This window comes from Pseudonocardia sp. (genome assembly GCF_029263155.1).
Taxonomy (GTDB): Bacteria; Actinomycetota; Actinomycetes; order Mycobacteriales; family Pseudonocardiaceae; genus Pseudonocardia.
Genome location: NZ_JAJCYB010000052.1, coordinates 1 through 54,991 on the forward strand (window position 1 = coordinate 1; position 54,991 = coordinate 54,991).

General features: G+C 73.0%; 58 protein-coding genes, 1 tRNA gene and 1 pseudogene. 13 read left to right on the forward strand and 47 right to left on the reverse strand.

Annotated elements, in window-relative coordinates; translation table 11 throughout:
• Window positions 1-107: 107 nt before the first annotated feature.
• From Q1K26_RS10235 to Q1K26_RS10315, 19 genes and pseudogenes are all read right to left on the reverse strand, one after another.
• Window positions 108-524 carry a hypothetical protein gene (locus Q1K26_RS10235; protein ID WP_300009572.1) on the reverse strand — a complete coding sequence of 139 codons (417 nt, stop codon included), beginning with the start codon at window positions 522-524 and terminating at the stop codon, window positions 108-110.
• Window positions 525-712: 188 nt separating this feature from the next.
• Window positions 713-2,842 carry a TOMM precursor leader peptide-binding protein gene (locus Q1K26_RS10240; protein WP_300009575.1) on the reverse strand — a complete coding sequence of 710 codons (2,130 nt, stop codon included), beginning with the start codon at window positions 2,840-2,842 and terminating at the stop codon, window positions 713-715.
• An 86-nt stretch (window positions 2,843-2,928) separates the two neighbouring features.
• A complete protein-coding gene (locus tag Q1K26_RS10245; RefSeq protein WP_300009578.1) occupies window positions 2,929-3,234 on the reverse strand; it encodes a hypothetical protein in 306 nt (101 codons plus the stop codon).
• Window positions 3,235-3,244: 10 nt separating this feature from the next.
• Complete coding sequence (locus Q1K26_RS10250; RefSeq protein WP_300009581.1) at window positions 3,245-3,490, reverse strand: hypothetical protein; 246 nt, start codon at window positions 3,488-3,490, stop codon at window positions 3,245-3,247.
• Between the two features lie 10 nt (window positions 3,491-3,500).
• Complete coding sequence (locus Q1K26_RS10255) at window positions 3,501-4,322, reverse strand: hypothetical protein (protein WP_300009585.1); 822 nt, start codon at window positions 4,320-4,322, stop codon at window positions 3,501-3,503.
• Window positions 4,319-5,287, reverse strand: a complete 969-nt coding sequence (locus Q1K26_RS10260; protein WP_300009588.1) for an ATP-binding cassette domain-containing protein — start codon at window positions 5,285-5,287, stop codon at window positions 4,319-4,321. The genes Q1K26_RS10255 and Q1K26_RS10260 overlap by 4 nt, the downstream gene beginning before the upstream one ends.
• 74 nt (window positions 5,288-5,361) lie before the next feature.
• A complete protein-coding gene (locus Q1K26_RS10265; RefSeq protein ID WP_300009591.1) occupies window positions 5,362-6,045 on the reverse strand; it encodes a response regulator transcription factor in 684 nt (227 codons plus the stop codon).
• Window positions 6,042-7,151, reverse strand: a complete 1,110-nt coding sequence (locus Q1K26_RS10270) for a histidine kinase (RefSeq protein WP_300009594.1) — start codon at window positions 7,149-7,151, stop codon at window positions 6,042-6,044. Before Q1K26_RS10270 ends, Q1K26_RS10265 begins: the two co-directional genes overlap by 4 nt.
• 42 nt (window positions 7,152-7,193) lie before the next feature.
• Entirely contained in the window at window positions 7,194-7,550 is a 357-nt protein-coding gene (locus Q1K26_RS10275; RefSeq protein WP_300009597.1) for a hypothetical protein, read from the reverse strand.
• A gap of 2 nt (window positions 7,551-7,552) precedes the next feature.
• Entirely contained in the window at window positions 7,553-8,950 is a 1,398-nt protein-coding gene (locus Q1K26_RS10280; RefSeq protein WP_300009600.1) for an acyl-CoA thioesterase/bile acid-CoA:amino acid N-acyltransferase family protein, read from the reverse strand.
• A 17-nt stretch (window positions 8,951-8,967) separates the two neighbouring features.
• The gene (locus tag Q1K26_RS10285) at window positions 8,968-10,275 is read right to left on the reverse strand and encodes a M50 family metallopeptidase (protein ID WP_300009603.1); all 1,308 of its coding nucleotides are present in this window, start codon (window positions 10,273-10,275) and stop codon (window positions 8,968-8,970) included.
• Window positions 10,272-11,387 carry a thiopeptide-type bacteriocin biosynthesis protein gene (locus Q1K26_RS10290; RefSeq protein WP_300009606.1) on the reverse strand — a complete coding sequence of 372 codons (1,116 nt, stop codon included), beginning with the start codon at window positions 11,385-11,387 and terminating at the stop codon, window positions 10,272-10,274. The genes Q1K26_RS10285 and Q1K26_RS10290 overlap by 4 nt, the downstream gene beginning before the upstream one ends.
• On the reverse strand, window positions 11,384-14,173 hold the full coding sequence (locus tag Q1K26_RS10295) for a lantibiotic dehydratase (RefSeq protein ID WP_300009608.1): 2,790 nt from the start codon (window positions 14,171-14,173) through the stop codon (window positions 11,384-11,386). Before Q1K26_RS10295 ends, Q1K26_RS10290 begins: the two co-directional genes overlap by 4 nt.
• Before the next feature lie 13 nt (window positions 14,174-14,186).
• A complete protein-coding gene (locus Q1K26_RS10300; RefSeq protein WP_300009611.1) occupies window positions 14,187-15,776 on the reverse strand; it encodes a SagB family peptide dehydrogenase in 1,590 nt (529 codons plus the stop codon).
• A 13-nt stretch (window positions 15,777-15,789) separates the two neighbouring features.
• Window positions 15,790-17,016 carry a YcaO-like family protein gene (locus tag Q1K26_RS10305; RefSeq protein WP_300009614.1) on the reverse strand — a complete coding sequence of 409 codons (1,227 nt, stop codon included), beginning with the start codon at window positions 17,014-17,016 and terminating at the stop codon, window positions 15,790-15,792.
• A 60-nt stretch (window positions 17,017-17,076) separates the two neighbouring features.
• A pseudogene (locus Q1K26_RS28730) lies at window positions 17,077-17,730 on the reverse strand (TOMM precursor leader peptide-binding protein); the annotation flags it as partial.
• A 61-nt stretch (window positions 17,731-17,791) separates the two neighbouring features.
• Window positions 17,792-17,995: a thiazolylpeptide-type bacteriocin gene (locus Q1K26_RS28735; RefSeq protein ID WP_363320458.1), complete on the reverse strand. Its 204-nt coding sequence runs from the start codon at window positions 17,993-17,995 to the stop codon at window positions 17,792-17,794.
• Window positions 17,996-18,520: 525 nt separating this feature from the next.
• A complete protein-coding gene (locus tag Q1K26_RS10310) occupies window positions 18,521-18,736 on the reverse strand; it encodes a thiazolylpeptide-type bacteriocin (RefSeq protein WP_300009782.1) in 216 nt (71 codons plus the stop codon).
• Window positions 18,737-18,741: 5 nt separating this feature from the next.
• Window positions 18,742-20,733, reverse strand: a complete 1,992-nt coding sequence (locus tag Q1K26_RS10315) for a TOMM precursor leader peptide-binding protein (protein WP_300009619.1) — start codon at window positions 20,731-20,733, stop codon at window positions 18,742-18,744.
• Window positions 20,734-21,200: 467 nt separating this feature from the next.
• On the opposite strand from Q1K26_RS10315, the gene Q1K26_RS10320 reads away from it, so the two are divergent.
• The 3 genes from Q1K26_RS10320 (at window position 21,201) to Q1K26_RS10330 (ending at window position 22,148) form a co-directional block, all read left to right on the forward strand.
• Entirely contained in the window at window positions 21,201-21,623 is a 423-nt protein-coding gene (locus tag Q1K26_RS10320) for a hypothetical protein (RefSeq protein WP_300009621.1), read from the forward strand.
• 88 nt (window positions 21,624-21,711) lie between these two features.
• Window positions 21,712-21,912 carry a hypothetical protein gene (locus Q1K26_RS10325; RefSeq protein ID WP_300009624.1) on the forward strand — a complete coding sequence of 67 codons (201 nt, stop codon included), beginning with the start codon at window positions 21,712-21,714 and terminating at the stop codon, window positions 21,910-21,912.
• Window positions 21,870-22,148 carry a hypothetical protein gene (locus Q1K26_RS10330; protein ID WP_300009627.1) on the forward strand — a complete coding sequence of 93 codons (279 nt, stop codon included), beginning with the start codon at window positions 21,870-21,872 and terminating at the stop codon, window positions 22,146-22,148. Before Q1K26_RS10325 ends, Q1K26_RS10330 begins: the two co-directional genes overlap by 43 nt.
• Here Q1K26_RS10330 and Q1K26_RS10335 read toward each other — a convergent pair.
• Together Q1K26_RS10335 and Q1K26_RS10340 are read right to left on the reverse strand one after the other, a co-directional pair.
• Window positions 22,123-22,602 carry a CoA-binding protein gene (locus Q1K26_RS10335; protein WP_300009630.1) on the reverse strand — a complete coding sequence of 160 codons (480 nt, stop codon included), beginning with the start codon at window positions 22,600-22,602 and terminating at the stop codon, window positions 22,123-22,125. The genes Q1K26_RS10330 and Q1K26_RS10335 overlap by 26 nt on opposite strands.
• A complete protein-coding gene (locus tag Q1K26_RS10340; protein ID WP_300009633.1) occupies window positions 22,599-23,894 on the reverse strand; it encodes an O-acetylhomoserine aminocarboxypropyltransferase/cysteine synthase family protein in 1,296 nt (431 codons plus the stop codon). The genes Q1K26_RS10335 and Q1K26_RS10340 overlap by 4 nt, the downstream gene beginning before the upstream one ends.
• Window positions 23,895-23,947: 53 nt before the next feature.
• Between Q1K26_RS10340 and Q1K26_RS10345 the strand changes: the two genes are divergently transcribed.
• Both Q1K26_RS10345 and Q1K26_RS10350 read left to right on the forward strand, forming a co-directional pair.
• On the forward strand, window positions 23,948-24,070 hold the full coding sequence (locus tag Q1K26_RS10345) for a hypothetical protein (RefSeq protein WP_300009636.1): 123 nt from the start codon (window positions 23,948-23,950) through the stop codon (window positions 24,068-24,070).
• A complete protein-coding gene (locus Q1K26_RS10350) occupies window positions 24,045-24,338 on the forward strand; it encodes a type II toxin-antitoxin system RelE/ParE family toxin (protein WP_300009639.1) in 294 nt (97 codons plus the stop codon). The genes Q1K26_RS10345 and Q1K26_RS10350 overlap by 26 nt, the downstream gene beginning before the upstream one ends.
• Here Q1K26_RS10350 and Q1K26_RS10355 read toward each other — a convergent pair.
• The 12 genes from Q1K26_RS10355 to Q1K26_RS10410 form a co-directional block, all read right to left on the reverse strand.
• Window positions 24,326-24,856: an OsmC family protein gene (locus Q1K26_RS10355; RefSeq protein ID WP_300009642.1), complete on the reverse strand. Its 531-nt coding sequence runs from the start codon at window positions 24,854-24,856 to the stop codon at window positions 24,326-24,328. The two genes, Q1K26_RS10350 and Q1K26_RS10355, sit on opposite strands and share 13 nt — an antisense overlap.
• A 43-nt stretch (window positions 24,857-24,899) precedes the next feature.
• Complete coding sequence (locus tag Q1K26_RS10360; RefSeq protein WP_300009645.1) at window positions 24,900-25,280, reverse strand: type II toxin-antitoxin system VapC family toxin; 381 nt, start codon at window positions 25,278-25,280, stop codon at window positions 24,900-24,902.
• Window positions 25,277-25,525 carry a type II toxin-antitoxin system prevent-host-death family antitoxin gene (locus Q1K26_RS10365; protein WP_300009648.1) on the reverse strand — a complete coding sequence of 83 codons (249 nt, stop codon included), beginning with the start codon at window positions 25,523-25,525 and terminating at the stop codon, window positions 25,277-25,279. Before Q1K26_RS10365 ends, Q1K26_RS10360 begins: the two co-directional genes overlap by 4 nt.
• A 26-nt stretch (window positions 25,526-25,551) precedes the next feature.
• Window positions 25,552-26,412, reverse strand: coding sequence for an acyl-CoA thioesterase II (locus Q1K26_RS10370; RefSeq protein WP_300009785.1), 861 nt, complete (start codon window positions 26,410-26,412; stop codon window positions 25,552-25,554).
• 122 nt (window positions 26,413-26,534) lie between these two features.
• The gene (pyk, locus tag Q1K26_RS10375; protein WP_300009651.1) at window positions 26,535-27,956 is read right to left on the reverse strand and encodes a pyruvate kinase; all 1,422 of its coding nucleotides are present in this window, start codon (window positions 27,954-27,956) and stop codon (window positions 26,535-26,537) included.
• Window positions 27,957-28,018: 62 nt separating this feature from the next.
• Window positions 28,019-28,654 carry a DUF2461 domain-containing protein gene (locus Q1K26_RS10380; protein ID WP_300009653.1) on the reverse strand — a complete coding sequence of 212 codons (636 nt, stop codon included), beginning with the start codon at window positions 28,652-28,654 and terminating at the stop codon, window positions 28,019-28,021.
• 2 nt (window positions 28,655-28,656) lie between these two features.
• Window positions 28,657-29,628, reverse strand: coding sequence for a prolipoprotein diacylglyceryl transferase (gene lgt, locus Q1K26_RS10385; RefSeq protein WP_300009656.1), 972 nt, complete (start codon window positions 29,626-29,628; stop codon window positions 28,657-28,659).
• A gap of 154 nt (window positions 29,629-29,782) precedes the next feature.
• Window positions 29,783-30,589 (reverse strand): tryptophan synthase subunit alpha, encoded by an 807-nt coding sequence (gene trpA / locus Q1K26_RS10390; RefSeq protein WP_300009659.1) that lies wholly within the window; start codon window positions 30,587-30,589, stop codon window positions 29,783-29,785.
• Between the two features lie 103 nt (window positions 30,590-30,692).
• Window positions 30,693-32,051, reverse strand: coding sequence for a tryptophan synthase subunit beta (gene trpB, locus Q1K26_RS10395; RefSeq protein ID WP_300009662.1), 1,359 nt, complete (start codon window positions 32,049-32,051; stop codon window positions 30,693-30,695).
• 15 nt (window positions 32,052-32,066) lie between these two features.
• Window positions 32,067-32,894 (reverse strand): indole-3-glycerol phosphate synthase TrpC, encoded by an 828-nt coding sequence (trpC, locus tag Q1K26_RS10400; protein WP_300009665.1) that lies wholly within the window; start codon window positions 32,892-32,894, stop codon window positions 32,067-32,069.
• Window positions 32,895-32,952: 58 nt separating this feature from the next.
• Window positions 32,953-33,618, reverse strand: coding sequence for a Trp biosynthesis-associated membrane protein (locus Q1K26_RS10405; RefSeq protein WP_300009668.1), 666 nt, complete (start codon window positions 33,616-33,618; stop codon window positions 32,953-32,955).
• A 14-nt stretch (window positions 33,619-33,632) separates the two neighbouring features.
• On the reverse strand, window positions 33,633-35,186 hold the full coding sequence (locus Q1K26_RS10410) for an anthranilate synthase component I (protein ID WP_300009671.1): 1,554 nt from the start codon (window positions 35,184-35,186) through the stop codon (window positions 33,633-33,635).
• Between the two features lie 135 nt (window positions 35,187-35,321).
• Between Q1K26_RS10410 and Q1K26_RS10415 the strand changes: the two genes are divergently transcribed.
• A complete protein-coding gene (locus tag Q1K26_RS10415) occupies window positions 35,322-36,104 on the forward strand; it encodes a DUF899 family protein (protein WP_300009674.1) in 783 nt (260 codons plus the stop codon).
• A 75-nt stretch (window positions 36,105-36,179) separates the two neighbouring features.
• A complete protein-coding gene (locus Q1K26_RS10420) occupies window positions 36,180-36,803 on the forward strand; it encodes a TetR family transcriptional regulator (RefSeq protein WP_300009677.1) in 624 nt (207 codons plus the stop codon).
• 3 nt (window positions 36,804-36,806) lie between these two features.
• Here Q1K26_RS10420 and hisI read toward each other — a convergent pair whose 3' ends face one another.
• The 4 genes from hisI to Q1K26_RS10440 are packed head-to-tail and all read right to left on the reverse strand — an operon-like array spanning window position 36,807 to window position 40,345.
• Window positions 36,807-37,199, reverse strand: coding sequence for a phosphoribosyl-AMP cyclohydrolase (gene hisI / locus Q1K26_RS10425; protein ID WP_300009680.1), 393 nt, complete (start codon window positions 37,197-37,199; stop codon window positions 36,807-36,809).
• Window positions 37,196-37,969, reverse strand: a complete 774-nt coding sequence (gene hisF / locus Q1K26_RS10430) for an imidazole glycerol phosphate synthase subunit HisF (protein WP_300009683.1) — start codon at window positions 37,967-37,969, stop codon at window positions 37,196-37,198. The genes hisI and hisF overlap by 4 nt, the downstream gene beginning before the upstream one ends.
• The gene (gene priA, locus Q1K26_RS10435) at window positions 37,969-38,742 is read right to left on the reverse strand and encodes a bifunctional 1-(5-phosphoribosyl)-5-((5-phosphoribosylamino)methylideneamino)imidazole-4-carboxamide isomerase/phosphoribosylanthranilate isomerase PriA (RefSeq protein ID WP_300009686.1); all 774 of its coding nucleotides are present in this window, start codon (window positions 38,740-38,742) and stop codon (window positions 37,969-37,971) included. The genes hisF and priA overlap by 1 nt, the downstream gene beginning before the upstream one ends.
• Before the next feature lie 22 nt (window positions 38,743-38,764).
• Window positions 38,765-40,345: a serine/threonine-protein kinase gene (locus tag Q1K26_RS10440; protein WP_300009689.1), complete on the reverse strand. Its 1,581-nt coding sequence runs from the start codon at window positions 40,343-40,345 to the stop codon at window positions 38,765-38,767.
• Between the two features lie 93 nt (window positions 40,346-40,438).
• On the opposite strand from Q1K26_RS10440, the gene Q1K26_RS10445 reads away from it, so the two are divergent.
• Entirely contained in the window at window positions 40,439-41,140 is a 702-nt protein-coding gene (locus tag Q1K26_RS10445; protein ID WP_300009692.1) for an SDR family oxidoreductase, read from the forward strand.
• Window positions 41,141-41,143: 3 nt separating this feature from the next.
• On the opposite strand, the gene hisH is transcribed toward Q1K26_RS10445, so the two are convergent.
• The 8 genes from hisH to nadA all read right to left on the reverse strand — a co-directional run bounded on the left by hisH (window position 41,144) and on the right by nadA (window position 49,242).
• Window positions 41,144-41,794 carry an imidazole glycerol phosphate synthase subunit HisH gene (gene hisH / locus Q1K26_RS10450; protein ID WP_300009695.1) on the reverse strand — a complete coding sequence of 217 codons (651 nt, stop codon included), beginning with the start codon at window positions 41,792-41,794 and terminating at the stop codon, window positions 41,144-41,146.
• 387 nt (window positions 41,795-42,181) lie between these two features.
• Window positions 42,182-42,781, reverse strand: a complete 600-nt coding sequence (gene hisB / locus Q1K26_RS10455) for an imidazoleglycerol-phosphate dehydratase HisB (protein WP_300009697.1) — start codon at window positions 42,779-42,781, stop codon at window positions 42,182-42,184.
• Complete coding sequence (locus Q1K26_RS10460; RefSeq protein ID WP_300009749.1) at window positions 42,778-43,878, reverse strand: histidinol-phosphate transaminase; 1,101 nt, start codon at window positions 43,876-43,878, stop codon at window positions 42,778-42,780. The genes hisB and Q1K26_RS10460 overlap by 4 nt, the downstream gene beginning before the upstream one ends.
• On the reverse strand, window positions 43,875-45,191 hold the full coding sequence (hisD, locus tag Q1K26_RS10465) for a histidinol dehydrogenase (protein ID WP_300009752.1): 1,317 nt from the start codon (window positions 45,189-45,191) through the stop codon (window positions 43,875-43,877). The genes Q1K26_RS10460 and hisD overlap by 4 nt, the downstream gene beginning before the upstream one ends.
• A gap of 93 nt (window positions 45,192-45,284) precedes the next feature.
• Window positions 45,285-45,503 carry a hypothetical protein gene (locus Q1K26_RS10470; RefSeq protein ID WP_300009755.1) on the reverse strand — a complete coding sequence of 73 codons (219 nt, stop codon included), beginning with the start codon at window positions 45,501-45,503 and terminating at the stop codon, window positions 45,285-45,287.
• 138 nt (window positions 45,504-45,641) lie between these two features.
• Window positions 45,642-46,454, reverse strand: coding sequence for a carboxylating nicotinate-nucleotide diphosphorylase (gene nadC, locus Q1K26_RS10475; RefSeq protein WP_363320460.1), 813 nt, complete (start codon window positions 46,452-46,454; stop codon window positions 45,642-45,644).
• Window positions 46,455-46,633: 179 nt separating this feature from the next.
• Window positions 46,634-48,253, reverse strand: coding sequence for an L-aspartate oxidase (locus Q1K26_RS10480; protein WP_300009758.1), 1,620 nt, complete (start codon window positions 48,251-48,253; stop codon window positions 46,634-46,636).
• On the reverse strand, window positions 48,250-49,242 hold the full coding sequence (gene nadA / locus Q1K26_RS10485; RefSeq protein ID WP_300009761.1) for a quinolinate synthase NadA: 993 nt from the start codon (window positions 49,240-49,242) through the stop codon (window positions 48,250-48,252). The genes Q1K26_RS10480 and nadA overlap by 4 nt, the downstream gene beginning before the upstream one ends.
• Before the next feature lie 205 nt (window positions 49,243-49,447).
• Here nadA and Q1K26_RS10490 point away from each other — a divergent pair, with 205 nt between their 5' ends.
• Window positions 49,448-50,212: an NUDIX domain-containing protein gene (locus Q1K26_RS10490; RefSeq protein ID WP_300009764.1), complete on the forward strand. Its 765-nt coding sequence runs from the start codon at window positions 49,448-49,450 to the stop codon at window positions 50,210-50,212.
• Window positions 50,213-50,216: 4 nt separating this feature from the next.
• Entirely contained in the window at window positions 50,217-50,894 is a 678-nt protein-coding gene (locus Q1K26_RS10495; protein ID WP_300009767.1) for an LON peptidase substrate-binding domain-containing protein, read from the forward strand.
• Window positions 50,895-51,034: 140 nt separating this feature from the next.
• On the opposite strand, the gene Q1K26_RS10500 is transcribed toward Q1K26_RS10495, so the two are convergent.
• Window positions 51,035-51,901 (reverse strand): NAD(P)-dependent oxidoreductase, encoded by an 867-nt coding sequence (locus Q1K26_RS10500; RefSeq protein WP_300009770.1) that lies wholly within the window; start codon window positions 51,899-51,901, stop codon window positions 51,035-51,037.
• A 184-nt stretch (window positions 51,902-52,085) separates the two neighbouring features.
• On the opposite strand from Q1K26_RS10500, the gene Q1K26_RS10505 reads away from it, so the two are divergent.
• Window positions 52,086-53,228 (forward strand): metallophosphoesterase, encoded by a 1,143-nt coding sequence (locus Q1K26_RS10505; RefSeq protein WP_300009773.1) that lies wholly within the window; start codon window positions 52,086-52,088, stop codon window positions 53,226-53,228.
• Here Q1K26_RS10505 and Q1K26_RS10510 read toward each other — a convergent pair.
• Window positions 53,191-53,676, reverse strand: coding sequence for a YdeI/OmpD-associated family protein (locus Q1K26_RS10510; protein ID WP_300009776.1), 486 nt, complete (start codon window positions 53,674-53,676; stop codon window positions 53,191-53,193). The genes Q1K26_RS10505 and Q1K26_RS10510 overlap by 38 nt on opposite strands.
• Before the next feature lie 32 nt (window positions 53,677-53,708).
• Between Q1K26_RS10510 and Q1K26_RS10515 the strand changes: the two genes are divergently transcribed.
• Window positions 53,709-53,781 (forward strand) — tRNA-Arg (locus Q1K26_RS10515).
• 79 nt (window positions 53,782-53,860) lie between these two features.
• Window positions 53,861-54,880, forward strand: a complete 1,020-nt coding sequence (locus Q1K26_RS10520) for a tyrosine-type recombinase/integrase (RefSeq protein ID WP_300009779.1) — start codon at window positions 53,861-53,863, stop codon at window positions 54,878-54,880.
• Window positions 54,881-54,991 lie beyond the last annotated feature (111 nt).

Consider the following 54,991-nt stretch of genomic DNA (forward strand, 5'->3'; position numbering starts at 1 on the left):
CCGACCGAACCGGCCCGCGATCAACTCCACCACCGCATCCAACGACGCGACCCACCCAGCAAGATCCACCACGCGGTGATCATCACCGCCGGACGACCCTCAGCCTCTCACGACACGCCGAACTGCCGTTGCAGTACTAGAACCGCGACCAGGGAGAGCGGCTCGTGGATGCGGGCGACGGCGACGACGTACACCGAGACTCCGACGAGGGCGACGACCGCGCGCAGCCGACCGGTGAGGCAGAGCAGCACGTCGACCAGGCCGAACACCGGCATCGCGACCCAGAACGGACCGAACGCGAAGACCGCCGTCACCGCGACGGCGAACTCGACCGTCGCCAGCGCCTGCAGCGTTCGTCCCGGCCTGCCGCCGGTCAGGACGTTGCGCAGCACCGCGACCTGCACCGCCACCATGAACACGATCACGGCGACGCCGCCGACCCACTCGGGCGGAGCGGCGCCGGCGAGGAGGTCGAACACCGGGAAGCTGACGAAGACCACCCGCAGGAGGACCATCACGATCACGGCCGACGGTGCCATGACGCCGCGCCCGGCCCACCGGTCCGGCCACCCACCACCGACCACGATCCGGACCGCCCGCCTGCAGATCCTCCGGCGAGACGCCCCCGAAGCGCCCGCGGAGGCCACCGTACCAAGATCCACCCGTTCTGCGGGCGACGAAGGGTGCCGCGGCAGTCGCTGCGTGAGGACCATCAGACGAACAGCGGGATCGGGTTGAGCTCGTCCTCGGTCAGCGCCCGCCCGGGGGCATTGCCTGCGGGGACATCGAAGAGCCGCCCGGGCGCGAACCGCGGCCAGAAATGCCGCAGCCCCGGAACGACGACCTTCACGACGGTGAGGCCGATGTCGGGGCGCGTCATGTCGATGGCGAGGACCTCCAACCCGCGCTGCTCGAGCAGCGACTGCGCCCGGGCCCACTCCTGCCCCAGGTCGCCGACCGGATCGTCCTCGACGGCGGGGAACCGCGTCGCCGGGCGGAGCGGGTCGGGCAGCAAGTAGGGCTGGTTCGCAACGCCTGCGGTGCGCCACCACCCGAGCTGGTCGGCGTTGCCGAACGCATAGCCCGTCCCGTCGGGGCGCACGTTGGCGACCGCGGGGAGGAGCTGGTTGAGCTCGCTGAGGGCGCGGCGCACCGCGACCCGCCCGTCTGGGTGCGCGCCGAAGCCGAACACGATGTCCTCGGCGTCGGTGCCGGTACGTCTACTCAGCGCGACCACCGTCGGGATGCCGATGTCGGAGGTGACGTCGAGGGCCCACAGCTCCCGATCGAGGCTCGCGTGACCCGATTGCATTCGCCGGATCCACGGATCGGCGTCGTGGTCGAGGTCCACCGCCGGGCACCGCAGGCGGTTGTACCACCAGATGCCCACTGCGTCGCGCTCCACGAGCTCGTAACACGCCTGCAGCAGGGCGTCCTCGACGCTGGTACCTGCCGCGTTGCCGTTGGAGTCCGCGCTCAGCTGGGGTGCGCCCGCATCGCGGTGGCCGTAGAACAGCAGCGAGGTCGGCAGGTACCGGCGACGCTCGTGCGTGAGCGACCACACCGGCGTCCAGTCGAGCGGCTCGCGCTGGTCCAGCGGCCGGGCGGCGTGGCGGTACGCCGGCGTGGCGACGTCCTCGGACCGCTGTGCGAGCTGCCGGTCGCTGAAGAGCTGAACGGAGTTCGGGTGGACCGCGAGCTCCCCCAGCTCGTCGTAGCTCGCCCGGATCCGCGGCTCGTCGCCCTGGAACACCGCGCTCGCCCGTTCCAGCGCCTCACCGAGCGCGCTTGCCCGTGCCTGCACGTCGGTCGTGCCCTTGCCGCAGCTGTGCGAGCGCAAACCGACCCGCAGGTCGTCGAGCGAGCGGACCGGCATCGCGCGGTTCGGCCCGGACGAGTACACGTCGACGAACGGCAGCTCGGGCGCGACCGGCACGAGCGCCGCCACGATCCCGGTGACGGGGTCGACGAGATGGCCGAGATCAGCCAGCATCCGCTCCGGCGAGCGGGACCGACGGCCCCCGTCGCGGTGCGCGGAAGCTGCCCGTGCGGTCGGCCGGACGGGCGCCGACATCGACGTGCCCACCTGCCCGGGGTCCCCACAGGCCGGGCACTGGGGTCGCCGGTGCAGCACGTGCCGGGTCACCTCGGTCGTCACCGCGTCGACGACCGTCAGCGATCCGGCGGCGGTTCGCACGCCGCCCAGCCAGTTCGCGGCGGCGGTGGCCGCCAGTGCGACGCCCAGCGCCCGGGTCGCGGGGAGATCGACGATCGGCGGGCTCGGCCAGCGGCCGTCCCGGTGGGCGGCGAGGTACTGCTCCGCGACCCGGTGACCGCGCGCCCGGAACGCGAGGCACCGGTAGCACGGACCGCCGGGCTCGAAGACCGGGCCGACGACGAGGCGGATCCCGACCGGCTTGGCCAGCAGCCACGGCCGGCCCCGCGAGTGCAGGTCCTGAGCGGTCTCGGCCAGCGACGGGTGCAGATAGTCGTCGGTGAGCACGACGTCGAGCCCCGCGTCGGGCCCGGTCGTCACGCGCATTCCGGCCGCCGGCACGGCCGCCTGCGCCCACTCCCGGTCCACCGCACCGCAGGGATGGATCCGGATCCCGCGACCGGCCGCGCGGTCGGCCCGGTCGGCCTCGACCCCTGCCGACTCCCAGTACCCAGCCTCCCGGGCCTCGCCGGTTCCCGGTGCCACGGTGACGAGACCGGCGGAGTCGAATCCCGGCAACGACGCGTTCACGTCGCTGCCGGTCGCCGCGCCGGAGCCGATCACCTCGGCCAGTCTCGCCGCCGCCGGGTGGTCCAGGACCGCGCTGCCGTGCTCGCAGAGCAGCACCGCACCTTCCCCGGCGACGACCTCGAACCTCAGATGCCGCCGCAGAACTGGGCCGCCGACGGTCGTGGCGTCCGCTTCGCGGTCGTTCAGCGGCCACCGCCGATCGTCGCCCCGTCGCGCGGCGCCGGACCGGACGGGTCCCGGTCGGGCGCGGTCGACGAGAAGCAGAGACAGAAGCAGAAACAGAAGGTGCTGCCCTGCGGCGCGTCCACGACGTGCAGCGACACGGCGCCGAGCGCGCCGTCCAGCACCTCGAGGGACCCCTCGGCCCTCGAACCTACGACGATCTCCCCCTGCGACATACTGGCGTCCTCCCGAATCGCGGTCATGATCTGCCGACCATTGTGCGGGTTCCCCGGTCCGCCGGTCAGGACGAAGCGCACGTCGAACACCTGACAATCGTCATGGCGGCGGTGGCCCGCCCGGAGCAGGCGGACGTTGATGGCGGACGAAATCGCGGTAGATCTCGTCGTCGAGCTGCCTCGACTCGAGCTCGAGCCGCTGCCTGGCGATGGCGCCCTGCTGTCGCAGGTGCTCGAGCTGCAGGCGGTCTCGGCTGCGGGACCGCGAGATCTCCTGCACGCCCCACACGACCCAGCCCGTGCTGGCCAGCGCGATGATGCAGCCGGCCGCAAGCAGGAACTCCATCACTCACACCTCACGGCGTCACGTCCCGGATTCGCACCAGCGCGACGCTGCAACCGACACACACCACGATCCAGCCGAGCAGGACCGCGATCCCCACGCCAACCGGCGCCACGGCCACGAGACCCGGCGTACCGGCGGGCGCCCCGGCCGCGGCCGCGAGCGCTCCCCCACTCGGGCCGGGCAGGATCGCCTGGACCCACCGAACGCCGGGAAGGAAGCCTGCAAGCAGGCCGAGCACGTTCTCCACGACGATCACGAGGACGATCGCGGCGCCGACCGCGGCGATCGCGCTACGGAACAGGTGGGCGACGGCCCCCCCGATCATCGCGTACACGAAGGCGATCAGCCAGGAGCCCGCCACTGCGCCCAGGAGTGGGAGCGCCGCCGGCAACGCGGTCGAGGCGCCGAGCGCGGCGGCGATCACGAGAGATACCACCGTGTTGACGACGGCGTACCCGACGGACGTCACGAACGTCACGACACCCAGCGCTGCCGCCTGCGACAGGGCGACCTCGGTGCGGCTCGCGCGCTGGACGAGCAGGGTCCCGATCGTCCCCCAGCGGTACTCGTTCCCGATCACCAACCCGCCCAGCGCGACCATGAAGATGGCGCCGAAGAGCGGATACGCACCGAGCACCGTGGCCGGGATCGCGTCGGGCAGCAGCGTGGGCAGCAGCTGATCCCGGAACGAGGGGTCGCCGGTGAGATAGATGATCAACGGGACGATCTTGGCGCTGAACGTCCCGTAGACGATCCAGCCCAGGCCGCACACCAACCACACACCCGGCCGGTACCGCATCCCGAAGAGCACGGCCCGAATCGCGTCGGTCATGCCGGCACGCCGTTCGTCGTCGACGCCACGGCGTCGTGTGCAGCGATCGTGTCCCCCGCGGCCGTCAGCGCGAAGAACGCCGCCTCGAGGGTGTGCTGCTCCGTGGCCAGCTCGTAGACCTGCAGCCCGGCCGCGACCAGCGTGCTGTTCAGGGCTGCGGCCGCGCCGTCCGCCGCGGTCCCGCTGCTCAGCTCCACCCGGATGACGGGCCCGTCGACCGCGACCGACACGACGACCGGCTCCTCCTGCACCAGCCGGACCGCCACCGACGGACGGTCGCATCGCAGGACGATGAACACCGGCCCGCCCGCGCCCAGCGCCGCCGGGACGTCTTCGGCGATCAAGCGCCCGGACCGGACCACGCCGACCCGGTCGCAGACCTGCTCGAGCTCACCGAGTAGGTGGGACGAGAGCAGCACCGCGCCTCCGGATCTGGCGTGGGTGCGGACCAGCAGCCGCAGGTCAGCGATCCCGGCCGGGTCGAGCCCGTTCGCCGGCTCGTCGAGCACGAGCAGGTCAGGGGACTTGAGCAACGCCGCGGCCACGCCGAGGCGCTGCCGCATTCCCTGCGAGTACGTGCGGTGGCGGCGATCCGCAGCGCCGGCGAGCCCGACCCGCTCCAGGACCCGGTCGACCTCGTTCGCCCCGACCCCCTGGACACGGGCGAGCAATCGGAGATTCTGCCGGCCGGTCAGGTGCGGGTACAGGCCACAGGACTCCAGGAGGGATCCGGTGCGGGCGAGCATCGCCGGATCACCCGGGGATGCGCCGAACACGGTCACCGATCCCGTGGTCGGCCGCAGCAGGCCGGTCACCATCCCGAGAACGGTCGTCTTTCCAGCACCGTTGAGACCCACGAGGCCGTAGACCTCGCCGGCACCGACGCAGAGCGACAGATCCTCGACCGCCGGGGGGCCACCGGCGTAGACCTTGCCGACCCCGCGCAACACCACGACCTCGTCCATGGGTCGAGACTGGCGCCTGCGACAGGCGGACGCATCGCACTCAGGGACGTACCCGCCTCATCCCTGAGGACGACTCAGCTCTCCCGGCCGGGCCGGACCAGCCCGGTCTCGTAGGCGAGCACGACGGCCTGCACGCGGTCGCGCAGCTCGAGCTTGACGAAGATGCGCGCCACATGGCTCTTCACCGTCGTCTCCGACACGTGCAGCGCGGACGCGATCTCCGCGTTGGACAGGCCGCAGGCGAGGGTGGACAGCACCTCGCGTTCGCGCATCGTGAGCTGGTCGAGCACCGAGGGGTCGACGGTGGGCGCATCGAGGACGAACCGCTCGAGCAGTCGCCGGGTCGGGCCGGGCCCGACCACGGCATCGCCGGCGGCAACGGCGCGGATGCCCGCGACCAGTTCGGAGGGCTGCGCGTCCTTCAGCAGGAATCCGCTCGCACCGGCCCGCAGAGCATCGACGACGTAGGCGTCCAGGTCGAACGTCGTCATGATCAGCACCCGGCTCGTTCGCGCGGCCACGATCCGTCGGGTGGCCTCGATCCCGTCGCACGACGGCATCCGGATGTCCATCAGGGTGACGTCGGGGAGCAGCACCGCAGCGCTGTGCACGCCGTCGTGGCCGTCGGCCGCGTCACCCACGACCTCGATGCCCGGCTCCGCGTCGAGCACCATCCGCAACCCGACCCGCAACAGCTCCTGGTCGTCGACCAGCAGCACCCGGATGCCTGTCGCCCCGCGGTCGGCTGGTTCGTTCATATCGGCAGCACCGCACGCACCGTCCACCCACCGCGGACCGGATCAGGCCCCGCCGACAGGGTGCCCCCGCAGGCGTGTGCCCGCTCCCGCATGCCCGTGAGACCGTTCCCGCCACGGCCCACCGCGCCCCTCGCGCCGGCTCCGTCGTCGCTCACGCCGAGTTCCACCTCCCCCTCACGGACGACGACCTCCAGGACGGCGCGCGATCCCACGCCGCCGTGCCGGAGCGCGTTCGTGAGCGACTCCTGCGCGATCCGGTACAGCCCGGACGAGACGGTGCCGGGCAGCCCGAGCAGGCTCCCGGCGAGTACCAGCCGGGTGGGGAGCCCGGCACCGGTCATCTGCTCGGCCAGCGCGACCAGGTCGTTGCCCGGGTCGCGGTGTGGCGCCGCACCGTCCGGTCCGGTGGTGGGCGGATGGTCCTGCCGCAGGACGTCCAGCATCCGCCGCAACTCCGAGAGACCGGTCCGCCCCGCCTCTCCCATGGTCCGCAGCGCGCGCTCGGCTCGTTGCGGGTCGGTCCTGATCTGTGCCGCGGCGCCGTCCGCCAGCACCACCATGACACTGAGGGCATGGGCGATGGTGTCGTGCATCTCCCTGGCCATGGCGACCTTCTCCTCGGCTGCGGTGAGCCTGGCCGACTCCGCGCCCTGCCGACGCGCCGCGAGCACCGCCGACCCGACCGCCCACGGAACCACGAGCCACAGGAGCACGAGCAGCCCCACCGCGCCGACCCGCCACCACGACCAGGCCACGATCCCGAGTACCAGGCAGGCGGTGAAGGCGGCTGCGTCACGGACCCCCCCGTGCACGAGCAGGGTGTAGGCGAACACCAAGGTGGACGCCAGGCCGAAGTGGAAGGCAGTGGCCTCGACGTGGGTGGACAACCACACGACCCCGCCGATCAGCACGACGACGGCGGCGGGCCACGGCCGGCTCCGCCGCAGGGCCACCGGCGCGGCGAGCAGGGCGGCGGTGAGGATCCACAACCACGTCGGTACGGCGTGGAAGGGCGCCGCGGCGGAGTCCACGACCAGAAGGACCGCCGCGAGCAGGGCATCGGTGCGGATCGCGCGCCCGCGCCACCACGCGATGAACCCGTCCACGATCACGACGCTAGTGGTCACCGCCGGTAGGGACCAGCACGGTCAGTCCCCCGAGGCCGGCCCGCCCGGCGCCGGGACGGGACAGACGCCCTCCCACTCCAGACCGTCGGTACCGCCGGGACCCGCCACGAACGCCTCCATGTCGAACCACTGGACGGACGTCGGCGGTGCGCCGACCGGACCGGTGTGACCATCCGGCAGGCGCGGCAGCCGGTCGAGGCGCAGATCGGATCTCTCCTCGACCAGGTAGACCGCGCCCCACACCCGGCGCGTCTCGTCGGAGAACCAGGTCTTGCACCTCAGCCCGGGGAGCGCGCGATAGGCCGCTGCCCCGTCGGTGGTCACCCATTCGCGCAGCCGTCCGAAGTCCACACGCGAGCGGGCGAGATCGAACGTCACGATCACCAGGTACACGGCACCCGCCCCGAACCGCCCGCCGACGCCCGATGGCGATCGCACTCCGCGGAGATCGATCGACCCGCGTCGACACCCACATCGACGTCGACGCCGTCCCGGGAGCGGGCGAGGAAGCCCAGCATCTCGGCCCACGACGTCCGGGCCGCTGCCGCGTTGTCGGCCGGGCGGCCACCGAAGTCGATGACCAGTCCGCGAACCGGTGACAGCCGTGTCGAGGGCGGGAGCGTGGGCAGCCCGTACGGGAAGCACACGAAGTGACCCGCGCCCGGACAGACGACGTGCCGGCTCCGATACGGATGACCGTGCCGGGCCAGCCGCCGCAGGACGGCCTCGGCGTACCGGACCGACGGCCACAGCCGATCGTCCGACCCGGAGATCAGCAGCACCGGACCGTTGATGCGTTCGACCTCGATCTCCGATGGCCCCACCTGCTCGCTGGTGTCGAGCATCCGTTCGAACATCGCCCGCTGCCGCATCGGCCGGCGCAGCAGCCAGCCGAGCACGAAGCCGAGGAACTGCGCGATCCCGTAGCGGCCGGGCACGAACGGAAGCGCCTCGCCGTCCAGCAGCCACGCGGGTTGCGTGAAATCGGTGTAGTCGCCGGTCAGCCCGGCCTGCCGGATGCTGCTCGGCGACCCGGCGACGACGGAGCCGACGAGCGGGCACATCGACGCCACCTGGAGCGCGAGCTCGGCGCCGCGCGAGAGCCCGACGACCGCGATCCGCTGATCGTCGACCTGCGGTTGCCCGGCGAGCCAGTGCACGGCGCGGCACACGTCGTGCAGCTCGATGCGATGGAGGTGCTGCGGCGTGTCCTCCGCCCCGAAGTAGGACATCGACAGGACGGCAAAGCCGTGGCTCGCGAGCAGCGCCGCCGCGTGGTCGTGCTGGCCGCCGTCCGAGCCGCCGAGCAGCAGGACACCGGCCGCGGGTGCGGGTCCGGTCGGCGGGGTGAACAGGGTGCCGACGACACCGTGGCCCGGGTCGACCGGGGTGCCGACGACCCCCGGGTCGCAGAACGTCCTGACGAAGGACCGGGTGGCGACCGTGTCGCCGTCCACGATGACCTCCGCGGTCATCCGCAACGGGGCGGGTCGGCGCCGGGTGAAGAACAGCGGGCGCGGCGCACCCTCCGGATGCATCGCCCACAGCGGCCCCGTGGGGTCGACCCCGTCGTAGGTGCCCTCCACCGGGGCCTGTACGCCCACATCCACCGCTCCCGCCGCGTCCGCGACGTAGGTCGCGTGCGACACCCAGGTCTGTGCGGAGCCGTCGACCACGCTCACCCGGAGCACCACCGGCGAGCCGGGCCGGACCCCGTTCACGCTGATCGACACGGGCTCGTCGATCCGGCTCGACTCCGGCTGGACGACGACTGCCACGGGTCCCCCTTCGGCGGTCACGCGCCGGCCGATCCCGTGCGAGTCCGCGCCACCGGGCCCGAGCCGGTCCCCGACGCCCGTCGTCTCGCCCGCCGCCTGCGGAGCAGCACCACCACCGTCGTGACCACCAGCGCCTCGCCGACCAGCACCGCAGCGGCCGCCCACGGCCCGAGTGCCGAGCTGAGCTGCACGAACCACATGGCGACGACCGCGCTGGCGAGCACGCACCCGAACACGACCGAGGAGACCCCGTAGGACGTGTACGCGATCCGGGCCCGGCGGGGGTACGCCGACAGATCCGCGTCGCGGCGGAGGAGCTGCCGGCAGTACGCGTAGCTGTCGGTCCTCAGGTTCGCCATGCCGAGCGCGTGGGTGAGCATGTGGTAGCCGTCGAGCTGGAGGAACGGGATCACGTTCAGCAACGCGGCGGCGGTCCCCATCAGCAGCACCGACGAGGCGAACACGTGCCAGCCCGAGGCGCCCGGCGTCAGCAGGTGGAGGACACCGAACGGCAGCAGGACCACGAGGCTGACGAACACGCCCGCGAAGGCCGTGGCGACCCGATGCCCGCGACGGTGGAAGAGCACCACGTCGTCGGCCTTGCAGTAGGGCGCCAGCAGGGGCATCCGCCACATCACACCGATCTCGGTCACCTGCCCGCCGAAGTGCTTGCAGGTGAGACCGTGTGCGATCTCGTGCAGCGCGAGACTGCCCCACAACGCGGCCAGCGCGAGCACCCCGAGCACCGGTGTGCGCCACAGCAGGCCCAGATCCGCGACCAGCTCGGGGATCCGGGTGAGGACCAGCGCCACCATCGCGGTGACGGCGAGACCCAGGGCCACGACCAGGGGTCGGGAGTACAGGAGGCGCACGCGTGGCTCGATCGCCGCCAGGAACCGGTCGGGGTCAACCAGCGGGAGGCGGGCGTAGAGCAGGGTCCGATGACCTCTCGATCCCGCGGCGACGGTCTCCGCCACCCCACGCAGCCCGTCCTCGTCCTCGGTGCCGACGAGCAGCATGCGGACGGCCAGCAGGTCGAGCAGCTGGCGCCACTGCGCCGCGCCCAGTTCGCGGCCGAACCGCTCGGCGTACTCGTCGCCGATGTCGGTCAGGGTGCGGGTGCCGTCGAGCCGGGAGAGCAGAAAACACTCCTTCGGTCCGACCTGGAAGAAGCTGCCCGTGCGCCGGTCCTTGACGTGGTGGACGACTCCGGCGCCTCGCATCGTCGCCGGGCCGATCACGATCTCGGGCCGGAGGCACGGGCGGGTCGTGGTGAGCAGCTCGTCGGCGCCGGACGGCGGGCGATCGGTGGGGGGCGCGCTCACGGGACCATCGCCAGGTCGTCCTCGGCGACGCCGTGAACGTCCATCATCGACCGCTGCAGCAGGTGCGCGAGGTAGGCCTCGTCGTGGACACCGACGCCCAGCCGGTTGTTGGTCATGTGCAGGTACCCGCTGAGCAGGATCCCGAGTGCGACGTCCGGATCCACGATGGGTTCCCTGGCCTCGGGGTCGGGGGTCCCGTCCTCCCCGCGGGTCCGGAAGACCAGCAGACCCCGCGTGCTCAGGTCGACCACCCGGTCACGCAGGTCGCGGCAGTGCTCGCTCCACTCACCCACGAACGCGGCGAGCTCGGACCGGTCGTCGTCGAGCACGGCCCGGGAGATCAGGGACACCCGCTCGCCGAGGGGACCGGCCACCTCGTCGTACCCCTGGTCGAACTGCTCGCGATGGTCCCCGAACGGGTCCGGGTAGGCCGTCCTCCAGAACTCGCTGTAGTAGTGGAAGAAGCGTGCCAGTGCGGCGCCGGTCGGCCGGAAGCTGAGTCCGATCACGACGGCCAGCTGGGCGCTGAGCCCGAACATGACGGTGCGGACGTGCACGTTCGCCGAGTCGAGCAACCGCAGGACCATGTCGCTGGACCGCTCGAAGTGCCACTCTGCGAGATCCACACCGGCCGGGCCCCCGTACCGGTCGTACTCGGGTTCGTACGGCAGGCGGGAACAGGAGTTGTTCGGCTGGATCGGCATCCCGCCCTCGCCGTACCGACGTTCCCACTCCTCCTCGCCGTACTCCACGAGGAACATGTCGCGGTGGTACTCGTCGACCTGGTCGGTCTCGACCTCGAAGAGCGCCGGGCGTTCGGCGATGAACCGACCGATCGCCTCGCGTGCCGTGCGCTCGACCTCCTCGGCGAGCGAGGGGGACGCCGGGAGCAGGCGCAACCTGATGTGCGGCCCTTCCTGCCAGTAGCGGATGAAGAAGTACCGGGCGATCAACGAGCGCCGCCGCAGTTCCTCGACCAGCGGTCCGACGCAGTCGACGAGCAGCGGGTTCGGATTGCTGGAGTAGAAGACGTGCAGCGCTATCCAGTCCGATCCGACCGGGAACCCGTGACCGATCGGGCCGGGATCCATCGTGACGACCTCGCTCGTCATGACCCGCTCCTCGTGATTCCGTCGATCTCGACCGTCAGCTCGGCCACGTGCGGCCGCCCGTCGGGGTCCAACCACAGCTGTTCGAGGTCGGGCAGCATCTCGGTGAAGACGAGTCGGTGGGTGGCCGACCTCACGGTGTTGTCCAGGAGCCCCAGTGACAGGAGACTGCCGAAGTCGACGTACTGGGGCTTCATCGTGCCGGCCATGGCCGGGCGGCCCCCGGGATCGGTGTTCCGGTCCTCCGCGTGCGCCACGTCGGGTGTGACGAACACCCGTTCCGGCAGGCCGTTCTCCGCCCGCCACCGCCTCCAGGCGAGCAGGTGCTCCGACTCGGAGCATCCGGGCGACCGGAGCGGCAGGTGGCGCGGATGGGTCTTCCAGAGCCGCCGCGTGAGCACGAGGTTCCGGTACCGCACGCGGGGGTGGCCGCCGATCAGGTCGTCGCCGAGAGGCCGATCGGTTCCGCTCCACAGGTCGATGCGCGCCATCGAGCTGTAGGAGAACCGCAGGAGCATCTGTTGCGTCTCGGGCAGCGCCAGCGGCACGAGGAACCCGAGATACACCGGGATCACCTCGACGTCGAGCCGGCGCGAACGCAGGCGCAGCCGCCCTCCGTCGTCGACGATGACGAGGTCGTCGACGGCGATCTGCTCCTCGGCGGGCCGGAAACTGACATCGCCGGGGCAGACCAGCTCGAACGGCGTGACCACCGGGTGCAGGTTCAGGTTCGTCGTCTCGTAGCCGCCCTTCACCTCGGCCAGCACCGCTCCGGGAGGGCAGACACCGTCGAGCGTCGCACGCAGGCCGTCCACGAGGCCCGATCCCTCGCCGGCGGGACCCGCGCCGTCGGTGAAGCAGTGGGCGAAGCGGGAGAACTGCAGGGTCAGACCCGTGTAGGCGCGGTTGAGCACGGCGAACGGGTCGGTCCCGTCGCGGCCGAGCTGCAGGAAGTAGCAGTGCGGGTCGATGTCACCGGCCATGGCCGGCAGCTCGCTCGCCACGTCGTCGATGAAGGAGTCATCGAGCACGAGCTCGGTGTCGTCGGAGGGATGGTCGGCGTAGCGGCGGCGCATGTGGTCGACGACCGCGCTGCGGGCCCGGTCCAAGGCCCTCAACTCGGGTTGGTTGAGCCAGTTGACGTGCGGGACGTAGTCGTTGTTCGCGTCGAAGTCGGCCCGTTGCATCGACGAGCGCACGTACCGGTCGAAGAAGTCCTGATGGAACTCGTGCACGAACGTGACGACGTCGTCGCATCGCCCGCCGGAACCGTAGCGGGAACGGAAGTAACCGGCCATCACCAGTCGATGCGGGAGGGTCATGTCGAAGACCGGGAGGATCCGGGCCAGGCCCGTCAGCGCCGGATGCAGCAGCGCATCCCACTCCGCGCTGTCCGCCCGGGCGCCCGCGGGGAGGCTGACGTCCTCGTACAGGACCGTCCGGGGTACCGAGCTCGTCGCGGCACCGAGGTCGTCCTGCGTCTCCAGCAGGTCCAGCCGGATCGATTCGAGAAGCGTGCGACGGGACTCCAGCGGCGCCGAGCCGTACTCGGCCACCGCGTCGGCGACGGCGTCGAGACGGTCCGACAGCATCGTCGCCCAGGTGCGGTCGAGGTCCCTGACACCCGCACAGAACCGCCGCACCGGGTCGGGATGGTGGATGTCGACGTGCAGGGTCGGCGTGACGAGCAGGCCCAGCCGGAGCAGGTGCCCGAGGTAGGCCTCGACCTGATCAGGGTCACGACGCTCGGACGGTCCCGACACCAGCCGGTTCCTCAGGTCGGCGAACCGCAGGCGGACACCGGGCGCCAGAATGGCGAACACCTCGTGCAGAACGCCGCTGTTGGCGAGGTAGAAGAGGTTCTCCTGGACGGTGTCCATCGTCACCGCGGCGTCGTCGTCACCGCTGCGACGCTGCCGCCTGACGTAGCGGATGCGGCCGCGATGCTCCTGCCAGCCGCCGGTGATCTCCACCGGGATGTCCGCCCGGAGCGCCGGATCGGAGGTGAGGACCGCCGCGATGCGGGCCACCACCGCCAGGTTCAGGCGGGTGTGGGACCGCCACGGCGCGTCGCCGGTGTCCAGGGTGAGCAGCGACCCGACGCCGGGCTCGAACCGGCCCAGCCCCACCGGTGTGAAGTAGCTGAACGGGCTCGTCTTGCACGCCGTGCGGTACACGTACTCGAGTACGGAGCGCTCCATCCGGCGGGCGCGCTTGGACGGCGTGCTCCCGCTCGTGAGATACCCGCCGACGTGGCGATCGATCGACGGTGAGGCCAGCAGCAGGCCTCTGCGGATGTGCGGATGGTCGGCCAGGGCACGCAGGTGCGCCCGACCCGTGCCGAGCTCGTCGGCCACGACGTCGTCGCCGATCTCGACCTGCGACCGGTGGTCGCGACGTTCGCGCAGCCAGCTGCGGAGCAGCACGGACGTCGCCGCGGGCAGCACGTCGACCACCGCGTCCACCGAGGCGGGGTCCGGAACCCTGAGGTTGTAGACATGCCGCCGGATCTCGAGGAGCTTGCGGCGCGCCACCTCGTCGGTGAGCCCGCGCACCGCCGACTGCAGCAGGTCGGCGAGACGGTCCTTCTCGATGGTCAGTCGCCGCTCGGATCCCAGCACGCCCTCCGCCCAGGCCACCGACGCCGGTGATCGGAGCGGCGCCACCGCGTCCGCGGGCAGCCCGCCGAGCCGGAGCATGAAGAACGGCGGTCGGATCCAGCGGGTGCCGGCCTCGGATGGTGTCCCGGTCGCCTGGAGGATCGCGCCGGGCCCGTGTCGTCCTGTCACGTCATCGTCTCCCTCAGTCGAGCCGAAGATCGAACTCAGGCGCGCCGACGCGCTCGTTCCCGATCATGATCAGGAGCATCGGCCACTCGTCGGATTCGGCCAGTCCCAGCCGCTCGGCGATGGCGACGTTGTCGAAGCCCAGCACTGCCCCACAACCGACGTCGGCCGCGGCCGCGGCGAGGTACACCGCCTGGGCCACGGCGCCCACCTCGGCGTTGAGCAGGCGGTAGCCGCGGTCCCCGATCGCCTCGATCACCGCCCGCGGCCGTCCGAGCACGGCGATCGTCGCGGCCGCCTGTTCGAGGTTGTAGTTGTTCAGAAAGTAGTTCCACTGGAGGAAGCGGCCGACGGCCCCGTGCTCCACAGCGCGGAACGAGCGGTCGACGTACTCGTACGTGCCCTCGACGAGGCCCGCGACATGGGTGGCGAAGACGACGCACCGGGTGAGTGTCTGGCCGGCCCCTTCGGTCGCCTCGGTCGACAGCCCACCGTTGGAAGCCGCATACCCGAGAACCCCCGCGAGCGTGGCCGAGGGGAGCTCCGGAGTGGCCGAGAAGGCGCCGAAGCTCGAACGTCGGCCACAGAGGGATCGCTCGACGTCGACGTCGAGCGACCCGCCATCCGGTACCGGCACCGCGACCGGGTCGGCGGACGACCGGGGACGGGGCAGCGCCCTTTCGAGGCACGGCCCGGTCGGGACCGGGCCGGCGTCGTTCAGGCAGGCGCGCTGCACGGCCTGCACCGCCGGGAATCCGACCACATCCCTCGACCGTTCGGTCTCGATCCGCCGAACCCGCGCGCCCGACGGTCCCCCGCTCACACCGGGCGAACCCGTCGACACGGCCACTGGCATGGATGCGCCCTCCCAGCTCAGCGGCACGGCCGCGAGGACGCTCTCCCCGGTCCCGTCGAGTCCGAGCAGGTCGTTGAGCGCAGGCTCGTCGAACCACATCGCCGCATCGATCCGGCGCCCGGTCGCGCCTGCCCAGGTCCCCCAGGTACCCAGGAGGGTGCCGACGTCCATCGTCACGACGTGGTAGCTGAAGGAGTTGTACTTGAACGAGTTCTTCCAGATCTTCACGCTGACCAGCAGGTAGTGGTCGGCTCCCAGACCGGGGACCGCCGCCCGCACCTGGTCGGTGACGTCGCCGGCGAGGAGCCTGTTCAGGGCGTGGTGAGGATGGGAGTAGTGGTAGACGCCCGGGGCCAACGGTCCGCTGGGGCCCGCCACCCAGTAGACCTCCCCGGCGTAGAGGCCGCCGCCGGACGCCGTCCCGCGCGCCCACGACGCATGCTCGAACGAGATCAGCGCCGGACTGTCTTCGTTCCCGGTCAGCCGCATGCGGCGCGAGTGCAGGCCGTATGAGCGGTGCAGCATCGTCGAGAGGGAGTCCAGGTCGAACGCAGGACCCGCGCCGACCGGGAACGGTTCGTCCGCCGTGCTCGGGTGCGCCGTCGGCTCCGGCAGCGGGATCCGGGTGGCACCGCGATAGAGCTTGGTCCGGTAGGGCCGGTCCGCCCACCTCGGCGAGTAGTCCGACGGCTCCATCGGCTCTCTGGCTCGACGCAGAACCGCTTCCACATAGTCGGCTGTGACGCTCATCGACGGCTCCGGATCACGGGAAGGGGTGAGGGGCGCAGTGCAGCTCCGACACGTCGAGCTCCCGCGCCCAGCGCGGCGCGTCGCGGAAGGCCGTCCGGGTGCGGCTCATGTGCCGGGCCCGCTGGCGGTCCCAGCCGAAGTCGATCGGCAGCAGACCGGGAACGACGACGCAGTGGGTCGACACGCCCTCCGCCCGCTGCTCCCGGCTGGTCTGGTCCACCACGATGACGTCGAATCCGCGACCGCTCAGCAGCCCGGACAGATAGGCGACGTCGTCGAGCAGGTCGAGGTTGCGTGGCCGCTGCGCCTCCCATCCCGCATACGTCTGCACCATCGACAGCGGTGGGGCCTGGTTCCCGAGCAGGAAGTCGGCGTGGTGTCGCATCTCGGGCAGCCCGTAGAGCAGGGCGTGATGGCGCAGCTCGTGCACCTTGCCGAAGTCCCCGGCCATGGCTCGGGCCTCCGCGAGATCGGACTCGGTGCGCCGGTCGAAGTCGGGCACGTAGGACGCCACCTCGCAGAGGGCCGCGCGCACGGCGTCCTCCGGGTCCAGGCTCGCGCCTGCAGCGAAACAGAGGGTTCCCAGCCCTCCGTCGCGGCGCACCGCGACCGCGGTGACGACCGGGATCGGCAGGTCGATCCGGTTGTCGAACAGCCGGACGTCGTATCCCATGTGCCCGACCAGATCGATCATGATCCGGGTGTCGGTCGACATGCAGGTCGCCGGGTCGATCTCCGGCAGGCCCGCCCGCCCGTACCAGCAGAGCAGGAAGGCGTCGCGTTCGATGAGCTCGAGGAGCCCGAAGAAGACGGCCTCCTCCGGACAGCTACCGGTGGCGCATCCGTTGGAGCACTCCATCACGAACGTCTCGTGGCCGCCGAGGATCCCGCTCCCGTAGTAGACGATCTGTTCGGGCAACAGAACGGGCCGCTCGTCCCGCAGGGAGTGGCCCCATACCCAGCGCATCGGCTTCTGCTCGTCGAACCGGCGGTGGTAGGACCGGTCGGAGTAGTAGTCGTCGGAGTAGACCCCGCAGTTCCGTGGATCGAGGGCGACCTCGCCGAGGTTCGCGAAGGAATCGATCACCTGGTTCTCCGGGCCTCGCGGCCGGAGGCCGGCGTACCGTTCCAGCCCCTCGAGGATCGCCAGTGAGCGGCTGTCGTCGAAGCGATCGGCGTGCCCGCTCCAGAAGAACTCGTGGTACCCGAACACCCCGCGCATCCGCATCACACCGGTCACCGGAGAGGTCGTCGGGCTCTCGAAAGCGGGATACGCTCCGGGGCCGAGTGCACCACACACCGGATTTCCGTAGGCCTCGGCATCGAAGGCGTAGTCGGCGACCGAGCGGATCCGGAAGTCGTCCACACCGGATTTCCGCCGGCTCTCCAGTCGCAGCGATCCGTCCTGCACCGGCTGCGGACCGGCACACGTCGGGCAGGTCGGGTCCGCCACCAGCGGAAGGCGCGTCACCCGCAAGGTGTCCAACGCGATCGTCCACACCCACCCGTGACCGTCCTTCACGGGCCGGTCGTCACGGGCCGACGCAGCGGCCACCAGATCGGCAATGACGTCGATGGCGTAGTCGGAGAGGTAGGGAATGGCTGCCGTGCACCGGACCTCGCGCGAGTGCCCCTCCAGAACGGCGCGCTCCTCGTTCGGTCGAAGCGCCTGCCACCGGCGTGCCAGGCAGTCCCGGCAGGGACTCCCCTGCCTTCCCCGACCCGTCACCGGCCCGACCACGGCAGCATTCCCCGTCAGCTGGACGGGGACCGTCAGTCGATCCGGCACCGTCTCCCGTTCGCCGGATCGACCGGGGTGGTGCGCGGACAGGGCGTCACGCAGGCCCAGCACGCGGACGTCCACGTCGCAGTCCGGGATGCGCGCGCCGATCTTCCTCGCCGCACGTGCGGAGTCGACCACCGCCGGATCAGCATGCACAGCATCGACGTTCATGAGCTACCCGTCCTTCGAACCAAGCACCGGAGACGACGACCACGACCGGACCGAGGAGCGGTCAGCTGCTCGAACTGGAGATCGCCGAGCAGCTGCAGCTCGTCGTACTGGAACAGCTGCAACTACTGGTGGCACAGCAGCTCGAGCAGCTGCAACTGCAACAACTGGTGCTGCCGGCCAGATCGTCGGTGAAGTCGGCAAGGTCGGTGATCTCGAACGTCTCGCTCTCGAGTTCGAGGATCTCGCGGCTGAGGACGAACGCCATTTCTTCCACATCCTTGGGCTGGGCCGGCCGACCGTCGGCCGGCTTGAGGTACGGTCAGGTCCGTTCGGCACAGTGCGACTCAGGCACAGCTGCTGGTACTGCTGCAGCTGGAAGAAGTCGTTCCGCAGCAGCTCGACGTGCTGCAGCTGCAACAACTGGAGCAGCTACAACTGCTCGACGTGGCATCCATCATCTCGGCGGACTGCACGAGGTCGGATACCTCGAACGTCTCGCCTTCCAGCTGAAGCAGATCACCGCGCAGATCCGTTGCCATGATTGTCTCCTCCATCGCGTGGTTGACGAAATTACGTGCAGCTGCTCGTGCTGCTGCAGCTCGACGACGTCGTGCCGCACGTACTCGACGTGCTGCAACTGCAACAACTGGAGCAACTGGAACTGCTCGATGTCGCGTCCATCATCTCGACCGATTGTTGGATGTCCACGACCTCGAACGTTTCGCACTCCAGCTGCAGCAGCGCACCGTGCAGGTTGGTCGGCATGATCGATCCATTCCCTTCCGGGGCGTCAGGTGCAGCTGCTCGTACTGCCGGTGCTGCAGCTCGTCGTGCTGCTCGAACTGCCGCAGCTGCTGCTGCAGGCGCAGGTGCTCGACGTGCTGCAGCTGCAACAGCTCGTGCTGCAGGTTCCCGCGAAGTCATCGGTGAGCTCGGCAATGTCGGCGATCTCGAAGGTCTCGCTCTCGAGCTCACGCAGATCTCCGACCAGGGTCTGTGCGACCATCACGATCACGTCCTTTCTCGGCTGTGGAGTACTACTCGAACGGTTCGAAGAATCGTCCGGAGATCAGGTGGCGTCGTGTCGACCACAAGTGGCTCGACGCCGATCAGACCGGCGCGGTCCGGCCACCGCACGGGCGACGACTCAGCCCGGTGCGGAGCCGTCGCCACCCGGATGACGTCGGGCGCGGCATCCGCGACGAGGAGATCACCCAGGTCGACCGCGGAGCCGACGCCCAGCTGCAGCCGGCCGACCACGTCCCGAAGGGCCGTTCCTGCGGCCTGCTCGAGGGACCATCCCGCCCGCACCAGCCAGACGGCACGGCCGTCGGCGCTGCCGGTGACAGGACCGGCCGCGTCCGGGCGAGCGGTGGCGAGCACGACCTCCGCGAGGCCGTCGGCAGGGAGTCTCAGCACCTGCACGGAGAAGCCCAGGTGCCGCGCCACCCGGTACAGCAGCGCAACTTCGGGATCGGACGCGAGCAGTTCCGGGGCTGCCTCGGTGGCCGGCACGCCGGCCAGTGCCCGCGACAGCGCGCGGTGGGCGAACACCGACCGAAGGCCCTCATCGACGGCCTCGGCCATCGTCGTGCCGGCTCCTGCGCCGACGGCCAGCCGCTCGAAGAGCGGGTCCTCGACCATCGCGGATCGGCGGACGGCCGCCGTGGGCACCAGCCACTCGGTTCCGTCGAGCACCGCGGATGCCGTCGTCCACGCCAGATCGTGATCGGCCGGTACCGGCAACCCCGTCCACGTCGAGATCGACTCCGGCGGGGCGACGGCTCCGATCCCACGGCTCGACTCGACAGAGCCTCTGCCTGGGCCTCTCCCGCCGACGACGTCGGCGTATACCGTGGCAGCAACCCGGAACGCACGGTTGCGGGCGGCCAGGACGCTGGTCACGTCGAAGGCCGTGATCTCGATCCCGTCGCCGGCGTCGCGATCGGCCGAGCCGAGCCGGATCCGAGCCGTCTTCAGCGGTGATTGCTTGAGGTCGTCGTCATGGAATCCCGAGAAGACCCCGACATACGGGGCGACGTGCGACCAGTAGCGATCGTGCACCTCACGTTCGGACAGCTCCGCGTCGATGGGATGGTCGACACCGGGATCGACGTCGATCGGCTCACGGCCACCGCACGCCGGGCAGGCCGGGTGCGGCAGGAGCCGTTCACGCGTCGAGGTGAGCGTGTCCAGGTCGACGACCAGGACCGACGAGTCGGTCTCGGCAGGCGCACATGCGGTACGGATGCGAAACGCATCGAACGCCAACGTGGTGCCGAGCATCCGTGCCACCGGCGTGCTCATGCGGGTGGACGGTGACGGGTCGGCCCCACGGGCGAGGCCGCGCCACACGTTCGCCGCGGCGCGAGCGGGGAGGTTGACCTCCAGCCGGAGCAGCATGCAGGTCCAGCACGGCTGGCCGGTCCGCCGGGTCGCGGGGCCGACGAACGCGCAGCCCGCCGCCTCCAGGACCGGCAGCAGCACGGTGCCGTCCGGAAGGTCGGCCACGAGGCCCCCGAACCGGGTCGGGCCGAGCTCCGCGACCGCGGCGATCACCACGTCGGCCGCATCCGGTGGCATGCCCGCCCGGACCTCGGAGGGCAGGCCGGACGACCGGAGCTCGGCCGCACATCCCTCGACCTCACCGGCGAGCGAAGCGCCCGCGTCGACCAGGTGCAGTGTCCGGACCCCGTTGCGCAGCGAGCACAGCGCGGCCGATCGGGCAACCGGGCCGTCACCCATCACCACCATCGTGGTCTCCCGGAACGCGGTGAACCGACCGGCGGCGTCATCGACGTAGTGCTCGACGAAGTTCAGCTGTGGAGCGAACCGGACCCGAACGGCGTCGTCGAGATCCACCTCCCCGGCACCCGCACGATCCCGGACGAAGCCGCGATCCATCAGCATCTCGATCAGGTGCGTGATGGTCGCGCGTTGTTCCGGAGGCAGTCCGGTGCAGAGCTCGCCGAGCGTGTGCTCGCCGGTCAAATGTGGGCTCAACGCCGAGATCCACCGGTATGCGGACTTTCCCTTCAGTACGAAACCGTCGTCCGCGTGCCGTATGAATGCGCCGTCCATGCTCTCGGCGAAAACCACGTCATGGCGGAGTCGCGGACGGACGACAGAAAGGTCGAGATGTCGATCAGAACCGGCGGGACCGATCTCTGCATGAGGCGATTCGATCGATGCCGCCACGATACCCCCAGCGTTTCTCAGCATTTCCGACCCACTGCCGCTGTCCAGACCCGGAGGCCGCCATACGTTCTGCGATTCCTACCGAGAGACGTCGTGTCGCTCCACATCCGGACCGGGTACAATGCTCGCAGTCGGCGCGGCCCGCTACCAGGACCGCTGACACGATTCGGTGATGACAGCTGTCACGGTCGCCCTCCCCGGCGGTGGACGCGGGGCCGGCGTCCGCCCGAAGCACCGGCGCCGGCCTCGACACGCCCGCTACGATCGAAGGCGTGGTCCGTCCGAACCCCGCGGGTGACGACCCCCCGCGACCATCATGGATGGGCGCCCCGGGCTACGTCCCGCACCCCGAACCGGCCCCGCACACCCCGATGCCCGGCCCACCGCCTTACCCACCGGCCGAGAAGCACCCGCCGGTCGGAGCGGCAGGCGACCGCACCGGGTTCGGCCCGCCGCTGGCTGCCTCTGCGGTGTGGGCGGCGGTGCTCGTCGTCCTGGTCGTCGTGGTGTCCGGCCCGCCGCCCGGCGTCGGCGGCATAATCCGGCTCCTGCTGTCGTGCGCGCTGATCGGGCTGCTCGCGGCCACGGTCACCTGGGTCGTGGTCCGCAGGCACGCGTGGCCGTTCTGGGTGGTCGTGCTCGTCGCGGCGCCGTTCTTCTGGCTGCTGCGCACCGTCATCCAGTTCCCTGGCTAGGAGGGTCCTGAACCACTCCGGCCGTAGCGCGCAGTAGGCCCGAACAGTTCAGGGCGTTCGAGTACGACGCGGGACCGATCGGTGGTCGATGACCCCGGAGGAGGTGTTCGCGTTCACCGACCCCGCCGGGCCGGTGTACCTGCCGGGCGCGTTCGTGCTGGCGCTGGGTGCGCTCAAGGCCGAGCCGCGGATCACCGAGTCGTTCCGCACCGGCGCCGGGATGGGCTGGCACGAGCAGGACGCCGCGTGTTCACCGGCTGCGAGCTGTTCTTCCGGCCCGGCTACCTGATGACCTGGTGCCGAGCTGGATCCCCGCCATGGACGGGGTCGCGGCCACCCTGCGGGCTCGGCCTCGCCTCGTCCCGGGCCCGGGCGCGCCACCCCGGCCCGGTCGGCGAGCTGGTCGTGCCCGAGATCTGGGCCTACACCGTCTTCGGCCATCGGTTCGACGGCACCGGTGTCGTCCCGCGGACAGTGACGGAGCTGCTGGCGGACGCCGTCAGCGGCCCCGTCGCCGGGAGCTGATCACCCCGGTGTCGAAGCCGGCGATGTGCAGGCCGCCGTGGAACCGGGCGTGCTCCACCTTGAGGCAGCGGTCCATCACGACCTCCAGCCCGGCCGCCTCGGCGCGGCGGGCCACGGCCTCGTCGAGCAGGCCGAACTGCGTCCAGAAGGTGCGTACTCCGTCCAGGGCGAGCACCTCGTCGAGCACGCCGTCGAGGTCCTCACGGCGGCGGAACACGTCGACGAGATCGGGCACCACGGGCAGGTCGGCCAGCGTCTTGTGCACCGGGCGGCCGAGGATCTCCGTGACGTTCGGGTTGACGAAGTACACGTCGTAGCCGGTGCTCGCCAGCAGGTAGGTGGCCACGAAGTTGCTGGCCCGCGCCGGGTTCGGCGACGCCCCGACGACGGCGACGGTGCGGGTGGCGCGCAGGATCTGCTGCCGCCGGGTGGCGGACGGGTTCTCCCAGGTCATGCCTGCTCCTTCGCGGCCGCCGCGAGGGCCTGGTCCAGGTCCCACAGGATGTCCTCGGGATCCTCCAGCCCGACGCTGATCCGCACCAGGTCCGGCGGCACGCCGGCGTCGCGGAGCTGGTCGTCGGTGAGCTGCTGGTGTGTGGTGGAGCCGGGGTGGATCACCAGTGTGCGGGCGTCGCCGATGTTGGCCAGATGGCTGCACAGCTGCACCGACTCGATGAACCGCTGGCCGGCCTCACGCCCGCCCGCGACGCCGAACGCGAACACCGCACCCGGCCCCTTGGGCAGGTAGCGGGCGGCACGGTCGTGGTGCGGGTGGTCGGGCAGCCCGGCCCAGCGGACGTAGGACACGCGCGGGTCGGCGTGCAGCCACTCGGCCACCGCGCGGGCGTTCGCCACGTGCGCCTCCATCCGCTGCGGCAGCGTCTCCACGCCCTGGAGCAGCAGGAACGCGGAGTGTGCGGCGAGGGTGGCGCCCACGTCGCGCAACTGCTCGGCGCGCAGCTTGGTGAGGAAGCCGAACTCCTGGAAGTTGCCCCACCAGTTCAGCCCGCCGTAGGACGGGATCGGCTCGGTCATCTGCGGGAAGTTGCCGTTGCCCCAGTCGAAGCGGCCGGACTCGATCACCACGCCGCCCAGCGTGGTGCCGTGCCCGCCCAGGAACTTGGTGGCGCTGTGGATCACGATGTCGGCGCCGTGCTCGATCGGTCGGCACAGGTACGGCGTGGCCATCGTGGCGTCGACGACGAGCGGCAGCCCCGCGGCGTGCGCGACGTCGGCCAGCCCCGCGAGATCGGCCACCTCTCCCCCGGGGTTGGACACGACCTCCGCGAACACCAGCTTCGTCTCGGGACGGATCGCCGCGGCGAAGGAGGCCGGGTCGCCCCCGGGCACGAACGTCGTGTCGACGCCGAAGCGGCGCAGCGTCACGTCGAGCTGGGTGATCGTGCCCCCGTACAGCCCGGCCGCCGCGACGATGTGGTCACCCGCCCCGGCGAGCGCGGCGAAGGTCAGGAACTCCGCGGCCTGCCCGCTCGCCGTCGCGACGGCGCCGATCCCGCCCTCCAGGCTCGCGAGGCGCTCCTCCAACACCGACACCGTGGGGTTGGCGATCCGGCTGTAGATCAGCCCGTACTTCTGCAGCGCGAACAGGCTCGCGGCGTCGGTCGTGTCCTCGAACACGAAGCTCGTGGACTGGTAGATCGGCACCGCCCGCGCCCCGGTCGCGGAGTCGGGCACGTGCCCGGCGTGCACGGCGCGCGTGCGGAATCCCCAACTGCGATCGCTCATCCGCCCATCCTGCCCCACCCCGATCGACCTCCCTCCAGGAGACGATCACGGTCTTGTCCGATCCCGCGCTGCTGACCGCACACCGCGAGGGCCGAGAGGCGATCGAGGACGGCGACTACCTCGACGCCGACCAGCTCGCACACGCGATGCGTGACGCCGGACGTCTCGCTCGGTGAGTCCGCGTACCGCCTGCGCATCGCCCGTTCGGCCACCCGAGCCCTCGCCGAGACCCTGCCCGACAAGGTCACCTCGGCCGCCTACGAGTTCATCACCGGGCCGCTGCTCGACGACCCGCACCGCGTCGGCACGCCGCTCAACCCGCCGATGGCGCCGGCCTGGACGGCCCGCCGCGGCAGCTACCGCATTCTGTACCGCATCGACGACGCCGGCGGGATCGTCGAGGTCACCGCGGTCCGGCACCGCTCCGACGCCTACCGGGGCTGACAGCTCGGTGCCGTGACCAGCTCGGTGGTCACGGGAGTCGTGTGGCGGAACAGGTCGAGCACCGGGCAGTGCGTGTCGACGGCGTCGGCGAGCTCGCGATAGCGCTGCGGATCCGCGGGCCCCGACAGCGTCACCCTGACCCGCACCTCCCCGAACCCGGGCCGTACGGCGTCGTCGAGACCGAGGAAGCCGCGGACGTCGAAGTCGCCCTCGGCGTCCAGCACGATGTCGTCGAGCGGGATGCCCAGCTTCGCCGCCCACAAACGGAACGTGACCACCTGACAGGACAGCAGCGCGGCCAGCGCGTGCTCGACGGGGTTGGCCCCCGCGCCCGCACCCCCGAGCGCGGGTCCCTCGTCGACCACCAGCGTGTGGCGGCCGATGCGGATCTCGGAGCGCACGCCGTCGCCCCCCGAGCCGGTGGCCCGGAACACCGGCTTCCCACGCTGCGGGTCGGCCACGGCCGCGCCGATCCCGGCGACGACCGACGCCAGGTCGGCAGGCTTCTCGACGTTCACTCGGATCTCCTCGGAGGTGCGGGGTCTACTGGTGGGCGCTTCTTCAGAACGCGACGACGTCCACCAGATCCGCGAGGCCGACGAAGTCGTCGACGTTTCGGGTGTACAGGCGCGCCGAGTGGGCGTGGGCGGTCGCGGCGATCAGGAGATCCATCGTGCGGGCGCGGGGTTGCCGGCCCGCCGCCACCACGGCGGCGGCGAGCTGCCCGTAGCTGGCGGCCACCGCGTCGTCGACGGGCAGCGGGTCGAAGGTCCGTTGCAGGACGCTGAGCCGGCGGAGCCGTTCAGCCCGCACCCCCTGCTCACGGGCGACGAGCACGCCGAAGTGCAGCTCGGCGATGGTGGCCACGCTGATCGCCAGCTCGCCCGCCAGCGGCGGTACATCGGTGGCGACGACGAGATTGGTGTCCAGAACCGCTCTCACGCGGGCGTCCACGGATCCCGGACCGCGTCGTCGATACGCTCCCGATCGGCGGCCCACGCGGCGTCGGCCGGACCCCGGAACACCTCCGCGACGTCGGAGTAGCTGCGCCAGGTCTGCGGCGCGATCGGCACCATCCGGGCGCTGGGTCTTCCGGCGACCGTGATGGTCACCTCCTCGCCCGCCTCGACGCGACGGACCAGCTCGGAGGCGTGCTGGCGCAGCTCCCGCAGCCCCACCTCAGTCATGCCCGAAAGGTAGCACAAGTGCTACCTCAGGCTCGGGGAACGCGGACCAGGCCCTCCTGCACGGTCGTCGCCACCAGCGTGCCGTCCTCTGCGGTGAACCGGCCGGTCGCGAGACCGCGCGAGCCGGACGCCGTGGGCGAGTAGCAGGTGTAGAGCAGCCAGTCGTCGGCACGGAAGGGCCGGTGGAACCACATCGCGTGGTCCAGGCTCGCGAGCTGCATCGGCTTCTCCGGCCGGTCGTGGCGGGCGAGCACGGAGCCGAGCAGGGCGAGGTCGCTGGCGTAGGTGAGCAGGCAGACGTGCAGCAGCTTGTCGTCGGGCAGGGAGCCGTCGGCGCGGATCCACAGCCGGGTCGGGCCCTCGGAGGCCTCCGTGCGATCCTGCGACCACACCGGCTCGTCGACGAAGCGGATGTCGAGCGGGCGCGGGATCTCGCTCATCCACCCCGCGCCCCGGCCGGCGGCGACGCGCTCGCCGAGGTCGGGCAGCGTCAGCGGGCCCGGCACGTCCTGCGGTCCGGGCTCGGTGTGCTCGAGTCCCTGCTGCGGCAGCTGGAACGACGCCGACAGCGAGAAGATCGCCTCACCGTGCTGGATCGCCAGCACCCGCCGGGTCGTGAACGAGCGGCCGTCGCGCACGCGCTCGGCCTCGTAGACGATCGGCACGGTCGGGTCGCCGGGGCGGATGAAGTAGGCGTGCAGCGAGTGCACCTCGCGGTCGGTGGGCACCGTGCGCCCGGCCGCGACCAGCGCCTGCCCCGCCACCTGCCCGCCGAACACCCGGGTCGGGCTCTGCGGCGGGCTCACGCCACGGAACAGGTTGACCTCGAGCTGCTCCAGGTCGAGCAGCCGCACCAGCCCGTCCAGGACGGCCTGGCCGCGCGGCATCCCGTCGGCCGCGGTCTGCGGCGCGGGCTTCTCGGGTGTCGTGGAGGTGCTCACCGGTGCATCCTGTCAGGGCTGCGGCGGGCGGCGGTCCCGCGGTGGCCGGTGGCCGCCGGCTCGGTTGCTCAGCCCATGTCCTCCTCGCCCAGGCGGTGCACCCGGATGAGGTTGGTGGAGCCGGCGGTGCCGGGCGGCGACCCGGCGACGATCACGACGAGGTCGCCGGGCTGGAAGCGCTCGATCGAGAGCATCGCGTGGTCGACCTGGCGCACCATGGCGTCGGTGGAATCCACGAAGTCGACGAGGAAGGTCTCCACGCCCCAGCTCATCGCGAGCTGGCTGCGCACCTCGGGCGTCGGGGTGAAGGCCAGCAGCGGGAGGCGGGTGTGCAGCCGGGACAGCCGCCGCACCGTGTCACCGGACTGCGAGAACGCGACGATCGCGCGCGCCGAGAGCCGCTCACCGATGTCGCGCGCGGCGTAGGACAGCACCCCGCGCTTGGTGCGGGGCACGTGGTTGAGCGGCGGGACGCTCACCGGCCCGTCCTCGACGGCCTCGACGATCTGCGCCATCGTGCGCACCGTCTTGATCGGGTAGCGACCCACCCCGGTCTCGCCGGACAGCATCACCGCGTCGGCGCCGTCGAGCACCGCATTGGCCACGTCGGAGGCCTCCGCCCGCGTCGGGCGCGAGTTGGTGATCATCGACTCCAGCATCTGGGTCGCCACGATCACCGGCTTCGCGTTCTCCCGCGCGATCTGGATGGCGCGCTTCTGCACCAGCGGCACGTGTTCGAGCGGCAGCTCGACGCCTAGGTCGCCGCGGGCCACCATCACGCCGTCGAACGCGAGCACGATGGCCTCGAGGTTGTCGACGGCCTCGGGCTTCTCCAGCTTCGCGATCACCGGGAGCCGGGCGCCGCGGGCGTCCATGATCTTGTGGACGAGGTCGATGTCGGCGGGACTGCGGACGAACGAGAGCGCGATGACGTCGACGCGGAGGTCGAGCGCGAACTCCAGGTCGGCGATGTCCTTCTCCGACAGCGCCGGCACCGACACGTTCATGCCGGGCAGCGAGAGGCCCTTGTTGTCGCTGACCGGGCCGCCCTCGGTGACCCGGCAGACCACGTCGAGGCCCTCGACCCTCACCACGCGCAGGCCGACCTTGCCGTCGTCGACCAGCAGCCGGTCACCCTCGCGGGCGTCGGCGGCCAGGCCCTTGTAGGTGGTGGACACGCGGTCGTGGGTGCCGGCCACGTCCTCGACGGTGATCCGCACCTCCTCGCCGGTGCGCCATTCCGTCGGACCCGCCGCGAACCGCCCGAGACGGATCTTGGGACCCTGCAGGTCGGCCAGGATGCCCACCGCGCGCCCCTCGGCGTCGGCGGCGTGCCGGACCATCTCGTAGACGTTCTTGTGGTCCTCGCGGCTGCCGTGGCTGAAGTTCAGCCGGGCGACGTCCATCCCGGCCTGCACGAGCTCGCGGATGCGGTCCTGGGTCGCGGTGGCGGGCCCGATGGTGCAGACGATCTTGGTGCGACGGGTCACGGGAACAGAGTCTAGACCGTTCTCTGGAACGATCAGGAAGCACACGTGGTGAACATTCGGGCCTAGCGGCGGGGCTGCTCGCTCACGCCGACATGGTCGGCGAGCCACTCCGTCAGCGGCCGCAGCGCGCGCCAGGTGGTGACGACGCGGTCGAGGCACTCGGGCCCGTGCAGCGCGTCGTCGGGGGGCCACTGCCGCCACCCGTACAGCGACCTGTGCCGCAGCAGCTCCAGCCGGGGGTGTTCGGGGTCGACGCCGCGCGGGCGGGTCTTGAGCCGCTCCCCCGCCACGCGGATGCCGGCCGCCTCCAGCGCCGCGACGCGGTCGGCGAGATCGGCGCCGCGGCGCTCGTCGTCGACGGCGGTGCGGAAGCGGGCCACCTGGTCGGAGGCCATCTGGTAGTGCCCGCCCGCGGCCATCAGACCGTCGCCGCCGACCTGCACGTAGAAGCCGCCGACCGTGGCTCCGCAGTGGGTCTTGTAGGGCGTCTTGTCGTTGGAGAACCGCACGTCGCGGTACGGGCGGAAGATCTTGCCCGCCCCGAACTCGGCCTCGCAGTCGGCCAGCAGCGCGCGCATCGGGTCGCGGACGTCGCGCTCGTAGACGCCCTTGCGGTCGGTCCAGTAGGCCTTCGAGTTGTCGGCGACGAGGCCGTCGTAGAACTCGACGGCGTCCTCGCCGAAGCCGGCGAACGCCATCCTCAGGGGCCCCGCTCGGCGGGGGTGTCGGCATGGGCGTCCTGCTGCGGGGCGTCCGCGTCCGGTTCGGCGTCGTCGGTGGTGGTGGTGGCGCCCGCCTCGGCTGCGGGCGGGGAGAGCACCTCCCGGGGCTTGCGCATCAGCACCAGGTACAGCACGGCACCCACGAAGACGACCGCGGAGACGACCGTGTTGATCCGGACGTCGCCGAACACCGTGGTGGCCGGGTCGTCGCGCATCAGCTCGATCCAGAACCGGCCCGCGCAGTAGCCCGCGACGTACAGCGCGAACGCGCGGCCGTGGCCGAGCCGGAACCGCCGGTCGGCCCACACCACCAGCGCGGCGACGCCCAGGTTCCACAACAGCTCGTACAGGAAGGTGGGGTGCACGACGGCGATCGGCGTCAGGTCGACCGCGACCCCGTTCAGCGGGTCCGGCGCGCCGGTGACCGGGTCCACCCGGTCGTAGATCTCCAGCCCCCACGGCAGGTCGGTGGGGCGGCCGTAGAGCTCCTGGTTGAACCAGTTCCCCAGCCGCCCGATCGCCTGCGCGACGACGATGCCCGGCGCGACGGCGTCGGCGAAGAACGGCAGCGGCACCCCGCGGCGGCGGCAGCCGATCCACGCGCCCACCGCGCCGAGCATGACCGCGCCCCAGATCCCGAGCCCGCCCTGCCAGATGTAGAGCGCCTCGATCGGGTTGCCGCCGGGCCCGAAGTAGGTGCGCCAGTCGGTGGCGACGTGGTAGAGCCGGCCACCGACCAGCCCGAAGGGCACCGCGAACACCGCGACGTCGGTGACGACCCCGGCCTCCCCCCCGCGCGCGACGAACCGCCGCTCGCTCCACACGACCGCCACGACGATGCCGGCGATGATGCACAGCGCGTACGCCCGGATCGGGATCGGACCGAGCATCCACACACCCCGGTCGGGGCTCGGGATCGCGGCCAGGATGGTGGTGACGGTGGGGCTCACGAGGCCACGGTAGCGCGCACCCCCGACAGCCCCTGGGACCGCGGTGGGCGCTGGGCCCGCCTCCCGCTCCACCGCCGACCTCGCACACACCCTGCGGGGCCCGCACACAGGGCCGGACCTGTGCGCGACCCGTGCAACCTGTGTGCGAGCGGCGTCAGGCGGGTTGTGGGGCGGGCAGGCCCGCGCTCGCGACGCCTGCCGCCAGCTCCGCGGCCAGGGAACGGACGGCGTCGGCGCCGCCGCTCTCCACGGCCGTGACGAACGCGGACCCGACGATCACGCCGTCGGCGAACGCCGCCACCTCGGCCGCCTGCGCCCCGGACCGCACGCCCAGGCCCACCCCGATCGGCAGCGACGTGTGCGGGCGGCAGCGCGCCACGATCTGCGGTGCCGCTCCGGCCACCGTGTCCCGGGCGCCCGTGACGCCCATCGTGGAGGTGGCGTAGAGGAACCCGCGGCTGGCGGCCGCGGTGGAGGCGATGCGTTCGTCGGTGGAGGAGGGCGCCACCAGGAAGGTCCGGTCCAGGTCGTGGGCGTCGGAGGCGGCCAGCCACTCGTCGGCCTCGTCGGGGATGAGGTCCGGGGTGATCAGGCCCATGCCGCCCGCCGAGGCGAGGTCACGGGCGAACGCGTCCACCCCGTAGCGCAGGATCGGGTTGAAGTAGGTCATGACCACCGCGCGCCCGCCTGCCGCCGACACCCGCTCCACCACCGACAGCACGTCGCGCAGCCGCGTGCCGGCCCGCAGCGCGGTCTCGGCGGCGGCCTGGATCGTGGGCCCGTCCATCACGGGGTCGGAGTACGGGACGCCGATCTCCAGCAGGTCGCACCCGCCCTCGACCAGCGCGTTCAGCAGCTCCACCGAGGCGTCCACGGTCGGGTAGCCCGCGGGGAGGTACCCGATCAGCGCCCCCCGCCCCCGCTGCCGGCACGCCTGGAAGATCGACTCGACCCCGCTCACCGCACTCCCCCGTCGCATCCCCGGCCCGATCCGGCGCAACCGACGGCACGTTCGTCCACTCCCGGTGGACGGGCGTGCCGTTCGTTGCCGCGTGCGGCGCCGCTCACGACTGCACGCTCCCGGTGTCGGCGCCCGCGGGCGATGGCCGCGCCGCGAGGGTGTCGCCCGGTGCCGCCGAGGCGCCCTCGGCGATGGCGGTGCCGCTCGCGTCCGCGGCGCTCTGCCCGTCGGCGATCATGCCGAACCACTTCGCCGCGGTGTCGACGTCCTTGTCCCCGCGCCCGGACAGGTTCACCAGCACGACGCCCTCCGGCCCCAGCGACCGCCCCAGCCGCAGCGCACCGGCGATCGCGTGGGCCGACTCGATCGCCGGGATGATCCCCTCGGTGCGGCACAGCAGCGCGAACGCGTCCATCGCCTCCGCGTCGGTGACCGGCTCGTACGTGGCCCGCCCGATGTCCTTGAGGAGCGCGTGCTCGGGTCCGACGCCGGGGTAGTCGAGGCCCGCGGAGATCGAGTACGACTCGCTCGTCTGCCCGTCCTCGTCCTGCAGCAGGTAGCTCATCGCACCGTGCAGGGCACCCGGCGAGCCCTCCGAGAGCGTGGCGCCGTGCCGCCCGGTCTCGACGCCGTCGCCGCCGGGCTCGAAGCCGACCAGCCGCACGCCCGGGTCGTCGAGGAACGCGTGGAAGATGCCGATCGCGTTGGACCCGCCGCCGACGCACGCGGCGATCGCGTCGGGCAGCCTGCCGGTGCGCTCCAGCACCTGCTCGCGCGCCTCCAGGCCGATGACGCGGTGGAAGTCGCGCACCATCATCGGGAACGGGTGGGGGCCCGCGACCGTGCCGAGCAGGTAGTGCGTCTCGTCGACGTGGGTGACCCAGTCGCGCAGCGCCTCGTTGATCGCGTCCTTGAGCGTGCGCGACCCGGTCTTCACCGGGATCACGGTGGCGCCGAGCAGCCGCATCCGCGCGACGTTGAGCGCCTGGCGCTCGGTGTCGACCTCGCCCATGTAGACCACGCACTCCAGGCCAAGCAGCGCGCACGCCGTGGCGGTGGCGACGCCGTGCTGGCCCGCGCCGGTCTCCGCGATGACCCGGGTCTTGCCCATCCGCTTCGTGAGCAGCGCCTGACCCAGCACGTTGTTGATCTTGTGGGAGCCGGTGTGGTTGAGGTCCTCGCGCTTGAGCAGGACCCGCGCACCGCCCGCGTGCTCGGACAGCCGCGTGGCGTCGGTGAGCGGCGACGGCCGGCCGGAGTAGTCGCGGTGCAGCCGGTCCAGTTCGTCGAGGAAGTCGCGGTCCGTGCGGGCCTTCTCGTACACGACGGTGAGCTCGTCGAGCGCGGCGACCAGCGCCTCGGGCACGAAGCGGCCGCCGTAGCGCCCGAAATGTCCCTTGCCGTCGGGTTCGTGTCCGGACGGCGTCTCGATGCCGTCGCTGGCCTGCGCGTGCGTGGTCACACCGGGAACCGTAGGTCAGCGGAGCATGCGGGAACACGACGGGTGGAAGCCCGCCGCCACCAGGCTGCGCACGGCCGCCTGCGGGTCGCCGCTGGTGACCAGCCCCTCGCCGACGAGCACGGCGTCGGCGCCCCATCCGGCGTAGGTGAGCAGGTCACCCGGCCCGCGCACGCCGGACTCGGCCACCCGCAGCACGTCGCTGGGCAGCCCGGGGGCGATCTGCCCGAACACGGTGCGGTCGACCTCGAGGGTGTGCAGGTTGCGGGCGTTGACACCGATGACCTTCGCGCCGGCCTCCAGCGCGCGGTCCGCCTCCTCCTCGGTGTGCACCTCGACCAGCGCGGTCATCCCGAGGGACTCGACCCGGTCGAGCAGCGAGTCGAGCGCGTTCTGCTCCAGGGCGGCGACGATCAGCAGCACCAGGTCCGCGCCGAAGGCCCGCGCCTCGTGCACCTGGTAGGGGCTGACGATGAAGTCCTTTCGCAGCACCGGCACGTCGACGACGGCCCGGACGGCCGCGAGGTCGGCCAGCGAGCCCCCGAACCGGCGCTCCTCGGTGAGCACGCTGATGACCCGCGCGCCGCCCTCCGCGTAGGAGGCCGCGAGCTCGGCGGGGTCGGCGATCGACGCCAGGTTCCCCTTCGACGGGCTGCGCCGCTTGACCTCGGCGATGACCCCGATGCCCGGGGCCCGCAGCGCGGCCAGGACGTCGCGCGCCGGTACGGCGGCCTGCGCACGACGCTTGATCTCGGCGAAGTCGACCTGCGCCTCTCGGACCGCGAGGTCGGAACGCACGCCGTCCACGATGGAATCGAGGACACTGCCCCCGTTGTTCTCGCTCATTCGGATCGTCCCCCTCCCCGGATCGGCCAGCAGAACTGGATCGGACGCTCGGGCCATGCTAGCCAGCCCGGTTCCGGGTCCCGCCGTCAGGATCATCCCCGGGCGTCGGGGCGACCGGTCCGTCGGTCGGATCCAGCCCGGCGTCCAGGTCCTGCCACGCGGCCCGGTCCGGGTCGGCGGGCGGGCGCGCGGCCCCGTCGCGCCCCCGGGCGGCGCTGTAGCGCGCCCCGAACCGGGGCAGCCGCCGCTCCCGCACGAGCACCACCGCGCCGACGGCCAGCAGCACCAGCCCGCCGACCACCGCGAGCAGCGGGGCCGGGGTGGTCTCGCCCGGCCGGTTGCGCAGCGCGTCGGCGGTGCCGCCCGGCGGGGGCAGCGGCAGCGACCCGGCGGCCGCCGCGAACGGGTCGGCCACCAGCGCAGACGCCCCCACCACGACGATCGCCGCCCCGGCCACCCCGAGCAGCACGCCGACCATCCGGCGCGCGACACCGCCGATGGCCAGCACCCCGGCCACCCCGGCCACGGCGAGCAGCGCCACCCCGCCCAGCGCCGGCTGCACCTGCGCGCCCGTGACGTCGACGACCCGCTCCGCGGGCACCGCGACCGGCACCCGGTACCACACGGCCACCGACGCGCCCCACAGCGCAGCCGCCGACACGAGCAGACCGACGCACACCGTTCCGAGCAGGCGCGGCCCGCGGGTCGGTGCGGCCGCCGTCACCGACGGCCCGGGTCTCACCGGTCCGCCGCCGCGCGCAGCGTCGCCGCCGTGGCCACCGCCGACAGCACCGCCATCGCCTTGTTGACGCACTCGGTGTCCTCGGCCACCGGGTCGGAGTCGGCCACGATCCCGCCACCGGCCTGCACGTAGGCCACCCCGTCACGCACCAGCGCGGTGCGGATGGCGATGGCGGTGTCGGCGTCGCCCGCGAAGTCGAGGTAGCCGACGATCCCGCCGTAGAGCCCGCGCCGCGTCGGCTCCAGCTCCTCGATGATCGCCATCGCGCGCGGCTTCGGCGCGCCGGACAGCGTTCCGGCCGGGAAGCAGGCGGTGACCGCGTCGAAGGCGTTGCAACCGCGGCGCAGCCGGCCGGTCACCGTCGACACGAGGTGCATGACGTGGCTGTAGCGCTCCACCGAGAAGAACGAGCTGACCTTGACGGTGCCGGGCTCGCAGACCCGACCCAGGTCGTTGCGCCCCAGGTCGACGAGCATCACGTGCTCGGCGCGCTCCTTCTCGTCGGTGCGCAGCTCCTTCTCCAGGAGCTGGTCGGCCTCCTCGGTGTCCCCGCGCCAGCGGGTGCCGGCGATGGGGTGCGTGGTGGCCTGCCCGTCGCGGACGGTCACCAGCGCCTCGGGGCTGGAGCCGACGATCGCGAACCGCTGGGGTGGGCCGGACGACGACGCGGCGGACTCCAGGCGCAGCAGGTACATGTACGGGCTCGGGTTGGTGGCGCGCAGCACCCGGTAGACGTCGAGCGGGTCGGCGTCGCACGGGGTCTCGAAGCGCTGCGAGACCACCACCTGGAACGCCTCGCCCGCCCGGATCTGCTCCTTCGCCACCTCGATCGCCGCGTGGTGCTCGGCCGGGGTGCGCCGCCGCGTGTAGTCCGGTGAGGCGGGCGAGTACACCGCCACCGTGGACGGCGCGGGCGCCGCCAGTTCGTCGGTCATCCGGTCCAGGCGTGCCACGGCGTCGTCGTAGGCGTCGTCGACCCGGTCGTCGGAGGCGTCCCAGTTGATCGCGTTGGCGATCAGCGTGACCGTGCCCTCGTGGTGGTCGACGGCGGCGAGGTCGCTGGCCAGCAGCATCACCATCTCGGGCACCGCCATGTCGTCGACGGCCAGTGCGGGGAGCCGTTCCAGGCGGCGGACGGTGTCGTAGCCGAGGTAGCCGACCATCCCGCCGGTCAGCGGGGGCAGGCCCGGGAGCGGCTCGCTGCGCAGCTCCTCCACCACGGTGCGCAGCGCGGCCAGCGGGTCGCCCGACACGGGCAGCCCGGCCGGCACCTCCCCGGTCCACACCAGCTCCCCGTCGACGGCGGTGAGCGCGGCCACCGACCGCGCGCCGACGAACGACCAGCGCGACCACGACCGCCCGTTCTCCGCGGACTCGAGCAGGAACGTGCCGGGGCGGTCACCGGCCAGCTTGCGGAAGACCCCGACGGGGGTCTCGTCGTCGGCGAGCAGGCGGCGCGTCACCGGGATCACCCGGTGGCCGGCCGCCAGCTCGCGGAACTCCTCACGGCTGGGGGTGACCGCGCCGAGGGACGGGGCTGCGACGGTCATGACCCCATCCTCTCAGGAGCGGCGCCGGGCACCTCGCCGGCCGGCGTCGCCGATGAGTTCCGGCCGGGCCGGACGTCTCCAGTTCCTGCAGGGCGGTGCGCGACGCCGCCGGCACGAGACCTCCAGGGAGGACGCATGACACCCACGCCGAACGACCCGACCACCGCGCCGACCGGCCGCCCGCCCGTCGTCGACCTGGCCACCTGGCAGGCCGCCCGGGACGAACTGCTGGTCCGCGAGAAGGCCCACACCCGGCACGGCGACGCTCTCGCCGCGGCCCGCCGCCGGATGCCGATGGTGGAGTTCGACGGGACGGTCGAGGTCGTCGGGCCCGAGGGCCCGGTCCCCTTCCTGGACCTGTTCGGGCACCACCGTGAGCTCGTGGTCTACAAGCACATGTGGCACGACGGCGCGCCGCACCAGGGGCAGTGCGGGGGCTGCACCACCAACGCGTGGCAGACGAAGGACGCCGCCGTCTACCTCGCCGCCCGCGGTGTCTCCTACGCCGTGCTGACCGAGGGCCGGTGGGACGAGGTCGCTCCGTTCGTCGAGTTCATGGGCTACACCCGGCCCTGGTACTCGGTACGCGACGTGGCCGCCCCGGTCGGGGACGGCATGGGTTCGCTCACCTGCTACCTGCGCGACGGCGACCGCACGTTTCTCACCTACTCCACGACCGGTCGGGGCAACGAACCGGCCGGCGGGGCGTTCGGCCTGCTCGACATGACGCCGTACGGCCGCGGCGAGGCGTGGGAGGACAACCCCGAGGGCTGGCCCGAGGGGCGCGACTCCTGCTGGTACTGGTGCTCGGACGCGGACGGGCACGCCACCTGGGGCCCGACCAGCCGTCCCGTACCGCAGTGGACCCGTCCCGGCGCGACTCCCGTGTCGTCGCTCGGTCGCGACTGCGCCCGCTGACCGCCGTCGTCGACACGACCGGCCCGGTCGGGGTGCGACGAACCGCCCGGCGGATCCGGCCGGGACAATGCAGCCGTGGCCCCATCCGACAGGACCCCGGAGCTGCCCGGGGCACCGCGCAGGCGCGGGCGCCGCAAGGCAGGCGCCGACACCCGCGCCCAGCTCGTCGACGCGGCGCGGGACGCGTTCGCCGAACGGGGCTACGACGGCGCGACCGTGCGGATGATCGCCGAGCGGGCCGGCGTCGACCCGGCCATGGTCAACCACTGGTTCGGCGGCAAGGAGGCGCTGTTCACCGCGTCGCTGCACATCCCGATCGACCCGGCGACGGTGTTCCCGCAGGTGCTCGCCGGCGATCCCGAGCAGCTCGGGGAGCGGCTGGTCACCCGCTTCCTCACGGTCTGGGACACCACCGGCGGCGCCCCGATGGCGTCGCTGATCCGCAGCGTGGCGTCGCACGACGCGGCGGCGCGGATGCTGCGCGAGTTCGTGACGCGGGTGATCCTCACCCGGATCGCCGAGGTGATCGCCCCGGACCGCGCCGACCTGCGCGCGTCGCTGGTCGGCTCCCAGCTGATCGGTCTCGGGATGGCCCGCTACGTCGTGGGCGTGGAGCCGCTGGCGTCGGCCGACCGCGCGACGGTCGTGGCAGCCGTGGCGCCCACGGTGCAGCGCTACCTCACCGGGCCCCTGGACTGATCCTCACCCCGGGCGGGTGGTGCCGTCCGCCGGGCCGGCCGGGCCGAGCAGGACGTCGGTGTCGAAACAGGTGCGGGTGCCGGTGTGGCAGGCCGGCCCGGTCTGGTCGACGATCACGAGTACCGCGTCGCCGTCGCAGTCCAGCCGCACCTCGTGCACCCGCTGGGCGTGCCCGGAGCTCTCGCCCTTGACCCAGTAGGACTCGCGGGAGCGCGACCAGTACGTGGCCCGGCCGGTGGTCAGGGTGCGGTGCAGCGCCTCGTCGTCCATCCACGCCACCATCAGCACCTCGCCGGTGCCGCGCTGCTGGGCGACCGCGCAGACCAGGCCGTCGGGGGTGCGCCGGAGCCGGGCCGCGACGGCCGGGTCGAGCCGGGAGTCGAGGACCCGGTTCATCGCACCTCCACCGACGCCTCCCCCAGCGCCCGCTTGACGTCGGCGATGCGGAAGTGCCCGAAGTGGAACACCGTGGCGGCGAGCACCGCGTCGGCGCCCGCCCGTACCGCGGGCGGGAAGTGCTCCACCGCGCCCGCCCCGCCGCTCGCGATGACCGGGACGTCCACCCTGGCCCGCACCGCGGTGATCATCGCGATGTCGAAGCCGGCGCGGGTGCCGTCGGCGTCCATCGAGTTCAGCAGAATCTCCCCGACGCCCAGCTCCTGGCCGCGCGCCGCCCACTCGACGGCGTCGATCCCGGTGCCGCGCCGGCCGCCGTGCGTGGTGACCTCCCAGCCCGACGGCGTGGGCGCCGACCCCTCGGGCACGGTGCGTGCGTCGACCGACAGCACGATGCACTGGGACCCGAACCGGCGGCTGGCCTCGTGCAGCAGCTCCGGGCGCGCGATGGCGGCGGTGTTGATGCTGACCTTGTCCGCGCCGTTGCGCAGCAGCCTGTCGATGTCGTCGGTGGCCCGGATGCCGCCGCCGACCGTCAACGGGATGAACACCTGCTCGGCGGTGCGGCGCACCACGTCGAGCATGGTGGCCCGCTCCCCCGACGACGCGGTGACGTCGAGGAAGGTGAGCTCGTCGGCGCCCTCGGCGTCGTAGACGCGCGCCATCTCGACGGGGTCGCCCGCGTCGCGCAGGTCGGCGAAGTTGACGCCCTTGACGACCCGGCCCGCGTCGACGTCCAGGCACGGGATCACCCGGACCGCGACACCCATCAGCCGGCCGCCTGCCGCGCGGAGTCGGCCTCGACGGCCCGCATCGCGGCCAGCGCCTCGGGCAGGGTGAACCGACCGGCGTAGAGCGCCTTCCCGACGATGGAGCCCTCCAGGTTCACGCCCTGCGCCGCCACCCGGGCCAGGGCCTCCAGGTCGGCGATCTCCGAGATGCCGCCGGACACGATCACCGGGGCCGTCGTGGCGTTCGCGACCTCGCGCATCAGCTCGGTGTTGGGGCCCTTCAGCATGCCGTCCTTGCTCACGTCGGTGACGACGTAGCGGGCGCAGCCGTCGCGGTCGAGGCGCTCCAGGTTCTCCCAGAGGTCGCCGCCGTCGGTGGTCCAGCCGCGGGCCGCGAGCCGGTGGCCGGCATCGGTGATGCGGACGTCGAGGCCGACGGCGATGCGCTCCCCGTGGGCGGCGATGGCCCGCGCGCACCACCGCGGGTCCTCCAGCGCGGCGGTGCCCAGGTTGACCCGCGCGCACCCGGTGGACAGCGCACGCTCCAGCGAGGCGTCGTCGCGGATGCCGCCCGAGAGCTCCACCTGCACGTCCAGCTCGCCGACGACCGCCGCCAGCAGCTCGGCGTTGGAGCCGCGCCCGAACGCGGCGTCGAGGTCGACGAGGTGGATCCACTCGGCGCCGTCGTCCTGCCACTGCATCGCCGCCTCGCGGGGCGCGCCGTAGCCGGTCTCGGTTCCGGCCTCGCCCTGCACCAGCCGCACGGCCTGGCCGTCGGCGACGTCGACGGCGGGCAGCAACGTGAAGGTCACGGCGCGCAGCCTACCGACGCGCTCAGAACGGGGTGTGGACCAGCCACCAGTTCCACACGGCCGCCGGGTCCACCCCGCCGACCAGGCCCTGCACCTGCGACGTCGGGCTCCCCCACGCGATGACGTACACCCCGGTGCCGTCGGCGAGGGTGGTCCAGCCGCAGGACAGGTCGTACCCGGCGAAGGTCTCTTGCGACGCCCCGCCCGAGGCGCAGTCGACCGGCTCGCCGGTCGTGCCGTTCGCGACGGCCAGCAGCGACGCGTCGTAGGTCGCGGTGTCGCCGAACTGCTGGAAGACGACCGCGGGCACGGCCGGGTCGGTCGTGTCGCAGTCGACCTGGGCGACCGCGCCGTCGGTGGTCGTCGCCTGCGTGCAGCTGGACTCCACGTAGCCGTCGCCGTTGATCCGCGCGAGCAGGGCCGCGGTGGGGTCGGGCTCGGCGGTAGCGGTCGTGCCGCTCGACCCGGTGACGACGACGCCGCCGCCGGGCGGGGGCTCGGTGATCGTCTCGCCGGGCCACGGCGCCACGGCGGCCGCGACGCCGAGCGCGACGGCCGCGGCGGCGGCCGCGGTGAGCAGCGGCCACCTCCGCGGGGACGGTGCGGCGGGAGCGGCCGGCCCGCGGGCAGGCGGGGCCGGGTAGGGGGCGTGCGCCGTGGGTGGGTACGCCGTGGGCACGTGGGTGGCGTAGGGGGTGGGGCCCGACGGCGCGGGCGGCGCGCCGAAGGCGCCGCGCAGCGGGACCACGGTGTGCAGGTCGGGTGCGGCACCGACGGCGACCGGCGCCACGGCCTGCGTCGCGGCCGCGGCGAACGCGCCGGCCGAGGCGTACCGGTTGTCGGGCCGCTTGGCCATGCCCCGGGCGACCACCTCGTCCAGACCGGCCGGGACCTGCGCCCGCAGCCGGCTCGGTGCGGGTGGCTCCGCGGCCATGTGCGCGTGCATCAGCGCCGGGCCGGTGCCGGCGAACGGGAGCTGCCCGGTGAGCAGCTCGACGAGCACGCACGCCAGCGCGTAGACGTCCGCGCGGTGGTCGACACGGTCGCCGAGGAAGCGCTCGGGCGCCATGTAGCCCAGGGTGCCGACGGTGGCGCCGGTGGCGGTCAGCGCGGCGTCACCGGAGCCGTCGACGGCGCGGGCGATGCCGAAGTCGGCGAGGTAGGCGAACTCGCCACCCGGTGTGCCGGTGACCAGCACGTTCGCCGGCTTGACGTCGCGGTGCAGCAACCCGGACCCGTGTGCGGCGTCCAGTGCGCTCGCGACCTGCGCCACGATCGACACCGCGCGGGCGGGCGCGAGCGGCCCCTCCGCGGCGAGGACGGCGGCCAGGTCGCGGCCGGTCACCAGCCGCATGTCCAGGTAGAGCCGCCCGTCGATCTCGCCGAAGTCGTGGATCGGGACGATGTGCGGCTCGGTCAGCCGCGACGCCACCGTGGCCTCCTTGCGGAACCGGGCGCGGAACTCCTCGTCCGACGCCAGGTGCGCGGGCAGGCGCTTGAGCGCCACCACGCGGTCGTGCACCGTGTCGACCGCCCGGTACACCTCGCCCATGCCGCCCCGTCCGACGAGCTCCTCCAGCCGGTACCGCCCGAACTGCTCCATGGCGTCTCTCCTCTGTTCTCACCAGGAGGAGTCCGCCGGGGGCCCGCGGGTTTCAGCGCGCCACGAGTTCGCGGCGCACCTACCGTGACCGGCATGGACATCGACGGCGCACGGGTGCTGGTGGCGGGCGCGACGGGCGTGCTCGGCGGCGGGGTCGCGGCGGCGCTGCACGGGGCGGGCGCCCGGCTCGCGCTCGCCGGACGCGACGCCGCGCGGCTCGACGCGCTCGCCGGGACGCTCGGTGACGCCCCGAGGTGGACCTTCGAGGCGCTGGACCTCGAGCGTTGCGCCGCCGTCGTCGACGAGGCGGCGGGCGCGCTCGGCGGGCTCGACGTCCTGGTGGTGGCCTACGGGGTGGCCGCGTTCGGCCCGGCGCACGAGACCGACGACGTGCTCACCGAGCACCTGCTGACGGTGAACACCATGGCGCCGATGGCGATGGTGCGGGCCGCGCTGCCCCGGATGGACGGGAACGGCACGGTCGCGGTGCTCAGCGCGATCCTCGCCGACCATCCCACCGCCGGGATGGCGGCCTACACCGCCAGCAAGGCCGGCCTGTCGGCGTGGCTGACCGCGCTGCGCCAGGAGCAGCGCAGGCGGGGCGTCACCGTCTTCGACGTCCGGCCCCCGCACATCGAGACCGGACTGGCGGGGCGGGCGATCGCCGGGCAGGCCCCGCCGATGGCCGCGGCGGCGACGGTGGACGAGGTGGTCGCCCTGATCGTCGACGGCATCCGCGACGGGCGCCGCGAGCTGCGCTACGACCTGCGGCAGCGCGAGTTCACCGGGCGCTGACCGCTACCCGACCACGTCGCGCAGCCAGTTCCGCAGCACCGTGGCGCCGGCGTCCCCGGACTTCTCCGGGTGGAACTGCGTGGCCGCCAGCGGGCCGTTCTCCACGGCCGCGACGAACTCCTCGCCGTGGTGGGCCCAGGTGACCATCGGCGGGCGCAGGCTCGAGACACTCCCGTCGGCGGAGGTCTCCAGCTCCCAGCGCCGCACCCCGAAGGAGTGCACGAAGTAGAAGCGGGTGGCGGCGTCGAGGCCGTCGAACAGCACGGACCCGGCCGGCGCTGCGACGGTGTTCCACCCCATGTGCGGCAGCACGTCGGCCTTGATCCGCTCGACGGTGCCCGGCCACTGCCCGCAGCCCTCGGTGCGCTCGTCCCACTCCACACCGCGCTCGAACAGCACCTGCATGCCCACGCAGATGCCCAGCACCGGGCGGCCGCCCGCGAGGCGCCGGTCGATGATCCGCGGGCCGCCCACGGCCCGCAGGCCGCTCATGCAGGCGGCGAACGCCCCGACGCCCGGCACGACCAGCCCGTCGGCCTCGAGCGCGGCGTCGACGTCGGCGGTGACGGAGACGTCGGCCCCGACCCGGCGCAGCGCCCGTTCGGCCGAGCGCAGGTTGCCCGATCCGTAGTCCAGCACGACGATCTTCGCCATGCCACCATGCTAGTGCCGCGTCGAGAAGGGTTCGGCACCGAACTCGGCGGCCCGGCCCGGGTTCCCCACCGACGATCATGGCTGGCCCTTCCGGTCCCACGGGGGCTGTGATCGCCGGATCGGAACCCGCGCCGCGCCCCGACACACCCCGAGGTTCCGAGCCGCCGATCATCCCGGCCGACGGGCCGCCGGACGTCCGCTCCGCCGAGACCCGGCCACCGAGACTCGGCCATCGCGACCCGGCCTGCCACCGCGAACCACGGCGTCCCGACCCCGCACCGTCCCGACCCCGCACTGCCCACGGTTGGCCGGCCCCCCGGACCCGCGTCCGCCCGGGGCCACCGCCCGGGGCCACACCGACCCGGCCCGGCCTCCGGCGAACCACGCCTACAACGTGCCCTTCGTCGACGCGATGCCGGTGATCCGCGCGTCCGGCTCCACCGCCGCACGCAGGGCCCGGGCCACCGCCTTGAACTCGGCCTCGGTGATGTGGTGCGGGTCGCGGCCGTCGAGCACGCGGACGTGCAGGGCCAGGTGGCCGTGGAAGGCCACCGACTCGAACACGTGCCGGTTGAGCACCGTGGGGTAGTGCCCGCCGACGACGAAGCCCACCATCATCTCCGGCTCGCCGGTGTGCACGGTGTAGGGCCGCCCCGAGACGTCGACGACCGCGTGCGCCAGCGCCTCGTCCATCGGGATCCACGCGTCGCCGAACCGGCGGATGCCGGACTTGTCGCCCAGCGCCTCGCGGATCGCCTGGCCCAGCACGATCGCGGTGTCCTCGACGGTGTGGTGCGCGTCGAGCTCGACGTCGCCCTCGGCGCGCACGGTGAGGTCGAACGCGCCGTGCTTGCCGAAGGCGTCGAGCATGTGGTCGAAGAACGGCACCCCCGTCGCGATCTCGGTGTTCCCGGAGCCGTCGAGGTCGATCTCGACGAGCACCCGCGACTCCTTGGTGACGCGCTCGACGCGACCGATCCTGCTCACAGCAACTCCTTGCTCGCGACGTCCGCTGCGACCTGCAGGAACGCGTCGTTCTCCTCGGGTGTACCGATCGTGACCCGCAACCGCTCGGAGATCCCGACGTCGCGGATCAGCACCCCGTCGTCCAGGAACGCCTGCCACGCGCGCGACGCGTCGGCGAACCTGCCGAACAGCACGAAGTTGGCGTCGCTGTCGACCACGTCGTACCCGGCCGCGACCAGCTCGGACACCACCCGCTCCCGCTCGCGGCGCAGCAGCGCCACCGAGCCCAGCGTGGCCGCGGAGTGCCGCAGGGCCGCGCGCGCCGCCGCCTGCGTCAGCACGGACAGGTGGTAGGGCAGCCGCACGAGCTGCAGGGCGTCGACGACGGCCGGCGCGGCAGCGAGATAGCCCAGCCGGCCCCCGGCGAACGCGAACGCCTTGCTCATCGTGCGGCTGACGATCAGCTTGTGGCCGCGGTCGGCGAGCAGCGTGATCGCGCTGGGGTGGTCGGAGAACTCCGCGTACGCCTCGTCGACCACCACCATGCCCGGTGCCGCGTCGATCAGCGCGGCCAGCTCGGCGGGGGTGAGGGACTGCCCGGTGGGGTTGTTCGGGCTGGTCAGGAACGTGAGGTCGGGCGCGGCCGAGCGCAGCAGCGCGGCGGCGGCGTCGACGTCGATCGAGAAGTCGGCCCGGCGCGGCGCGGGGAGCCACTCGGTGCGGGTGCCCGCGGCGATGATCGGGTGCATCGAGTACGACGGCTCGAAGCCCACCGCCGTGCGCCCGGGCCCGCCGAAGCACTGCATGATCTGCTGGAGCACCTCGTTGGAGCCGTTGGCGGCCCACACGTTCGCCGCCGCCAGCTCCACCCCGGTGGCGGACACGAGGTAGGTGGCGAGGTCGGCGCGCAGCGCGACGGCGTCCCGGTCCGGGTAGCGGTGCAGCTCGCCGGCCACGTCGGCGACCGCGGCGGTGACGTCGGCCACCAGCTCCGGAGGGGGTGGGTAGGGGTTCTCGTTGGTGTTGAGCCGCACCGCCACGTCGAGCTGCGGCGCACCGTAGGGCGAGCGCCCGCGCAGGTCGTCGCGGATCGGCAGGTCGGCCAGGGCGGGGGTCACCGGAACCTCGCCGTGACCGCCTGGCCGTGCGCCGGCAGGTCCTCCGCGTCCGCGAGCGTGACCACCGCGTCGGCGACGTCGCGCAGCGCGTCGCGCGAGTAGTCGATCACGTGCACGCCGCGCAGGAACGTCTGCACCGACAGCCCCGCCGAGTGCCGCGCGCAGCCCCCGGTCGGCAGCACGTGGTTGGAGCCCGCGCAGTAGTCCCCCAGGCTCACCGGCGCCCACGGCCCGACGAAGATCGCGCCGGCGTTGCGGATGCGCTGCGCGACCGCGCGGGCGTCGGCGGTCTGGATCTCCAGGTGCTCGGCGGCGTAGGCGTCGACGACGGCGATCCCGTCGTCGATCGAGCGCACCAGCACGGTGCCCGACTGCGGGCCGGTGAGCGCGGTGCGGATGCGGTCGATGTGCTTGGTCTGCGGCAGCGCCCGCTCCAGCGCGGCGTCGACGGCGTCGGCCAGCTCCGGGGACGTCGTCACCAGCACCGAGGCCGCGGACGGGTCGTGCTCGGCCTGCGAGATCAGGTCGGCGGCGACGTGCACCGCGTCGGCGGTGTCGTCGGCGAGCACCGCGATCTCGGTGGGGCCGGCCTCGGAGTCGATGCCGATCAGCCCGCGCAGCAGCCGCTTGGCGGCGGTGAGGTAGATGTTGCCCGGCCCGGTGACGACGTCGACGACCTCCAGTTCCGCGCCGTCGGTGTCGGTGCCGCCGTACGCCAGCAGCGCGACGGCCTGCGCACCACCGACCGCCCACACCTCCTCGACCCCCAACAGCGCGGCCGCCGCGAGGATCGTGGGGTGCGGCCACCCGCCGTGCTCGGCCTGCGGCGGCGACACGACCACCAGCGACTCGACCCCGGCCTCCTGCGCCGGCACCACGTTCATCACCACGCTCGACGGGTAGACCGCCAGCCCGCCCGGTGCGTAGAGCCCGACCCGGCGCACCGGCACGAACCGCTCGGTGACCGTGCCACCGGGCACCACCTGGGTGACGACGTCGGTGCGCCGCTGGTCGGCGTGCACCGTCCGGGCGCGCTCGATCGACGTCTCCAGCGCGGCGCGGACGGCCGGGTCGAGGGCGCTCAGCGCGCCGGTCATCACGTCGGCGGGGACCCGCACCGACGTCGGTCGCACCCGGTCGAACCGCTCCGCGAACTCCAGGACCGCATCCACCCCGCGCTCGCGCACCGCCTCGACGATCGGCCGCACCTGGTGCAGCACCGCATCGACGTCGACCTCCGCGCGGGGCAGCAACCCGCGCAGCGCGGTGGTGGAGGGGAGATCCTGGGAGCGCAGGTCGGTCCGGCGGAGCATGCGATCAGCCTACGACGCAGGCCCGACGGGCCGGCACGCCCGGGCGGGCTCGCCGACGCCCGGGCCGCCGACGGTCAATGACGCAGGCGACGGTCAGTGACGCAGGCCGCCGACACCCCGCGCCTTGTCCCAGCTTCCGGTGTCGGGGCGTTCGTGCGCCGCCGGACGGTCGCTGACGCACGCCGTCACGTGCACGTAGGCGTAGACCCAGTCGACACTACCGTCGTGGTGGGCCCGGTCGATGTGCGCCATGCGCACCATCGACTCGCCCGCACCGATCTCGGTGAAGCAGCGCTCGCAGATCATGATCATGTCGTCTCCGGCCCGGCTGCCCGGCCGCACGCGGCCGGGGGTGGTCAGGGGCGGGTGGTCGACGTTGACGCGACCCGTCCCGATTGTCGCTCGTGGGACCGGGATTCCCCGCACGCCGCGCCCTACTCGTGGGCAGCGTCACGCCGGGCGCAGGTCCAGCCCCAGGTCGAGCGCGGTGACGGAGTGGGTCAGGGCGCCGACGGCGAGGAAGTCGACGCCGGTCTCGGCGTAGGCGCGGGCGTTCTCCAGCGCGAGCCCGCCCGAGGACTCCAGCCGGGTCGGCCGGTCCCCCCGCCGCCGCACGGCCTCGCGGGTGAGCGCGACGGAGAAGTTGTCCAGCAGCACCAGCTCCGCACCCAGCGCGAGCACCTCGTCGAGCTGCTCGAGCGAGTCGACCTCCACCTCGCACGGCAGGTGCGGCGCCCGTTCCCGCGCGGCCCGCAACGCTGCTCCGACCGACCCGGCCGCCACCACGTGGTTGTCCTTGATCAGCACGGCGTCGCCGAGCCCGAGCCGGTGGTTGACGCCCCCGCCGCAGCGCACGGCGTACTTCTCCAGCAGCCGCAGGCCGGGAAGCGTCTTGCGGGTGTCGCGGATCCGGGCACCGGTGCCGGCGACGGCGTCCACCCACGCGGCGGTCGCGGTGGCGACGCCGGACAGGTGGCACAGCAGGTTCAGCGCCGTGCGCTCCGCGGTGAGGAACGTGCGGACGGGCGCGCGGACGGTGAGCGCGGCGTCCCCCGCCGCGAGCCGGTCACCGTCGGCGGCGGCGCCGAGCACCTCGTAGTCACCGACGACGGCATCGAGCACGGCCAGCGCGGCCGGCACCCCGGCCAGCACGCCGCCGCGCCGCGCCACGAAGGCACCCACGGCCATCGCGTCGGCCGACACGGTGGCCTCGGTGGTGGCGTCGGGGCCGTAGCGCAGGTCCTCGGCGAGCGCGGTGTCCACGACCCGCCGCAGATCCTCGAGATCGAGCCCAGCGGCACCGGCCGCACCGGCCGCACCAGCCGCACCCGCGGCACCCGCGGCACCGGCGGCACCCGTCACAGCAGGGTGGCTTTGCTCCGACTGGACCGGAGGAAAGCCACCCTGCTGTGACCCGGGTGGCGGCGGCACGGGCGACGGCGTCATGCCGCCACCGTCCGCTCGCTGCGCACCACGGGCCGGCCCCTGTCGTCGAGCCCGACCTCCAGGCTCGACCGCTGCCAGCCGTCGTCGCGGGCGGGGAAGTCGGTGCGGACGTGGCAGCCACGGCTCTCGGTGCGGGTGCCCGCCGCCGCGAGCACGGCCTGCGCGAGCAGCGTGAGCGCGGCGTCCTCCACCCCCGCCCGGTCGATCGGCACGCCGAGCACCGTGGCGGCCTCGACGGCATCGGAGGCCGCGGCCAGCCCGGGCCCGTCCCGCCCGATCCCGGCCGCCCCGGACATCGCCCGCTGCACGACGCCCCGCTCGGCGATCGGCACGGCTGGAGCGGCCGCACCCGTTGCAGCAAGGCCACCTTCACGCAACGAGGTTGCGTGAAGGTGGCCTTGCTGCAACCCACCCGCGCGGTCCGCGGCCACCGCCCGCGCGGCGCGGGCGCCCATCACCAGGCCCTCCAGCAGGCTGTTCGACGCCAGCCGGTTCGCCCCGTGCAGGCCCGTGCGGGCCACCTCCCCCGCCGCGTACAGCCCGGGGACCGCGGTGCGCGACTGCGCGTCGGTGACGATCCCGCCGCACGAGTAGTGCGCGGCGGGGGTCACCGGGATCGGCTCGCGCACCGGGTCGATCCCCGCGGCGCGGCAGGCGGCGTACACCGTCGGGAAGCGGCGGGCGAAGCCGTCGAGCGCGCGGGCGTCGAGGTAGGCGCACGACGTGCCGGTCTCCGCCAGCCGCCGGGTGATCGCGGCGGCCACGACATCGCGCGGGGCGAGGTCGGCCAGCGGGTGCACGCCGGTCATGAAGCGGCGCCCGGCGCGGTCGAGCAGCACGGCGCCCTCGCCGCGGACGGCCTCGGTGACCAGCGGCCGCCGCCCCACCGCGGGCCCGGTGTAGAGCACCGTCGGGTGGAACTGCACGAACTCCAGGTCCGCCGCGGTGGCCCCCGCGCGCAGCGCGAGGGCGATGCCGTCGCCGGTGGCGGTCTCCGGGTTGGTCGTCGACGAGTACAGCTGCCCGTACCCGCCGGTCGCCAACAGCACCGCGGGGGTACGCAGCACGCCGGGGCGGCCGCCGTCGTCGAGGAGAGCGAGGCCGGCGACCGCGCCATGTCCGTCGCGCAGGACGTCGACGGCCACGTGCCCGGTGAGCAGCGGCAAGCCGCCTGCCGCACCGACCAGCGCCCGCTCGACCTCGGCACCGGTCGCGTCGCCTCCGGCGTGGACCACGCGGAACGCGGAGTGCCCGCCCTCCCGGGTGCGGGCGAGGCGGCCGTCGGGGCCCGGGTCGAAACGCGCACCGCGCGACCGCAGCCGCGCCACGGCGGCCGGGCCGTCGGCGATGATCGACGTGACGGCCGCGGGATCGCACAGCCCGCCGCCCGCCTCCAGCGTGTCGGTCACGTGGGCCTCGACGCTGTCGCCGGGCACGTCACCGACGACGACGGCCACACCGCCCTGCGCCCACCGCGTCGAGCCCGCGTCCACGGCGTCCTTCGTGACGACGACGACCCGCAGCCCGGCGGCCGCGGCGTCCAGCGCCGCGGTGAGGCCTGCGACGCCGCTGCCGACGACGACGAGGTCCGCGGCGGCGCTCCAGCCCGCGGTCACTCCCCACCCCCGGGCTGCCCGATCCGGATCATGCGCTGGACCGCGGCGCGGCCGCGGGCGGCGAGCTCGGGGTCCACGTGCACCTCGTCGCGGCCCTCGCGCAGCGCGCGCAGCAGCTTCGCCGGTGTGATCATCTTCATGTAGTGGCAGGACGCGCGGTCGTTCACGGCGCGGAAGTCGACCTCCGGCGCGGCCCGGCGCAGCTGGTGCAGCATGCCCACCTCGGTGGCCACCAGCACGGTGCCGCCCGGCGTCGAGCTGTGGGCGGCGTCGAGCATCCCGCCCGTGGACAGGATCCGGACCCGTTCCGAGGGCACGGCACCGGCTCCGGCCAGGTAGAGAGCGGAGGTGGCGCAGCCGCACTCGGGGTGCACGTAGAGCTCGGCGTCGGGGTGGGCCTGCGACTGCGCCGTGAGCGCGGGCCCGCTGATCCCGGCGTGCACGTGGCACTCCCCCGCCCAGACGTGCATGTTCGCCCGGCCGGTGATGCGGCGCACGTGCGCGCCGAGGAACTGGTCGGGCAGGAACAGCACCTCGCGGTCGGCCGGGATCGACTCCACGACCTCCACCGCGTTCGACGAGGTGCAGCAGACGTCGGTCTCCGCCTTCACCGCGGCCGTCGTGTTGACGTAGGACACCACGACGGCGCCCGGGTGCTCGGCCTTCCACGACCGCAGCTGGTCGGCGGTGATCGAGTCGGCGAGCGAGCACCCCGCGCGCGCGTCCGGGATCAGCACGGTCTTGTCGGGGGCGAGGATCTTCGCGGTCTCGGCCATGAAGTGCACGCCGCAGAAGACGATCGTCGACGCCGTCGACTCCGCCGCGAGCCGCGACAGGGCCAGCGAGTCGCCGGTGTGGTGCGCGACGTCCTGGATCTCCGGGAGCTGGTAGTTGTGCGCCAGCACCACCGCGTCCTGCGCCTGCGCGAGCGCCCGGACCTCCTCGGCCCAGCTCGGCTCGACGGCCGGGAGCACCTCGGTCACCGCCATGGGACCCTCCTCATGTTTTCGACTTGTAGTCGTAAACTAGCCGCGATGCTAGCAGTTCCGGCGCGCGAGGGCACGGACGACGTGATCCGGACCTCACCCGACGGTCATCCTCCGTTCACCACGGCGACCCTCAGCGGCGACCCTCAGCGGCTCGCCGGAGGCCCGTACCCACCGCGCCCGGCCGTCGCCCGCCTACGATCCGCCCGTGGGCACCAGGCAGACCGGGCACGAGGTGCTCGCCGCGGTGCTGCGGATCTCCGGCGGTCACCCGCAGGTGCTCGCCTGGCAACGGGCCCGCGACCCCGACCGCGGCTGCTGGGCCCTCCCCGGCGGCCGCCTCGGCGACGACGAGGACGTCGAGCGCTCGGTGCTGCGGCAGCTGGCGGAGAAGGTCGACCTGCGCGAGGTGGCCCACATCGAGCAGCTCGGGGTGTTCAGCGACCCGGACCGGGTGCCGGGCACCCGGCTGATCGCCACCGCCTTCCTCGGGCTGGTGCCCTCCGACGCGGACCCGCTGGTGCCACCCGACACCGCATGGCGCCGGGTGGCGCCCGGGCCGGCGGGGGCCGACCCCGCCCCGGACGGTCAGCTCGTCCGCACCGCCCGCCCGCCCGCCATCAGCGGCGCCGCGTTCGACCACGGCGCCATCGTCGACGCCGCGCGCGACCGGCTGCGCGCGAAGCTGTCCTACACGAACCTGGGTTTCGCGCTCGCGCCGCGCGAGTTCACCATCTCCGCGCTGCGCGACCTCTACGTCGCCGCGCTGGGCCATCCCGTATCGGCCACGAACCTGCAGCGCGTGCTGACCCGGCGCGCCCTGCTGGAACCCACCGGTGCGGTCGCTCCGCCGGGCCCCTCCGGCGGCCGCCCCGCCGCGCTGTTCCGGTTCACCGCCCGCACACTGCGGGTGACCGACGCGTTCGCGGTGCTGAAGCCGCCGGGCGAGCACGGCCGCGGCGCCGTACCGTAAGCCCGTGGCCGAGACCGTCCCCGTGTTCCCGCTGGGAACCGTGCTGATGCCGGGGGCGATGCTGCCGTTGCACATCTTCGAGCCGCGCTACCGCCAGCTCACCGTCGACCTGGTCACCGGCGCGGTGCCGGACAAGCAGTTCGGTGTCGTCGCCGTGCGCGAGGGCTGGACCCCCGACGACGACGGGCTGGAAGGCCTGCACGCCGTCGGCTGCACGGCCGAGCTGCGCGACGCCCGCCGCCTCCCCGACGGCCGTTTCGACATCGTCACCCGCGGCGCCCGGCGCTTCCGGCTCCTCGACCTCGACACCGACTCCAAGCCCTACCTGGTCGGCTCGGTGGAGTTCCTCCCCGACGCCGAGCCCGAGGGCGGCGACGACCTCACCAGCATGCTCTGCGCCGGTGCCCGCGACGCGCACCGGCGCTACTGCGCCACGGCGTGGAAGACCGACGACTGGACCGAGCCCGCCGACGACATCCCGCCCGACCACCTCTCACACGTGCTTGCCGCCGACTGCCTGCTGCCGCTGCCCGACCGCCAGGCGCTGCTCGAGCAGGTCTCCCCCACCGAGCGCCTGCGCATGGTCCGGCTGCTGCTCGCGCGCGAGACCGGCCTGCTCACACAGCTGAGCGCCGTGCCGGCCCCGATGACCACCTACGGCGTGGAGCACAGCACCAACTGACCCCGCGAGTCGCGCCCTGCGTGCGCGCGAGTCGCGCCCTGCGTGCGCGCGAGTCGCGCCCTGCGTGCGCGCGAGTCGGGCCCTGCGTGCGCGCGAGTCGGGCCCTGCGTGCGCGCGAGTCGGGCCCTGCGTGCGCGCGGCTACGCCGAGAAGCTGGCCAGGTAGGCGGCGGCCATGTCGGCGTCGCCGTGCCCGGCGTCGGCGACGCGGCGGTACCGGTCGGCCGCGGCCGCCGCGACGTCGAGCGTGACGCCGGCACCCCTCGCCGCGGCGACGATCAGGTCGGCGTCCTTGGCCGCGTTGGCGACGGAGAAGTTCGGCGTCCAGTCCGCCGCGAGGATCGCGGCCGCCTTGGCCTGCAGGTACGGCAGGTCGAGCGGGCCGCCGCCGACGGCGTCGAGGAACTGCTGCGGGTCGACGGCCATCCCGCGGGCCAGTGCGAGCGTCTCCCCCGTGGCCGCGGTGATCGCCAGCACCCAGCTGTTGACGACGAGCTTGAGCCGGCTGGCCGCCAAACCCGCCGGGTCCTCGCCGAGCCAGCGCGTCTCGCGGCCGACGGCGTCGAAGACCGGCTGCACGATGCCGCGTGCCTGCGGGGCACCGGCGGCGAGGACCAGCAGTTGCCCGGACTCCGCGGGCTGCCGCGTCCCGACCACGGGCGCGTCGACGAACAGCACGCCGTACGCGTCGGCGAGGTCGAGCAGCGCGCCCTGGTCGATCCCGGCCGTCGTCATCTGCGCCCACACCTGCCCCGCGCGCGGGGCCGCCCGCTCCATCACCGACCGCACGTGCTGCCCGTCACCGAGCATCGTGACGACGACGTCCGCACCTGCCACCGCCTCCGCCGGTTCCGCGGCGAGCACCGCTCCCGCGTCGGCGAGCCCGCGCGCCTTGTCCGCGGTGCGGTTCCAGACCCGCAACGGGAGTCCGGCGCCGAGCATGTTGTGGCCCATGCCCGCGCCCATGATCCCGGTACCCAGCAGTGCGACGGTGGGGGTGTCGGTCATGGGTACGAGGTTAGTGGGCCGGGCGCGCCGGTCCGGGTCGCGGACCTCGCCCGGAAGGCCGGAGCGTTCGGCGGGGGATGCGAGGGCCGCGGCGGGTTCGTGCGCTCGATGTCACCAGCGGGCCGGGCGCCGCGCTGGGAGACGGCGACGGACCGTGCTCGGGACCGTCGGGCACGATCCGTCCGTGGGTCTCGTCGGGTTCGTGCTCGTGCTGGTCGTGCTGCTGCACCTCTACGTCTACCGGCGGGCCGTGCACGACGTCCTCCGCAGCAGGCGGGGCCGGCTGCTCGGGGCCCTGGTGATCACCACGCTCGCCGTCGTCACCGGCACCGCGCTGCTCACCCGCGGCGTGCTCGCCCCCGAGGCCGCGCGTCCGCTGCACCACGTCGGCTACCTCTGGCTGGCCCTGGTGCTCTACCTCGCGTTCCTGCTCGGGGTCGGAGAGTTCGTGCGGATGGGGCTGCGTTTCGTCCGCGGTCGCCCGTCGGAGCAGCGGCGCCGGTTCCTGTCGGGGGTCATCGCGGCGAGTGCGGCCGTGGCGGCCGCCGTCACCGTGGGGTACGGCACCGTCGCCGCCCGGCAGACCCGCGTGGAGCGCCGGGAGGTGCTGCTCGATCGCCTGGACCCCGCCTTCGACGGCTTCACGATCGCCGCGATCTCCGACATCCACCTCGGGCCACTCGTCGACGGCACCGACCTCGCCGGCTTCGTCGGTCTGATCAACGGCTCCGGTCCCGACGTCGTCGCGGTAGTGGGCGACCTCGTCGATGGCACCGTCGACGAGCTCGGCACCTACGCGGCACCGCTGGCGGACATCGCCGCACCCACGTACTTCGTCACCGGCAACCACGAGTACTACTCCGGAGCAGCGGGCTGGGTCGAGTTCCTGCCGACGCTCGGCGTGCGCGTGCTGCGCAACGAGCGCGAGGAGATCCGCCGTGGCGAGGCAGTGCTGCACATCGCCGGCTGCGACGACCGCACCGCCGCCGCGTCCGGCGTACCCGGCCACGGCTTCGACCTCGACGCAGCCCTGCGTGGTCGCGACCCCTCCGCGCCGGTGGTGCTGCTCTGCCACCAGCCGGTGATGGTCGCCCGCGCCGCCCGCGCCGGCGTCGACCTGCAGATCTCCGGACACACCCACGGCGGCCAGCTCTGGCCGCTGACCCACGTGGCGCTCGTGGACCAGCCCGTCCTCGCCGGCCTCACCCGCGTCGGCCGGACCTGGCTCTACGTCACGCGCGGCACCGGGTTCTGGGGGCCGCCGGTGCGCGTCGGCTCCCCGCCGGAGATCACCCTGCTGACGCTCCGGGCCCCGGCCGTTGCTTGACCCCCTGCTCCAGGAGCGCGACGACGACCGCGATCCGCCGCTCCCGCTCCTGCGGCCTCCGCTTCGTCGCGTCGATCCAGCGCAGGTAGGCGCGTCGGTAGAACTGGGCGAGCGAGTCGAAGAACGCACCGGCCGACGGGCTGGCGTCCAGCGCCGCGGCAACGTCCTCGGCGAGATCCCCCCGCTGCGGCCCCTCCGGTGCGAGCACGACCTCGACCGTGGCCCCCGGCTCCACCCCGCAGTCCCGCCGCCACGCCGGCCCGAGCGCGATGACCCAGCGCCCTCCCACCACCTCCACGGTGGCCCGCACCCGGACCCCGCCCACCGTTCCGGCGACGTGGTGCGCCGCCTTCCGGCCCCAGACCTCGTCCGGGTCGAACGGCACGGGCACGGTCAGCCGCCCTCGCCCCCCGACCTCCGGCGTCGCGGTGTACCGCCTGGGCTCCATGCGGGAATGGTGCCACTAGGATCGGCTCCGCCGCCCTCGTAGCTCAGGGGATAGAGCACCGCTCTCCTAAAGCGGGTGCCGCAGGTTCGAATCCTGCCGGGGGCACGCAGGTGAGCGGCTCGCGCCGCTGGTCAGGCCGCTCGACGTGGAGCTACTCGTGGAGCGAGCCTGCTACGGTCGGCCCATGACCGGGTCCTCCGGCAAGCCCAAGAAGCGCCAGCGCGGCGAGATCGAGACGCTGCCGAGCGGGTCCCTGCGGGTCCGCGTCTACGCCGGCGTCGACGCCCTCAGCGGCAAACGCAACTACCTCGTCGAGACCGTGCCCGCCGGCCCGAAGGCCGCCGCAGAGGCGGACAAGGTCCGGCGCCGGCTCGTGCACCAGGTCGACGAGCGCCGCAACCCGCGCACCAAAGCAACGGTCAACCAGCTCATGGACCGCTACCTCGAGCTGCTCGACGTCGAGGAGACCACCCTCGACCGCTACGAGCAGACGATCCGGGTGCACATCCGCCCGCTGCTCGGACACCTCCCGCTCGCCAAGCTCGACGGCGAGACGCTCGACAACCACCAAGCGATCCTCCGCCGGTGCCGGGCGCACTGCGACGGCCGGCCGTTCGTCGAGCACGCCGTCGACGGCCCGCACGAGTGCTCGGAGAAGTGCCGCCCGCACGTCTGCCGGCCGTTGGCCACCTCGACGATCCGGAAGGTGCACTTCTGCCTCAGCGGCGCTCTCGCGCGTGCCGTCCGCTGGCGCTGGATCACGGTCAACCCACTTGACCAAGCCGAGCCGCCCCGCGGCGGCCGGTCCGACCCCAACCCGCCGACGGCCGACCAGGCGGCCGCGATCCTCAACGCGGCGTTCCCGGACGTCATGTGGGGGTGCCTGCTCTGGCTCGCCATGACGACCGGTGCCCGCCGCGGCGAGCTGTGTGCGATGCGTTGGGACCTGCTCGACCTCGACCGCGCCGTTCTGACGATCCGTAGCAGCATCGCTCAACAGGGCACCCGCACGTGGGAGAAGGACACCAAGACCCACCAACAGCGCCGGATCGCCCTCGACAACAACACGGTGTCGCTCCTTCGTACATACCGGCAGGAGTGCGAGGAGAACGCTGCCGCCGTCGGTGGCGCGCTCGAGCCCGGCAGCCGGCTGTTCTCTGCCGACATTAATCACCCAGGGGGTCGGCAAAGTCGCGGTGAGTAGGCGCTGAGCTGCGGCGACACGCGGTCGAAGGTGCGGGTGCGGGCACGGCCCCAGTGGTGATCTTGCGGTTCTCACGCCGTACAAGACCATCGCTCTGGAGTCCCGTGCCCG

What these genes read in the sequence shown, in the direction of transcription:
- hisF (WP_300009683.1), bottom strand. Translation starts at nt 37,969, where the DNA reads ATGGGTGTCGCGGTCCGGGTGATCCCGTGCCTGGACGTCGACGCGGGC.
- Q1K26_RS10310 (WP_300009782.1), bottom strand. Translation starts at nt 18,736, where the DNA reads ATGGTCGCACAGACCCTGGTCGGAGATCTGCGTGAGCTCGAGAGCGAG.
- nadA (WP_300009761.1), bottom strand. Translation starts at nt 49,242, where the DNA reads ATGGCGGTGACCGAGGTGCTCCCGGCCGTCGAGCCGAGCTGGGCCGAG.
- Q1K26_RS10265 (WP_300009591.1), bottom strand. Translation starts at nt 6,045, where the DNA reads ATGAACGAACCAGCCGACCGCGGGGCGACAGGCATCCGGGTGCTGCTG.
- Q1K26_RS10290 (WP_300009606.1), bottom strand. Translation starts at nt 11,387, where the DNA reads ATGACGAGCGAGGTCGTCACGATGGATCCCGGCCCGATCGGTCACGGG.
- Q1K26_RS10415 (WP_300009674.1), top strand. Translation starts at nt 35,322, where the DNA reads ATGACACCCACGCCGAACGACCCGACCACCGCGCCGACCGGCCGCCCG.
- Q1K26_RS10380 (WP_300009653.1), bottom strand. Translation starts at nt 28,654, where the DNA reads ATGGCGTTCGCCGGCTTCGGCGAGGACGCCGTCGAGTTCTACGACGGC.
- Q1K26_RS10445 (WP_300009692.1), top strand. Translation starts at nt 40,439, where the DNA reads ATGGACATCGACGGCGCACGGGTGCTGGTGGCGGGCGCGACGGGCGTG.
- Q1K26_RS10335 (WP_300009630.1), bottom strand. Translation starts at nt 22,602, where the DNA reads ATGACCTGGGAGAACCCGTCCGCCACCCGGCGGCAGCAGATCCTGCGC.
- Q1K26_RS10500 (WP_300009770.1), bottom strand. Translation starts at nt 51,901, where the DNA reads ATGACCGACACCCCCACCGTCGCACTGCTGGGTACCGGGATCATGGGC.
- trpC (WP_300009665.1), bottom strand. Translation starts at nt 32,894, where the DNA reads ATGAGCGAGAACAACGGGGGCAGTGTCCTCGATTCCATCGTGGACGGC.
- Q1K26_RS10260 (WP_300009588.1), bottom strand. Translation starts at nt 5,287, where the DNA reads ATGGACGAGGTCGTGGTGTTGCGCGGGGTCGGCAAGGTCTACGCCGGT.
- Q1K26_RS10340 (WP_300009633.1), bottom strand. Translation starts at nt 23,894, where the DNA reads ATGAGCGATCGCAGTTGGGGATTCCGCACGCGCGCCGTGCACGCCGGG.
- Q1K26_RS10365 (WP_300009648.1), bottom strand. Translation starts at nt 25,525, where the DNA reads ATGACTGAGGTGGGGCTGCGGGAGCTGCGCCAGCACGCCTCCGAGCTG.
- hisI (WP_300009680.1), bottom strand. Translation starts at nt 37,199, where the DNA reads ATGAACCGGGTCCTCGACTCCCGGCTCGACCCGGCCGTCGCGGCCCGG.
- Q1K26_RS10370 (WP_300009785.1), bottom strand. Translation starts at nt 26,412, where the DNA reads ATGCCGCGCGGCCAGGCCGTCCTGGACGGGCTGGTGCGGCTGCTCGAC.
- hisD (WP_300009752.1), bottom strand. Translation starts at nt 45,191, where the DNA reads ATGCTCCGCCGGACCGACCTGCGCTCCCAGGATCTCCCCTCCACCACC.
- Q1K26_RS10510 (WP_300009776.1), bottom strand. Translation starts at nt 53,676, where the DNA reads ATGGAGCCCAGGCGGTACACCGCGACGCCGGAGGTCGGGGGGCGAGGG.
- Q1K26_RS28735 (WP_363320458.1), bottom strand. Translation starts at nt 17,995, where the DNA reads ATGGCGTTCGTCCTCAGCCGCGAGATCCTCGAACTCGAGAGCGAGACG.
- Q1K26_RS10440 (WP_300009689.1), bottom strand. Translation starts at nt 40,345, where the DNA reads ATGGAGCAGTTCGGGCGGTACCGGCTGGAGGAGCTCGTCGGACGGGGC.
- Q1K26_RS10410 (WP_300009671.1), bottom strand. Translation starts at nt 35,186, where the DNA reads ATGACCGTCGCAGCCCCGTCCCTCGGCGCGGTCACCCCCAGCCGTGAG.
- Q1K26_RS10255 (WP_300009585.1), bottom strand. Translation starts at nt 4,322, where the DNA reads ATGACCGACGCGATTCGGGCCGTGCTCTTCGGGATGCGGTACCGGCCG.
- Q1K26_RS10250 (WP_300009581.1), bottom strand. Translation starts at nt 3,490, where the DNA reads ATGGAGTTCCTGCTTGCGGCCGGCTGCATCATCGCGCTGGCCAGCACG.
- Q1K26_RS10300 (WP_300009611.1), bottom strand. Translation starts at nt 15,776, where the DNA reads ATGAGCGTCACAGCCGACTATGTGGAAGCGGTTCTGCGTCGAGCCAGA.
- Q1K26_RS10520 (WP_300009779.1), top strand. Translation starts at nt 53,861, where the DNA reads ATGACCGGGTCCTCCGGCAAGCCCAAGAAGCGCCAGCGCGGCGAGATC.
- hisH (WP_300009695.1), bottom strand. Translation starts at nt 41,794, where the DNA reads ATGGCGAAGATCGTCGTGCTGGACTACGGATCGGGCAACCTGCGCTCG.
- Q1K26_RS10325 (WP_300009624.1), top strand. Translation starts at nt 21,712, where the DNA reads ATGACCCCGGAGGAGGTGTTCGCGTTCACCGACCCCGCCGGGCCGGTG.
- Q1K26_RS10470 (WP_300009755.1), bottom strand. Translation starts at nt 45,503, where the DNA reads ATGATCATGATCTGCGAGCGCTGCTTCACCGAGATCGGTGCGGGCGAG.